52 protein-coding genes, 2 tRNA genes, 1 pseudogene and 1 riboswitch (2 of these 56 cut by a window edge) are annotated in these 55,978 nt (G+C 72.8%); of the genes and pseudogenes, 22 read left to right on the top strand and 33 right to left on the bottom strand.

All coding sequences use genetic code 11. The features are described 5' to 3' along the window. On the bottom strand, positions 1-2,471 hold the 5' portion of the coding sequence (locus ABZ930_RS20390) for a BTAD domain-containing putative transcriptional regulator (protein ID WP_361549580.1). The gene continues 760 nt to the left of window position 1, outside the view; only the first 2,471 of its 3,231 coding nucleotides appear in the window; it begins with the start codon at positions 2,469-2,471; the stop codon falls past the left edge of the window. A 202-nt stretch (positions 2,472-2,673) separates the two neighbouring features. Next, on the bottom strand, positions 2,674-4,770 hold the full coding sequence (locus tag ABZ930_RS20385; RefSeq protein WP_361549578.1) for an asparagine synthase-related protein: 2,097 nt from the start codon (positions 4,768-4,770) through the stop codon (positions 2,674-2,676). A gap of 641 nt (positions 4,771-5,411) precedes the next feature. On the opposite strand from ABZ930_RS20385, the gene ABZ930_RS20380 reads away from it, so the two are divergent. The 4 genes from ABZ930_RS20380 (at position 5,412) to ABZ930_RS20365 (ending at position 10,419) form a co-directional block, all read left to right on the top strand. Continuing rightward, positions 5,412-6,854 (top strand): MFS transporter, encoded by a 1,443-nt coding sequence (locus tag ABZ930_RS20380; RefSeq protein WP_361549576.1) that lies wholly within the window; start codon positions 5,412-5,414, stop codon positions 6,852-6,854. 78 nt (positions 6,855-6,932) lie between these two features. Beyond that, the gene (lhgO, locus tag ABZ930_RS20375) at positions 6,933-8,144 is read left to right on the top strand and encodes an L-2-hydroxyglutarate oxidase (protein ID WP_361549602.1); all 1,212 of its coding nucleotides are present in this window, start codon (positions 6,933-6,935) and stop codon (positions 8,142-8,144) included. A gap of 77 nt (positions 8,145-8,221) precedes the next feature. Continuing rightward, entirely contained in the window at positions 8,222-9,040 is an 819-nt protein-coding gene (gene trmB, locus ABZ930_RS20370) for a tRNA (guanosine(46)-N7)-methyltransferase TrmB (protein ID WP_361549574.1), read from the top strand. Positions 9,041-9,105: 65 nt separating this feature from the next. After that, complete coding sequence (locus tag ABZ930_RS20365; RefSeq protein WP_361549572.1) at positions 9,106-10,419, top strand: PrsW family intramembrane metalloprotease; 1,314 nt, start codon at positions 9,106-9,108, stop codon at positions 10,417-10,419. Positions 10,420-10,429: 10 nt separating this feature from the next. Here ABZ930_RS20365 and ABZ930_RS20360 read toward each other — a convergent pair whose 3' ends face one another. From ABZ930_RS20360 to ABZ930_RS20335, 6 genes are all read right to left on the bottom strand, one after another. Beyond that, a complete protein-coding gene (locus ABZ930_RS20360; RefSeq protein WP_361549570.1) occupies positions 10,430-11,383 on the bottom strand; it encodes an aldo/keto reductase in 954 nt (317 codons plus the stop codon). 150 nt (positions 11,384-11,533) lie between these two features. Beyond that, complete coding sequence (locus ABZ930_RS20355) at positions 11,534-12,568, bottom strand: M23 family metallopeptidase (protein ID WP_361549568.1); 1,035 nt, start codon at positions 12,566-12,568, stop codon at positions 11,534-11,536. 11 nt (positions 12,569-12,579) lie between these two features. Continuing rightward, positions 12,580-12,716: riboswitch (cyclic di-AMP (ydaO/yuaA leader) on the bottom strand. Positions 12,717-12,931: 215 nt separating this feature from the next. Further along, the gene (locus tag ABZ930_RS20350; RefSeq protein WP_361549566.1) at positions 12,932-14,041 is read right to left on the bottom strand and encodes a PP2C family protein-serine/threonine phosphatase; all 1,110 of its coding nucleotides are present in this window, start codon (positions 14,039-14,041) and stop codon (positions 12,932-12,934) included. A 154-nt stretch (positions 14,042-14,195) separates the two neighbouring features. Further along, positions 14,196-14,269, bottom strand: a tRNA-Met gene (locus tag ABZ930_RS20345). 47 nt (positions 14,270-14,316) lie between these two features. Further along, on the bottom strand, positions 14,317-15,549 hold the full coding sequence (locus tag ABZ930_RS20340; RefSeq protein ID WP_361549564.1) for an alginate lyase family protein: 1,233 nt from the start codon (positions 15,547-15,549) through the stop codon (positions 14,317-14,319). Positions 15,550-15,688: 139 nt separating this feature from the next. Next, entirely contained in the window at positions 15,689-16,408 is a 720-nt protein-coding gene (locus tag ABZ930_RS20335) for a TSUP family transporter (protein WP_361549562.1), read from the bottom strand. Between the two features lie 138 nt (positions 16,409-16,546). Here ABZ930_RS20335 and ABZ930_RS20330 point away from each other — a divergent pair, with 138 nt between their 5' ends. Then, entirely contained in the window at positions 16,547-16,840 is a 294-nt protein-coding gene (locus tag ABZ930_RS20330; protein ID WP_361549560.1) for a hypothetical protein, read from the top strand. Between the two features lie 117 nt (positions 16,841-16,957). Here ABZ930_RS20330 and ABZ930_RS20325 read toward each other — a convergent pair whose 3' ends face one another. From ABZ930_RS20325 to ABZ930_RS20315, 3 genes are all read right to left on the bottom strand, one after another. Beyond that, on the bottom strand, positions 16,958-17,368 hold the full coding sequence (locus tag ABZ930_RS20325) for a rodlin (RefSeq protein ID WP_361549558.1): 411 nt from the start codon (positions 17,366-17,368) through the stop codon (positions 16,958-16,960). 115 nt (positions 17,369-17,483) lie between these two features. Beyond that, complete coding sequence (locus ABZ930_RS20320) at positions 17,484-18,380, bottom strand: LCP family protein (protein WP_361549556.1); 897 nt, start codon at positions 18,378-18,380, stop codon at positions 17,484-17,486. Positions 18,381-18,735: 355 nt separating this feature from the next. Then, positions 18,736-19,146 carry a rodlin gene (locus ABZ930_RS20315; protein ID WP_361549554.1) on the bottom strand — a complete coding sequence of 137 codons (411 nt, stop codon included), beginning with the start codon at positions 19,144-19,146 and terminating at the stop codon, positions 18,736-18,738. A 246-nt stretch (positions 19,147-19,392) separates the two neighbouring features. Between ABZ930_RS20315 and ABZ930_RS20310 the strand changes: the two genes are divergently transcribed. From ABZ930_RS20310 to ABZ930_RS20300, 3 genes are all read left to right on the top strand, one after another. Beyond that, positions 19,393-19,803, top strand: a complete 411-nt coding sequence (locus tag ABZ930_RS20310; protein ID WP_361549552.1) for a rodlin — start codon at positions 19,393-19,395, stop codon at positions 19,801-19,803. Between the two features lie 224 nt (positions 19,804-20,027). Next, positions 20,028-20,255 carry a chaplin ChpD gene (gene chpD, locus ABZ930_RS20305; RefSeq protein WP_361549600.1) on the top strand — a complete coding sequence of 76 codons (228 nt, stop codon included), beginning with the start codon at positions 20,028-20,030 and terminating at the stop codon, positions 20,253-20,255. Between the two features lie 108 nt (positions 20,256-20,363). Then, a complete protein-coding gene (locus ABZ930_RS20300; protein WP_361549550.1) occupies positions 20,364-21,029 on the top strand; it encodes a chaplin in 666 nt (221 codons plus the stop codon). A gap of 208 nt (positions 21,030-21,237) precedes the next feature. Here the strand turns inward: ABZ930_RS20300 and ABZ930_RS20295 are convergent. Together ABZ930_RS20295 and ABZ930_RS20290 are read right to left on the bottom strand one after the other, a co-directional pair. Continuing rightward, positions 21,238-22,544: pseudogene (locus ABZ930_RS20295) on the bottom strand (FAD-dependent oxidoreductase). Then, positions 22,544-23,857, bottom strand: coding sequence for an ATP-grasp domain-containing protein (locus ABZ930_RS20290; RefSeq protein WP_361549548.1), 1,314 nt, complete (start codon positions 23,855-23,857; stop codon positions 22,544-22,546). The pseudogene ABZ930_RS20295 and the gene ABZ930_RS20290 overlap by 1 nt, the downstream one beginning before the upstream one ends. Before the next feature lie 80 nt (positions 23,858-23,937). Between ABZ930_RS20290 and ABZ930_RS20285 the strand changes: the two genes are divergently transcribed. Continuing rightward, on the top strand, positions 23,938-25,275 hold the full coding sequence (locus tag ABZ930_RS20285) for a glycosyl hydrolase (RefSeq protein ID WP_361549547.1): 1,338 nt from the start codon (positions 23,938-23,940) through the stop codon (positions 25,273-25,275). Between the two features lie 37 nt (positions 25,276-25,312). Here the strand turns inward: ABZ930_RS20285 and ABZ930_RS20280 are convergent, their stop codons facing one another. The 9 genes from ABZ930_RS20280 to ABZ930_RS20240 are packed head-to-tail and all read right to left on the bottom strand — an operon-like array spanning position 25,313 to position 35,824. After that, positions 25,313-26,443, bottom strand: coding sequence for a GNAT family N-acetyltransferase (locus ABZ930_RS20280; RefSeq protein ID WP_361549545.1), 1,131 nt, complete (start codon positions 26,441-26,443; stop codon positions 25,313-25,315). Then, positions 26,443-27,132 carry a lipopolysaccharide biosynthesis protein gene (locus ABZ930_RS20275; protein ID WP_361549543.1) on the bottom strand — a complete coding sequence of 230 codons (690 nt, stop codon included), beginning with the start codon at positions 27,130-27,132 and terminating at the stop codon, positions 26,443-26,445. The genes ABZ930_RS20280 and ABZ930_RS20275 overlap by 1 nt, the downstream gene beginning before the upstream one ends. Next, the gene (locus ABZ930_RS20270; RefSeq protein ID WP_361549541.1) at positions 27,132-28,274 is read right to left on the bottom strand and encodes a glycosyltransferase; all 1,143 of its coding nucleotides are present in this window, start codon (positions 28,272-28,274) and stop codon (positions 27,132-27,134) included. The genes ABZ930_RS20275 and ABZ930_RS20270 overlap by 1 nt, the downstream gene beginning before the upstream one ends. After that, positions 28,271-29,053 carry a polysaccharide deacetylase family protein gene (locus ABZ930_RS20265; RefSeq protein WP_361549539.1) on the bottom strand — a complete coding sequence of 261 codons (783 nt, stop codon included), beginning with the start codon at positions 29,051-29,053 and terminating at the stop codon, positions 28,271-28,273. Before ABZ930_RS20265 ends, ABZ930_RS20270 begins: the two co-directional genes overlap by 4 nt. Then, positions 29,043-30,722 (bottom strand): lipid II flippase MurJ, encoded by a 1,680-nt coding sequence (locus tag ABZ930_RS20260; RefSeq protein ID WP_361549537.1) that lies wholly within the window; start codon positions 30,720-30,722, stop codon positions 29,043-29,045. Before ABZ930_RS20260 ends, ABZ930_RS20265 begins: the two co-directional genes overlap by 11 nt. Continuing rightward, a complete protein-coding gene (locus ABZ930_RS20255; protein ID WP_361549535.1) occupies positions 30,719-32,071 on the bottom strand; it encodes an O-antigen ligase family protein in 1,353 nt (450 codons plus the stop codon). Before ABZ930_RS20255 ends, ABZ930_RS20260 begins: the two co-directional genes overlap by 4 nt. Before the next feature lie 3 nt (positions 32,072-32,074). Further along, the gene (locus tag ABZ930_RS20250; protein WP_361549533.1) at positions 32,075-33,547 is read right to left on the bottom strand and encodes a sugar transferase; all 1,473 of its coding nucleotides are present in this window, start codon (positions 33,545-33,547) and stop codon (positions 32,075-32,077) included. Further along, positions 33,544-34,686, bottom strand: a complete 1,143-nt coding sequence (locus tag ABZ930_RS20245) for a glycosyltransferase (RefSeq protein WP_361549531.1) — start codon at positions 34,684-34,686, stop codon at positions 33,544-33,546. Before ABZ930_RS20245 ends, ABZ930_RS20250 begins: the two co-directional genes overlap by 4 nt. A 31-nt stretch (positions 34,687-34,717) precedes the next feature. Next, positions 34,718-35,824, bottom strand: coding sequence for a DUF3344 domain-containing protein (locus ABZ930_RS20240; protein WP_361549529.1), 1,107 nt, complete (start codon positions 35,822-35,824; stop codon positions 34,718-34,720). A 325-nt stretch (positions 35,825-36,149) separates the two neighbouring features. Between ABZ930_RS20240 and ABZ930_RS20235 the strand changes: the two genes are divergently transcribed. The 5 genes from ABZ930_RS20235 (at position 36,150) to ABZ930_RS20215 (ending at position 38,908) form a co-directional block, all read left to right on the top strand. Continuing rightward, entirely contained in the window at positions 36,150-36,389 is a 240-nt protein-coding gene (locus tag ABZ930_RS20235; RefSeq protein ID WP_361549527.1) for a chaplin, read from the top strand. Between the two features lie 229 nt (positions 36,390-36,618). After that, complete coding sequence (locus ABZ930_RS20230; protein WP_361549525.1) at positions 36,619-37,326, top strand: hypothetical protein; 708 nt, start codon at positions 36,619-36,621, stop codon at positions 37,324-37,326. Positions 37,327-37,587: 261 nt separating this feature from the next. Further along, on the top strand, positions 37,588-37,866 hold the full coding sequence (locus tag ABZ930_RS20225; RefSeq protein ID WP_361549523.1) for a hypothetical protein: 279 nt from the start codon (positions 37,588-37,590) through the stop codon (positions 37,864-37,866). Positions 37,867-37,984: 118 nt separating this feature from the next. Beyond that, positions 37,985-38,230: a chaplin gene (locus ABZ930_RS20220; RefSeq protein ID WP_111667584.1), complete on the top strand. Its 246-nt coding sequence runs from the start codon at positions 37,985-37,987 to the stop codon at positions 38,228-38,230. Between the two features lie 174 nt (positions 38,231-38,404). Then, positions 38,405-38,908 carry a DUF5949 family protein gene (locus ABZ930_RS20215; protein ID WP_361549521.1) on the top strand — a complete coding sequence of 168 codons (504 nt, stop codon included), beginning with the start codon at positions 38,405-38,407 and terminating at the stop codon, positions 38,906-38,908. A gap of 92 nt (positions 38,909-39,000) precedes the next feature. On the opposite strand, the gene ABZ930_RS20210 is transcribed toward ABZ930_RS20215, so the two are convergent. Continuing rightward, positions 39,001-39,213 (bottom strand): hypothetical protein, encoded by a 213-nt coding sequence (locus tag ABZ930_RS20210; RefSeq protein ID WP_361549519.1) that lies wholly within the window; start codon positions 39,211-39,213, stop codon positions 39,001-39,003. Positions 39,214-39,445: 232 nt separating this feature from the next. Between ABZ930_RS20210 and ABZ930_RS20205 the strand changes: the two genes are divergently transcribed. Beyond that, positions 39,446-39,991 (top strand): vitamin K epoxide reductase family protein, encoded by a 546-nt coding sequence (locus tag ABZ930_RS20205; RefSeq protein ID WP_361549598.1) that lies wholly within the window; start codon positions 39,446-39,448, stop codon positions 39,989-39,991. 13 nt (positions 39,992-40,004) lie between these two features. Here the strand turns inward: ABZ930_RS20205 and ABZ930_RS20200 are convergent, their stop codons facing one another. Further along, complete coding sequence (locus ABZ930_RS20200) at positions 40,005-40,406, bottom strand: response regulator (protein ID WP_361549517.1); 402 nt, start codon at positions 40,404-40,406, stop codon at positions 40,005-40,007. Positions 40,407-40,584: 178 nt separating this feature from the next. On the opposite strand from ABZ930_RS20200, the gene ABZ930_RS20195 reads away from it, so the two are divergent. From ABZ930_RS20195 to ABZ930_RS20185, 3 genes are read left to right on the top strand one after another with little or no spacing between them, the layout of a single operon-like run. Then, positions 40,585-41,088 carry a hypothetical protein gene (locus ABZ930_RS20195; RefSeq protein WP_361549515.1) on the top strand — a complete coding sequence of 168 codons (504 nt, stop codon included), beginning with the start codon at positions 40,585-40,587 and terminating at the stop codon, positions 41,086-41,088. 44 nt (positions 41,089-41,132) lie between these two features. Further along, positions 41,133-41,543, top strand: a complete 411-nt coding sequence (locus ABZ930_RS20190; protein ID WP_361549513.1) for a tyrosinase family oxidase copper chaperone — start codon at positions 41,133-41,135, stop codon at positions 41,541-41,543. A gap of 6 nt (positions 41,544-41,549) precedes the next feature. Further along, positions 41,550-42,419: a tyrosinase family protein gene (locus ABZ930_RS20185; protein ID WP_361549511.1), complete on the top strand. Its 870-nt coding sequence runs from the start codon at positions 41,550-41,552 to the stop codon at positions 42,417-42,419. A gap of 74 nt (positions 42,420-42,493) precedes the next feature. Here the strand turns inward: ABZ930_RS20185 and ABZ930_RS20180 are convergent, their stop codons facing one another. Next, positions 42,494-42,760: a chaplin gene (locus ABZ930_RS20180; RefSeq protein WP_361549509.1), complete on the bottom strand. Its 267-nt coding sequence runs from the start codon at positions 42,758-42,760 to the stop codon at positions 42,494-42,496. A 135-nt stretch (positions 42,761-42,895) separates the two neighbouring features. Further along, positions 42,896-43,285, bottom strand: coding sequence for a hypothetical protein (locus tag ABZ930_RS20175; protein WP_361549508.1), 390 nt, complete (start codon positions 43,283-43,285; stop codon positions 42,896-42,898). A 173-nt stretch (positions 43,286-43,458) separates the two neighbouring features. On the opposite strand from ABZ930_RS20175, the gene ABZ930_RS20170 reads away from it, so the two are divergent. Further along, positions 43,459-44,655 (top strand): FAD-dependent monooxygenase, encoded by a 1,197-nt coding sequence (locus tag ABZ930_RS20170; protein WP_361549506.1) that lies wholly within the window; start codon positions 43,459-43,461, stop codon positions 44,653-44,655. A 378-nt stretch (positions 44,656-45,033) separates the two neighbouring features. Then, the gene (locus ABZ930_RS20165; RefSeq protein ID WP_111667573.1) at positions 45,034-45,285 is read left to right on the top strand and encodes a chaplin; all 252 of its coding nucleotides are present in this window, start codon (positions 45,034-45,036) and stop codon (positions 45,283-45,285) included. 63 nt (positions 45,286-45,348) lie between these two features. Here ABZ930_RS20165 and ABZ930_RS20160 read toward each other — a convergent pair whose 3' ends face one another. Further along, complete coding sequence (locus ABZ930_RS20160) at positions 45,349-46,653, bottom strand: DUF418 domain-containing protein (RefSeq protein ID WP_361549503.1); 1,305 nt, start codon at positions 46,651-46,653, stop codon at positions 45,349-45,351. Between the two features lie 176 nt (positions 46,654-46,829). Here ABZ930_RS20160 and ABZ930_RS20155 point away from each other — a divergent pair, with 176 nt between their 5' ends. Both ABZ930_RS20155 and ABZ930_RS20150 read left to right on the top strand, forming a co-directional pair. Then, the gene (locus ABZ930_RS20155; RefSeq protein ID WP_361549501.1) at positions 46,830-47,498 is read left to right on the top strand and encodes a response regulator transcription factor; all 669 of its coding nucleotides are present in this window, start codon (positions 46,830-46,832) and stop codon (positions 47,496-47,498) included. Next, on the top strand, positions 47,495-48,586 hold the full coding sequence (locus tag ABZ930_RS20150; RefSeq protein ID WP_361549499.1) for a histidine kinase: 1,092 nt from the start codon (positions 47,495-47,497) through the stop codon (positions 48,584-48,586). Before ABZ930_RS20155 ends, ABZ930_RS20150 begins: the two co-directional genes overlap by 4 nt. Before the next feature lie 27 nt (positions 48,587-48,613). Here the strand turns inward: ABZ930_RS20150 and ABZ930_RS20145 are convergent, their stop codons facing one another. The 6 genes from ABZ930_RS20145 to ABZ930_RS20120 form a co-directional block, all read right to left on the bottom strand. Further along, positions 48,614-49,315, bottom strand: coding sequence for an ANTAR domain-containing protein (locus ABZ930_RS20145; RefSeq protein ID WP_361549497.1), 702 nt, complete (start codon positions 49,313-49,315; stop codon positions 48,614-48,616). A 55-nt stretch (positions 49,316-49,370) separates the two neighbouring features. After that, positions 49,371-50,111 carry an ANTAR domain-containing protein gene (locus tag ABZ930_RS20140; protein WP_361549495.1) on the bottom strand — a complete coding sequence of 247 codons (741 nt, stop codon included), beginning with the start codon at positions 50,109-50,111 and terminating at the stop codon, positions 49,371-49,373. A gap of 309 nt (positions 50,112-50,420) precedes the next feature. Continuing rightward, positions 50,421-51,674, bottom strand: coding sequence for a PAS domain-containing protein (locus ABZ930_RS20135; protein ID WP_361549493.1), 1,254 nt, complete (start codon positions 51,672-51,674; stop codon positions 50,421-50,423). A gap of 234 nt (positions 51,675-51,908) precedes the next feature. Continuing rightward, a tRNA-Lys gene (locus tag ABZ930_RS20130) sits at positions 51,909-51,981 on the bottom strand. 83 nt (positions 51,982-52,064) lie between these two features. Further along, the gene (locus ABZ930_RS20125) at positions 52,065-53,585 is read right to left on the bottom strand and encodes an amino acid permease (RefSeq protein WP_361549491.1); all 1,521 of its coding nucleotides are present in this window, start codon (positions 53,583-53,585) and stop codon (positions 52,065-52,067) included. Between the two features lie 66 nt (positions 53,586-53,651). Beyond that, a protein-coding gene (locus ABZ930_RS20120) for an FG-GAP-like repeat-containing protein (RefSeq protein WP_361549489.1) crosses the window boundary here: on the bottom strand, positions 53,652-55,978 show its 3' portion. Its footprint extends 727 nt past the window's final position; the window shows 2,327 of its 3,054 coding nt (coding positions 728-3,054); the start codon falls outside the window, past its right edge; it ends in the stop codon at positions 53,652-53,654.

Below are 55,978 nucleotides of genomic sequence, written 5' to 3'. Positions count from 1 at the left end.
CCGACCCGGCGGCTGATCTCCCGCAGCTCGGCGATGTCCTCGTCGACGCCCTCCATGCGGCCCGCCATGTCCACCACCGTGTGGGTACGGAACATCAGCGTGACGCCGATCTCCCAGTCCCCGCCGAACCGGCGGCAGTTGGCGACGGCGCGGTCCAGCGCGTCGCGCACGTCCCCGATCCCGTCGAGGACGAAGAGCGTGAACGGCCAGATGATCCCCGGGAACGAGGCGCCCTGTGGGTTCGGCGGCTCGAAGGCGGTGCGCACCCGCACCATGTACGCCCGGTCGGCCTCGCTGCGGATGACTTCCTGCGGGGTGGACTCGGTGACGAGGAAGAGGGCCAGCAGGCGCAGCTTCATCCGCGGCCAGTAGAGCGGGTCGTCGGGATCGCCGCGCTCGGTGTCGTCCGGCAGCAGACGGCTGATGGCCTGGACCCAGCCGCCGCCCTCGGGACGGTAGTTGCGCAGCCACCAGAACCAGCCCATGTGCAGGGCCAGGGCGATCGCGGCCTCCTCGTCGACGAGGCGGGGCGCGCTCGTGACCCGGGTCAGGGCCGCCCTGATGTTGTCCAGCTCGGTCTCCAGGCGCTGGATCCACGGCAGTTGCTCCGCCGAGCGGAGCTTGGGGTCGGCCTCCTCGACCAGGGCGAGCATGTACGCGAGGTGGCGGCGCTCGGCGGTCAGCCGCAGCTCGGGGGTGTCGGCGGCGCGCTCGATGGCGTACTCGTGGATGGTCTCCAGCATGCGGTAGCGCATCCCGGGCAGCCCGCGGCCGCTCGGGGTGGCGATCAGCAGGGACTTGTCCACGAGGGAGCCGACGGCGTCGGCGCCGCCGGGCGGCGAGCAGACGGCCTCGGCGGCCTCCAGGGTCCAGCCGCCCGCGAAGACCGACAGCTCGCACAGGGCGGTGCGCTCGCTGTCGTCGAGCAGGTCCCAGGACCAGTCGACGACGGCGCGCAGCGTCTGCTGGCGGGGCAGGACGGTGCGGCTGCCGCCGGTCAGCAGGCGGAACCGGTCGTCGAGGCGGTCGGCGATCTGGCGCGGGGTGAGGAGCCGCAGCCGGGCCGCGGCCAGCTCGATGGCGAGCGGCAGGCCGTCCAGGCGGCGGCAGATCTCGGCGACGGCGTCGGCGTCCTGCGCGGGGTCGAAACCGGGGCGGACCGCGGCGGCCCGCTCGGCGAACAGGCGGTGGGCGGGGTCCGGGGGCAGCGGCTCGACGGGGCGCACGGACTCCCCCGGCACGCCCAGGGGTTCACGGCTGGTGGCGAGGATCGTCAGCCCCGGGCAGTGCGTCAGCAGGGTCTCGGCGAGCTCCGCCGCCGCGTCGATCACATGCTCGCAGTTGTCGAGGATCAGGAGCAGGGAGCGGTGGGCGCAGTGCTCCAGGAGGAGCCTGGTCGGGTCGTCGTGCAGGCCCGAGAGCTCGGTCGTCATCAGCACCGTCTCCCGCAGGCCCAGCGCGCTGACGACCGCGCCCGGAACCGCCTTCGGGTCGTCCAGCGGCGCCAGCTCGACCAGCCAGGCCCGGTCCTCGGGGGCGGCGGCCTCCTCGGCCAGGCGGGTCTTGCCGGAGCCGCCCGGGCCCGTGAGCGTGACCAGGCGTGCCCCTCGCAATTCGGAACGGATGGCGTCGAGTTCGGGTTCCCGGCCGACGAAGGAATTCAGCCGGGGACGGAGGTTGCCGGTGCGGGCCGGGGGGTGTGAGGCGGAATCCGGGGCGGGCGGGGCCGGTGGTTCGGGTGCGGCGGAGGGGGCCGGCTCCGTCAGCAACTCGGCGTGCAGGGAGGCCAGCTCGGGCCCCGGGTCGGCGCCCAGTCCGTCCGCCAGGGTGCGGCGGGCCGTCTCGTACGCCGCGAGCGCGTCCGCCCGCCGGCCCGTCGCCCGCAGCGCCCGGATCAGCAGCGCGTGCAGCGGCTCGTCGTAGGGGTGTGCCGTGGTGAGCTCGCGCAACTCCGGTACGAGGTCGGGGGCGCGGCCCAGCTCCAGGTCGGCCCGGGCCCGCGCGCGGGTGGTCTCCAGGCGCTGGGCCTCGGGGCGGGTGGCCGCGGTGTGGCCGGGCAGGTCGGCGAGGGCCGGGCCGTGCCACAGGGCGAGGGCCTCGCGCAGGGTGCGGGCGGCGGTTTCCGGGTCGTGGGCGGCGAGGGCCGCGGAGCCCTCGCGGGCCAGGCGTTCGAAAGCGTAGAGGTCGATGTCGTCGCGGGTCGCGGTGAGGCGGTAGCCGCCCGGTTCGGAGGTGACGGCGTCCTTGCCGAGGGCGCGGCGCAGGCGGCCCACCAGGGCCTGGAGGGCGGCCGGGGCGTCGGCGGGCGGGGCGTCCTCCCACACGTCGTCGATGAGGGCGGGCACGGGGGCCGGGCGGGGGGTGTGCAGGGCCAGGGAGGTGAGCAGGGCGCGGAGGCGCGGGCCGCCCACGGGGACGGGGGTGCCCTTGTCGTCGTAGGCCTTTGTGGTGCCCAGGATTGTGTACCGCACCGGGACATTGTCGCCGGGGTGGGGGGATGAGTGCTCAGGGTTTGTCGTGCTCGGCGTGGTCGGGGCCTGCCGGGCGGGGGCGTGGGTCGGGCGGGGCTGGGGCTCGGGTCCGACGGGCGCTTGCCCCGCGCTGGGGGCCGCCTTGCCCACCCTGCCGCCCTTGGCGGCAGATTGCCCAAGGCGGGGGCCGGGTGGCGGGTGACTAGCGCGGGCCCGCGCCCAGAGCTCGTTCCGGGACCACGCTGCCTGTCGGGACCGCACGCGCGCGTGCCGGGGTGCCTGTCCAGCAGGTGCCCCGGCGGGACATGAGGCGGCGGAGCCACAGTTCCAGGCCCACCAGGTCGGCGAGGCCGTCCAGGGGCAGGGGTTCGCCGTCGGCCGCCGCGCGCAGCGCCCTGCGGACCGTGCGTGCCTCGATCAGGCCGGTCTGGGCCAGGAGAGGCGTGTCGAAGAGGGCGATGAGGTGGTCGGCGGAGACGCGCAGGCCGGTGCGGGCGGCGGCCGCCGCCGTCGCGTGCGAGGGGGCTCCCCAGCCGTGCGGCAGCTCGCTGACGCCCGCGCCTTCGAGCACCGTGCGCAGGATCACCGCGCGGGCGCCGGGCTGGACGCGCAGCGCCTCGGGGAGGGCCTGGCAGGCGCGGACCACCTCGTTGTCGAGGAAGGGCGCGTGCAGGCGCTGGGAGCGGACCTCGGCGGCCTGCTCCAGGATGCGCAGGTCCGCCGCGTGCCGGGCGAGGGCGGCGCGGGCCCGGAACGCGCCGGGGCGCTGCCCCGGGCTCATCCCGGGTCGGACCCTGCCCTCTTGCAGGCGAACCGATACTTCAGCCAGTGCCTCGCCGGTCAGCCAGCGGGCGGCGGGCCCCGGTCTGGCCCACGCGAGCGCGGCGAGCGACGCGCCGACGGCGCCGCCCGGTTCGTCGAAGCTGCGCTGAAGGAGACGGTCGGACAGGTGGTCGAGGCCCGTCTTGTAGGGCGTACGGGCGAGTTTCCTGGCCGCTCCGTAGACGCGCGCCGGAACGCGCAGCGAGCCGCCCTCCGCCTTGGTGAGCGCGGCCACGGGACGCACCATGTGGCGGCGCCTGCGGTCCATCAGAAGGTCGGCGAGCCGGGCCGGGTGGGCGTCCAGGACCTGGCGTGCGCCGTAGCCGGTGAAGTGGTCGGCGCTGCCGGAGGCGAGGCGCGCGCGGTGGCGGGAGGCGGAGACGAGGGTGGCGCTGGGCTCGTCGGTGAGCGGGCCCTCCAGGTCCGCGTAGGGCAGCGTCTCCTCGCCGCCGGTCACCACCACGTGGTGCAGGCGCGGGTTGGAGGCGATCGCCCCCGCGCGCTCGAGCTCCGCCTCGCGGTGGATCGTCGTGGTCGACAGGTCGTTGAAGGTGACCGCGAGGAGGCGCTCGCCCGCGCCCGTGCCGTGGCCGAGGACGGTGCCGGGCATCCCGGGCAGGCCCGCGGCGAGCAGCGCGAGGGTGCCGGACGCCGGGCCGCCGGACAGGTCGGCGCCGATGCCGGGCACCGGCATGCCGCGGGCGGCGCGACGCTCGGCGGGCCCCATGCCGGGCACGGGGCCGGGGTCAAGGTCGGTGCCGGGGATGTGCCGGGGCGCGGCCAGGCGGGCCCGTACGGCGTCCACCAGGGCCTCCCTGACGGCGTCCACGGCGCGGTCGGGGTCGGCGGGTGCCGCGGCCACCGCGAGGGACGCCACGGGCTCGTACCCGGCGATCTCGCGTGCGCCCGCGCGCAGGATCAGCGCGTGCCCCGGCGGGATGCGGCGCACGCCCTGGTACGGCGTCGAGTCGTGCAGCGCCTCCGGGACGTCGGGGGCCGCGAGCAGCGCGGCCAGGTGCCCCACGTCCAGGTGGGCCTCGATGAGGTCGGCGAGCGGAAGCGCGGCGGTGGCGTACGCGGTGCCGCCCGCCCAGGGGGTGTAGAAGACCGGGCGGGCGCCCGCGAGGTCGCCGGCGACCATGACGCGGCGGCCCACCTGGACGACCGCGGTGTAACTGCCGGGCCAGGCCGTCAGATGACGCAGGGCGCCGCCCCGCGCGGCGTAGAGGCCCACCTTCAGTTGCTGGTCGGTGGCGCCGCACACGCCGAGCACCGCGATCCGCGTGCGGTCGTCGGCCTGCACGATGCGCACCTCGTCGGCGCGCCAGTCACCGACCGCCCACAGCGGATCCGGGTCGCCCCACAGGAGTTGGGAGCCCACCGGGTGGACCGTTTCGCCGTTCTCGCCCGTGGCCCCCGCGGAGTCGAAGGCAACGGCTCCAGGGGCGGTGCTGCTCCACCCCACCAACCACCGCATCGCCGCCTCCACAAGCTGTGGACAACCAGGAGGTCCCCATGCTGCCACGAAGGAGGCGCCCAGGAGGGGCCAAGTGAAGGGGCGAGTGCAGAGCGGGAGATGGCGTACGCTCCCCCCAATGCGCCCTGTTTGAGCCGTGGTTGAACCGTGGTACTACCCGGTCCGCGCAGGACGGCAGGGGCGACTTTCGGCCAAATCGGCCCGGGATGGCCGGAGGTGGACACCCCGCTTCGGCCACAGCGCGCAACGCACAGTGCAACGCACAGTCCGGGAGGCGCACACCGCCTCCCGGACCGGTCCGCCGCCCGCGGGGATGAAGGCGGCGGTGTCCCCCAGCCCACTGGATCCAGTACAGCGGGCCGACCCACGCAGGTTCCATGGAAGCCCCGCGCGGGTGTCCGAGTAAGAGCGCACGCACAGGCGCACGGCACCACGCACGGAGCACACGGTCACACGGCGTGGCCTGCGCCGCACTTCAGTACGGACAACAATCCCGCCATCCGGAACAGCGGCCCTTAACGCTTGGGATTCGGCGAACTACGCTGGGTGTACGAATGCCGCGCGGTTATGCCACACCGAAGTGGTCAGTATCAGTCTGGGTGACGCCTGACGCGGCAGCCGTCTGTGTCGAGGGGTGGCGCATGTCCAGGGAGCAACGCGGGCCGAACGAGAAATTAGGCGCCGTTCTCGCCCTCGCGGGGATCAGCAACGCCGGACTCGCGCGGCGCGTGAACGACCTCGGGAGCCAGCGCGGTCTGACACTTCGCTACGACAAGACGTCGGTGGCGCGCTGGGTGTCGAAGGGCATGGTGCCGCAGGGCGCCGCCCCGCACCTGATCGCCGCCGCCATCGGGCAGAAGCTGGGCCGTCCCGTGCCCCTGCACGAGATCGGCCTCGCCGACGCCGACCCCGCGCCCGAGGTGGGCCTGGCCTTCCCGCGCGACGTGCGCGCGGCGGTGCGCTCCGCGACCGAGCTGTACCGCCTCGACCTCGCCGGGCGGCGGGCCGGCAGCGGCGGGATCTGGCAGTCGCTGGCCGGATCGTTCGCGGTGAGCGCTTACGCGACGCCCGCTTCCCGGTGGCTGATAACACCGGCCGACTCTTCGGTCGCGCGCGACCCGCATGTGGCCGCGGGGACGGAGAGCGCCGACGAGGGCTCGAAGGTCCAGAAGGTCGGCCACAGCGACGTACAGAAACTGCGCGAGGCCGCGGAGGACGCGCGGCGCTGGGACTCCAAGTACGGCGGCGGCGACTGGCGTTCGTCGATGGTGCCCGAGTGCCTGCGGGTCGAGGCGGCGCCGCTGCTGCTCGGCTCGTACTCGGACGAGGTGGGGCGCTCGCTGTTCGGGGCCGCGGCCGAGCTGACCCGGCTCGCGGGCTGGATGGCGTTCGACACCGGGCAGCAGGAGGCGGCCCAGCGGTACTACATCCAGGCGCTGCGGCTCGCGCGGGCCGCCGCCGACGTGCCGCTCGGCGGCTATGTGCTCGCCTCCATGTCGCTCCAGGCCACCTACCGGGGGTTCGGGGACGAGGGCGTGGACCTGGCGCAGGCCGCCCTGGAGCGCAACCGCGGTCTTTCCACCGCGCGGACCATGAGCTTCTTCCGCCTCGTCGAGGCACGCGCGCACGCGCGCGCCGGGGACGCGCAGGCGGCGGGCGCCGCGCTGCGGGCCGCCGAGGGCTGGCTGGAGCGGGCCCGGGAGGGCGACAGCGACCCCTCGTGGCTGGGCTTCTACTCGTACGACCGCTTCGCCGCGGACGCCGCCGAGTGCTACCGGGACCTGAAGGCACCCCGGCAGGTACGCAGATTCACGGAGCAGGCGCTCTCGCGTCCGACGGAGGAGTTCGTACGCTCGCACGGGCTGCGGCTCGTGGTGTCGGCCGTCGCGGAGCTGGAGTCCGGGAACCTGGACGCGGCCTGCGAGCAGGGCACCCGCGCGCTCGAGGTGGCCGGACGGATCTCCTCGGCGCGGACCACCGAGTACGTGCGGGACCTGCTGCACCGCCTGGAGCCCTACGGCGACGAGCCCAGGGTCGCCGAACTGCGGGAGCGGGCACGGCCTTTGCTGGTCGCGCCCGCGTAGGGCCGGCCGGAGCCGAGAGCGGGCGGCCGGCCGCGTTGTCAGTGGCGTCGGGCAAGATGCTCGGAGTGGAGGTGAGGCCTGGTGGGGACGGTCGCGTATGACGGGGACGTGGTGGTGGTCGGCGGCGGGATCGTCGGGCTCTCCACCGCTTATGCCGTGTCCCGGAGCGCGCCGGGCACCCGGGTCGTCGTGCTGGAGAAGGAGCCGGGCCCGGCCCGCCACCAGACGGGGCGCAACAGCGGGGTGATCCACAGCGGGATCTACTACCGCCCCGGCTCGCTCAAGGCGAGGTTCGCGGTGCGCGGCTCCGCCGAGATGGTCAAGTTCTGCGCGGAGTACGGCATCGCGCACGAGGTCACCGGAAAGCTGATCGTCGCCACCGGCCGCGCCGAGCTCCCCCGACTGCACGCCCTGGTCCAGCGCGGCAGGGAGCACGGCATCCCGGTCCGCGAGCTGGGCCCCGCCCAGATACAGGAGTACGAGCCCGAGGTGCGCGGCCTCGCCGCCATCCACGTCGGCACCACCGGCATCGCCGACTACGCGGCGGTCGCCGAGCGGCTCGCCGAGGCCTCCGGCGCCGACATCCGCTTCGGCGCCGAGGTCGAGCGGATCGACCGGCGCCCCGACCGCGGCGTCGCGGTGCGCACCCGCGCCGGGGACATCGTCCGCGGCCGCGTCCTGGTGAACTGCGCGGGGCTCCGGTGCGACCAGGTGGCCCGGCTCGCCGGGGACGACCCGAGGATGCGCATCGTGCCGTTCCGGGGCGAGTACTTCGAGCTGGCCAGGCCCGAGCTGGTGCACGGCCTCGTCTACCCCGTGCCGGACCCGGCGTTCCCGTTCCTCGGCGTCCACCTGACCCGCGGTATCGACGGCGCAGTCCACGTCGGGCCGAACGCGGTGCCCGCGCTGGCCCGGGAGGGCTACGACTGGGGCACGGTCCGGCCCCGGGAGCTCGCGGGGACGCTGGCCTGGCCCGGGTCCTGGCACATCGCACGCCGGCACTGGCGGTACGGGGCGGGTGAGTTGCGGCGCTCCGCGTCCCGGTCCGCGTTCGCCGCCGCCGTGCGTCGGCTCGTCCCGGCGGTCCGGGCCGACGATCTGCGGCCCGCCCCGGCCGGGGTGCGCGCCCAGGCGGTCCTGCGCGACGGCACCCTCGTCGACGACTTCCTGATCCGCGAGGGCCCCCGCACGGTCCATGTGCTGAACGCTCCGTCGCCGGCCGCCACCGCCTCGCTCCCCATCGGCAGAGAGGTGGCCCGGCGGGCGCTGGCCGCGCTCGCCGCCCGGTGACCGGCCGGTCAGGGGGCCGTCCGCGCGAGCCGCGGCGATCCGCGCCGCGAGCGCCGGACGCGTAAAATCTCCCCACTGTGTCTGAGTCTGTTGAGCACCCCACGTCCGAGCCGCCGCCCGAGTCGACCGAGCCGCCGGCCCCGTCCGCGCGGCCGAACGAGCCGCGGTTCCCCGACGGCCCCAAGCCCGATCCCGCCGACTCGCACCACGAGCGGCGCATCCGCAGCTTCCAGCCGCGCCGCGGCCGGGTCACCACCGCGCAGGGCGACGCGCTGCAGCGGCTGTGGCCCCAGTGGGGTCTGGACGTCGACGGACAGCGGGTGCTCGACCTCCCCGCGCTCTTCGCACCGGAGACCGGTCCCGGAGTCGACAGGATCGTCCTGGAGATCGGCTTCGGCATGGGCGAGGCCACGGCGCAGATGGCGGCGGAGGACCCGTCCACCGGCATCCTCGCCGTCGACGTCCACACCCCGGGCCAGGGCAATCTGCTCAACCTGGCCGACAAGAACGGCCTGACGAACGTCCGGGTGGCGAACGGCGACGCGATCATCCTGCTGCGCTCGATGCTCCCCACCGCGAGCCTGGACGGGGTGCGCGTCTACTTCCCCGACCCCTGGCCGAAGAAGCGCCACGTCAAACGACGCCTGATCCAGCCGGAGTTCCTCTCCCTCGTCGCGGGCCCGATGAAGCCCGGCGCGCTGCTGCACTGCGCGACGGACTGGGAGGACTACGCCGAGCAGATGCTCGAGGTGCTGAGCGCCCACCCCGACTTCGAGAACACGGTGCCGGACGGCGGCTTCGCCCCGCGCCCGGACTTCCGCCCGCTGACCAGGTTCGAGGGCAAGGGCCTGGACAAGAGTCATGTGGTGCACGACCTGCTGTTCCGGCGGAAGTAGGCGGAGGCGGCACCCTGTCCGGGGACCCCGTCGCGCGGACCGTCATCCCTCGTTAGGGTCAACGTGTGGATCCGTATCCCGCCTACCCGCACCACCAGGACCACGCCCTCGGCACGGCCCAGGGCGGCACGGTCCGGCACCCGCGCTGGTGGGAGCGGAGAGGGGTTCGGGCCACGGCGCTCGCGACGCTGCTCGCGGTGTCCGGAGTGGTCATCGCGGCGCTCGTCCGGGAGCAGACCGGCACCCAGGGGTTCCTGGTCGGGCTCGGCCTCGCCGTCGTCCCCGTCCCGCTCCTGACCGCGGCGTTCCGCTGGCTGGACCGGGTACGGCCGGGCCCCTGGCGGAACATGGTCTTCGCGTTCGCCTGGGGGGCCTGCGCCGCGGCCCTGATAGCCATCGTCGCCAACAGCTTCGCGACGCGCTGGATAGAGACCGCCACCGCCGATCCGACCGGCGCCGACACCCTCGGCGCCACCGTGATCGCCCCGATCGTCGAGGAGTCCGCGAAGGCCGCCGCCGTGCTGCTGGTCTTCCTCTTCCGCAGACGGGACTTCGACTCCGTCGTCGACGGCATCGTGATCGCCGGGATCACCGCCACCGGCTTCGCGTTCACCGAGAACATCCTGTACCTGGGGAACGCCTTCGGGACCGACCAGCTGGCGGGCACCGGCCCGGGCCTCAGCTCGGTCACCGCCGCCACCTTCTTCGTCCGCGTCGTGATGTCCCCGTTCGCGCACCCGCTGTTCACGGTGCTCACCGGCATCGGCTTCGGCGTCGCGGCGGTCACCGCGCGCGACCGGGGCCGGATCCGCCGCTTCCTGCTGCCGCTGGCGGGCCTGCTCTGCGCGATGGGCATGCACGCCTTCTGGAACGGCTCGTCGTCCCTCGGCGAGTACGGCTTCTTCGCCGTCTACGCGGCCTTCATGGTCCCGGTGTTCGGCCTGATCACCTGGCTCGCGGTGTACGTGCGCCAGCGCGAGCTGCGCACCGTGCGCGAGGAGCTGCCCGCGTACGTCGCGGCGGGCTGGCTCACCCTCCCCGAACCGTTCGCGCTCGGCTCGCTGAAGGCGCGGCGCCTGGCACGGGAGTACGCCGCGCACTACGGCGGCAGGCAGGCGGCGGAGTCGGTCGCCGCGTACGAGGAGTACGCGACGTCGCTGGCCCTGCTGCGGCGCCGGGGGCGCAGGGGCCGGGCCGGCGCCGACTTCGTCGCACGGGAGCGGGAGCTGCTCGAGGCGCTGTGGGAGCGGCGCGCCACCGCCCGGCCCGCCCTCGCGTACGGCTCGCGGGCGGCGGCCCCGGTCCCGGTCTGGCGGCCGTCGGTGTACGCGGTGCCGCCGATGCCGGGCGGCCCCGCGTACAACCCGTACCGCTCCTAGGTTCCGGGCCTCAGGCGGACGCCTCGGTCAGCCGGGTCAGCTCGGCCTCGGTCAGTTCCAGCTCGGCGACGGCCATCAGCGCCGGCAGCTGTGCGGCGGTGCGCGCGGAGGCGATCGGCGCGGTGACGGTGGGCCGGGCGGCGAGCCAGGCCAGCGCGACGGTGGCGACCTCGGCGTCGTGCGCCTGCGCGACCTCGTCGAGCGCCGCGAGGACCTTCCGGCCGCGCTCGGTCTCCAGGTGACCGCCGGCCTTGTCGGCGCGGATGCTGTCGACGCTGACGCCGGGGCGGTACTTGCCGGTCAGGAAGCCGGAGGCCAGCGCCCAGTACGGGGCCGCGCCCAGGCCCGCGCGCGAGGCGATGTCCTGCCGGGCGCCCTCGTAGGTGTCGCGCGAGACGAGGTTGTAGTGCGGCTGGATGGCCACGTAGCGGGCCAGCCCCTCGCGGTCGGAGAAGTCCAGGGACTCCTGGAGGCGCTCCGGCGAGATGTTGGAGACGGCGATGTGGCGGACCTTGCCGGCCCGCACCAGCTCGTCGAGCGCGCCGATGATCTCCTCGACCGGGATCGTCTCGTCGTCGTCGAAGTGCGTGTAGTAGAGGTCGATGTAGTCGGTGTCGAGGCGGCGCAGCGAGGCGTCGGCGGCGGCCTTGATGTTGTCGCCGCGCAGGCCCTGGAACTCGGGGTGGCGGCCGACCTTGGTGGCGATGACGACGTCGTCGCGGCGGCCGCGGGCCTTGGCCCACCTGCCGATGAGGGTCTCGGACTCGCCGCCCTTGTTGCCCGGCGCCCAGGCCGAGTAGGAGTCGGCGGTGTCGATGAAGTTGCCGCCGCCCGCGACATAGGCGTCGAGCACCTCGAAGCTCGCGGCCTCGTCGGCGGAGAAGCCGAAGACATTGCCGCCGAGGCAGAGCGGGAAGACATCGAGGCCGGAGGAGCCGAGGGGGCGCAGTACGGAAGAAGTCATGCTCCAGTTCAACACCCCTCCGGAGCACGGCATTCCACGTATCCGGCGGTACGCGCCCCAAGGGCAGGCAAAACCGGCGGCCCTGGCGTCGGGGGGTTGCCGCCAGGACCGCCGGAGTTCAGGATGCGAACGGACCGGCCGGCCGGCTTCTCAGGGGGTCAGGCCCCGCTCGCGCAGCCATGCGGCCGGGTCGATGCCGGTGGCGTCCCCGCCCGGGTGGACCTCCAGGTGGAGGTGGGGTCCGGTGACATTGCCGGTGGCGCCCACGCGGCCGATGACATCGCCGGTGGTGACCTTCTGGCCCGCGCTGACGTTGAGCGACGACTGGTGGCAGAACCACAGCTCGGTGCCGTCGTCGAGGGTGATGATCGTGCGGTAGCCGTACGCGCCCGCCCAGCCGGCCTCCGTGACGGTGCCGGAGTGGACCGCGTAGATCGGGGTACCCGTGGAAGCGGCGAAGTCCAGGCCCGTGTGATAGCCGGAGGACCACATGGCGCCGGGCTGCCCGAAGGTGCCGGTGATCGTGTAGGAGGCGACGGGGAGCTTGTAGCTCTTGGCCAGCTTGGCGAGGCGCTCGGCCTCGGCCTTCTTCTTGGCCTCCTCCTCCGCCTTCTTCTTCTCGGCGGCGGCCTTCTTGTCTGCCGCCTCCTTCTTGGCGACGGCCTCGTCGGCGGCCTTCTTGGCGGCGGCCTCCTCGGCCTCCTTCTTCGCGGCGGCGTCGGCGGCGTCCTGCTGGGTCTCGGCCTGGGCCAGGATCCGGGTGCGCAGCGCCTCGCCCGCGTCCGACGTGCCGCTGCCGACCGTGGTGAGCGGGGCGGCGACCGTGGAGTCGGAGCTGTCGGAGCCGTCGGATATGAGCGCGCCGACGCCGGGCAGCGACTTGGCCGCGGGCAGCGAGTCCTTCACCGCCGACAGGTCGGGCATGGAGATGTGGACGGCGGGCTTGCCGCCCTGCGCGGTGGCGATGCCGCCCGCGCCGACGGCGGCGATCACGCCGACGCCCAGAACGGTGGAGCTGCGCGCGAGTCCTCCGCGCTGCCGGGCCACGCGGTGCCGGCCGCGGACGGGGCGGACGGACTCCTCGGTGGGGTTCCACTCCTCCCAGCTCTCCGGCTGGGGGCCGAACGCTTCGTTCGACGGGTCCTTCAGTGAGGAGAACTCGGGGGCAGGCCGGTTCGACGCCACGGGGGCGCTCTCCTTTCCTTCCTTCTCGCCTACCGGGTTAGCTGACGGGTTCGGAGCAGGAAGGTCTCCTACGAGCACCCAAAGATGCCCGATTCACCCCAAGTTGGTGGTTCCCCGGCTCCCTTGCGGGATTAAGCGCGTGCGCGCGGAGCCGTCGCTGGTGACGGCTGGGACGACCGCGCTGCGTTATCGAACGTTAATAGACAGCCGACAGTAATTCCAAGCTGTTCCTACTGATCGTTCACGTCTTTGGCCAGGATTTAACGGGTCAAGGCCGGTCGGAACGGGTCGACTTGACCGATGCTGTGAACCGGCCACTTCTCTGACGGTTCGTCAATTGTTATCCGGAACATCTGCGGAGAGTCACGGCCGCCGCACCGCGAGGAGCGCCATGTCGTCCGTCGCGCCGCCACCGGTGTGCGCGCGCACCTCCCCGGCGAGGGCCAGCAGCAGCTCCTCGGGCCCGGGGAAGATCCGCCCGGCCAGCCGGGCCGCCGGATCGTAGAAGACGCCCGCGGCGTCGCGCGCCTCGGAGAGCCCGTCGGTGTAGAGCAGCAGCGTGGTCCCGGCGGGGAACTCGGCCTCGACGACCCGGTCAGGCCAGCTCCCGAGCTCCCCCATGCCGAGCGGCAGCGCCCCCACCCCGTCGACGACGGGGATCATCCGGACGGTGCCGTCGTCCAGCAGCAGGATCGGCTCGGGATGGCCGCGGTTGACGATGCGGACGCGGTGCTCGCCGTGCGGGATCTCGGCGAGCACGGCGGTGGTGAAGCCCTCGAAGTCGTCGATGCCGTCCCGCCGGGTGCCCTCGCGGGCCAGCGCCCGCTCCAGGCGCAGGGCGACCGCCTCCAGGCTGCCCTCCTGCTCGGCGGCCTCCCGGAACGCCCCGATGACGACGGCGACGGCGGAGACCGCGCCCATGCCCTTGCCGCGCACGTCACCGACGATGATGCGGACCCCGTGCGGGGTGTCCTGGACGGCGTACAGGTCACCGCCGATGAAGGCGCCGGCCTGCGCGGCCTCGTAGCGCGCGGCGATGGCGAGACCGGCGATCCGGTCGGCCGGTTCGGGCAGTACGGCGAACTGGGCGGCCTGCGCGATCCGCCGGGCGGAGTCCAGCTGCTCGTTGCTGCGCCGCACGATCTGGTTGATGAAGCAGGCGAGCACGCAGACGGTGGCCACGGTGGTCATCTCGGTGACGATGTCGGTGCCGACCCGGTGCGTGTATCTGAAGTGGACGACGAGGATGGCGAGGACCGATCCGAGCCCGGCCAGGATCGTGCTGCGCAGCGGGAAGAACGGGGCGGCTACCAACGGTGCGGCGCTGAACAGCGGGGCGCCGGAGAAGCCGGAGGGGGTGACGTACTCGTACAGGGCGCCGCCGAGGATCAGCAGGACCGGCAGCGCCCGCAGGAACCACCGGGTGCCGGCGGCGTCCGCCACCGATCTGTGCCGCCCTCCGCGCTTCCCCACCGTTGGTCTCCTGCCACGTCCGCGCCCGGTTTCCGGCGTCTCGTCAAGGGTTCCCGGGGAGGGCGGCCGCGGCGACCTGGTGTGGGCCGTACGGGGGACGCCCGCGCAAAAGCCGAGGCCGGAATCTCTGGGAGATTCCGGCCTCGGCTGTCAGTAGCGGGGACAGGATTTGAACCTGCGACCTCTGGGTTATGAGCCCAGCGAGCTACCGAGCTGCTCCACCCCGCGTCGGTGAACCTGACTCTACGCCATCGGGGGGAGAGAACGCGAATCCGTCAGGCGGCGGTGGCGTGGGTCAGGGTTTCCCAGGCCACGAAGAGGTCGTCGGTTCCCTCCGGCCGCTCCTTGCGGGTCAGCTTCTCGGTCTGCGGAAGTTCCATCTTCAGGCGGCCGCGCAGATGGCTGAGGCCGACCTCGGTGTCGGGCCCCATGTCGCGCTGCACCTTGCCGCCGCACAGCCAGGACGGGGCGGCGGCGCCGAGCTGGTACTTGGAGTGGAACTCCAGCGCGGCCCTGAGCCGGTCCTTCACCTCGCCGTACAGATCGACGCCCTGGTGCCAGGCGGTCTCGGCGATGTGCGAGGTGGCGGCCAGCGAGTAGCTGGCGTGCTTGAAGTTGCGGCAGGTCTCCTGGGCGAGGCCGTCCTTGAACGTGGTCTGCCCGAACCAGTACGTCTGGAGCTTCGCCGGGGTGTCGATGCCGCTGCCCTCGGGCTTGACCGGCAGCGGGCCGTCGGAGGAGAGGTAGAAGTAGGCGGGCACCCGCGCGCGGAAGTGGTGCACGGCCTTGTCGAAGGCGCTGTGGTCGTTGAGGTAGACCGCCATGTTCATGGTGGCGTCGGCCATGACCAGGTCCCAGTTGCCGTTGAAGTCGGCGGATCCGGGCTGCACCACGGGCAGGTACACCTCGCGCAGCATCCGCTGGAACTTCAGCTCCTGCCCGTCCGGCCAGCCGTCGTACGTGTACTGCATCAGCTCGGCGGCCTTCGCCCAGGAGCTGCCGGACCAGGCGGTCTGCAGCCCGGCGTTGCCCTCGGTGTGCCGCTTCACCTTGTCCGACCAGGCGTCCATGATCTCCACGGCCTTGTCGGCGTGGGCCTTGTCCTTGGTCATGTTCCACAGCAGGGCCTGGGTATACGCGGCGATGGCGTCCTCGCGCTCCTCGACGCAGCCCTGCCCCGGCCGGGTGTCGGGCGGGCACTCCACGGTCTCGTACGCCTTGGGCTTGTAGTCGAGCGCGGCGTACTTGCTGCGGCTCATCTCCCGGTACGCCGACAGCCAGGGCTCTTCCTTCCGGGCCACGTGGTCGCGGGCGGCCGCCAGCTGGTCCCTGCCGACGAGCACGCCGGGGTGGGTGAACGCCCCACCTGCGGCCCGGGGCGCGGCCACGGCCTGCGCGCCGCCGTCCTCCGGGGCCGACCCGCAGCCCGTCGCCGCGATCGTGACGAGGGGAAGCAGACTCCCCAGAAGAACCCGCCGCCCCCACCTCGGGGATCTCGCCGCTGCCATGCCCTACCTCCACCCACCGGTCCGGTCACTGGCAGCCTGACCCCTGCACACGAACCCCGCAGTATCTGTTGAGCCGATGGAGATCACCGGTAGGGGCGCGGGGAACTGCGCGCCCAGCCCCCACCGGCCCGCACCCGCCCTACAACCCCCACACCCCCTTCCCCACGGCGACAACCCCGCCCACCAACGCCAACCCCAACACCAGCCCCCGCATCCCCCGCTCCGGCACCCGCCCCGCCAACCCCCGCCCCACCAGAGCCCCCACGAACAACGCCCCACCGGCCACCCCCCACGCCCGCGCCCCCAACCCCGGCAGACCCCCCGAGGCGACCGACACGACGTTCACCACTACCCCGTAGAACTGCGCGTTCGGCACGAACTCCCGCATGGGCCAGCCCGCGTTCACGGCGTACAGGGAGAACGGCGGCCCGCCCACCCCGGCCGCCGCGTTCATGAACCCACCCGCGCCCCCGGCGACCACGGCGCCCCCGGTCCCGCCGAGCCCCGGCATCCGCGCACCCCGCGCGACCAGCCCCACCGCCCCGCACACCAGCGACCCGAACACCACCATCAGCACCGGTTCGGACAGCCGCGCCGCCGTCCACGTACCGACCGGCACCGTGCACACGGCCGCCGCCACGAACGGCACCATGTCCCGCGGCCGCACCCGCCGCCACCCGCCCACGAGCCCGGCACAACTCACCACTCCCCCGGCGCAGATGGCGAGCAGCACCCCGTCGGCGGGCCCGAGCAGCAGTGCGAGGGCGGGCGCGGCGACCAGTGCGAACCCCATCCCCGTCAGCCACTGCACACACCCCGCGACGGCCACGACCAGAGCCAGCCCCACCTCACCCGCCATGCCGCGGAGCGTACGTGCCCCCTACACCCGTACGGCACCCCGCCGACGGAACCGAACAGGCCGCTCGCTGCTTAGACCTGACGAGTGGGCACCCTCCGGCCCCCGTATCTGCCCGGACCGGCGCACCGTTGTAGGGACATGACCTCAACTCGACGCGCCATGACCGCTGTCCTGCTCGCCGTCGGTGCCACCGCGATCGCGGTGCCCACCGCCGGCGCCGCTCCCCTTCCGCTTCCGCTGGCCGGTGACGGCGAAGCCATCTCCCCGACCCAGACGCTCGACTCGGTGTCGACGATGGCGATCCCGGAGGAGCGGCGCGCGGGAGTGCCAAGCACCACGGCCCAGCTCGGCGGGCTCAACCGGCTGAACGAACTGCACCAGCTCACCGACCTCGTGGCGCCGGTGACGAACGCGCTGCCCTCGGTCCAGTAGGACCCAGTAGGGCACCGCGACACGACGACGGCGGCGGATCGAGAGGATCCGCCGCCGTCGTCGTGCCCGGGGCCGCGAGAGGGGCAGCCGCACACGGCGACTGCCCCCTCAGGTCCTTCAGTGGTTCGCGGCACCGTTGCCGGACAGAACCGGGATGTCGTCCAGGACGTGCGACAGCGGCTCGTCGCCCTTGGCCTGGGTGGAGTTCTCGGTGCACTGCTGGTTCTGCGGGGCCGACAGGACCGGGATGTCCTGGAGCGACACCGGCACCACGCCGACGAGCGAGCCGACGTTGGCCTTCGCGGGCAGACCGATGCAGGGCTTGTTCAGCGAGCCCTGGACGAGGCCGAGCTGCGGGCTCATGTCGCCGTGGGTCGCGGAGTTCCCGTACGCCTGCTCCGCACCGTTGCCGCTGATGGACGTCGTGCCGCCGTCGTCACCGATGGCCAGCGCCTGCGGGGCGGCCACGGCCGACAGACCGGCGACGGACACGGCGAGCGTTGCGGAGGCCCACAGCTTCTGCTTCATGTGTTTTCCCTTCACTGAACGAACTCCGGTTGCGGAGCCACACTTGACCAACTGATGAGGAATCGGACAGTTTCGGAGCGCGACCCGTTCGGCCCAGCGCCTCCCGCGTCTCACGTCACGCGCAGGCGTACTTGTCGCCGCGCACGATGGGCTGCTCCTGGAGGCGCGGCGGGTCGGGAAGCTTGGTCCCGGAGCCGGGTGCGGTCGCCTGGCGGTCCTCGCGGAGCGTCGTGAAGAGCCGGTCGGCGCGCTCCTGGTCCCAGCGCAGCGTGGAGCCCACGTTCGGGATCAGCTCGTTGAACCCGGCGATGGGCACCGTCCCGAACTCCATGTCCTTGAGCGGGATGCGCCGCAGCTCCCGGGCGAGGGAGACGAGATCGGAGGCGCTGAAGCCCTGGTCGACCGAGGCCGAGCCGAGCAGCGTCCGGGCCAGGCCCGCCGCCTTCGCCGGGTCGGCGAGGGTCTTCTTCAGCCCGGCGCCGCGCAGCGCGTTGACCAGGAACCGCTGCTGCCGCTGTACGCGTCCCAGGTCGGCGCTGCTGTCCAGATGGCGCGAGCGCACGTACTGAAGGGACGGTCCCCCGGCGAGGTGGTGCCGCCCGGGGGCGAGGTTCAGCTTCGTGGCCGAGTCCGAGAGCCGGCGCTCGGTGCACACGGTCACACCGTCGACGGCGTCGACGCCGTCGACGAACCGGCGGAAGTCGATCTGCAGGAAGTGATCGACGCGCAGCCCGGTCATGGATTCGACCGTCGCCACGGCGAGCGGTGCGCCGCCCTCCGCGTACGCGGCGTTGATCTTCGCCGGGTGCGCCTCGCGGGGCGTGCCGTCGGGCTCCTCGTACGCGGGGATCTCCGCGTACGAGTCGCGCGGCAGGCTGATCACGCTGACCCGGTCGTGCTTCTGCGACAGATGGACGAGCATCATCGAGTCACTGCAATTGCAGGCGACGCCGCCGGCGTGAAATTTCTCTTTCTCCGCACGCGTGATGGTGTCGCGGCTGTCCGTTCCCATCAGGAGAATATTGGTGCCGCTGCCACCGGCGGGACGATTCTTCAGGCCGCTGAAGGCATCCACCTGCGTGGGCAGAGCGGCACCCGCGACCTGTCCGGCCGCGACACCGGAAAAGGCCAGAAATCCAAGCGCGAGAGCGCCGATCGCCAGCCTGTTGCGGCCGCCCTGAAGAAACCTTTTCCTCAACGTGACTCTCCACTGCGAAGGGGTCGATGCGTGAGGATCGTAGGCACATCCTCATTTCCCCTCCGGGCAGCCCGCGCACGCCGGGGCGAAAATAACTCTTTCGCCGCACGGGCCGGAAAAGGCGTTGGGCCGCCGAAAAATCGGCGGCCCAACGGAAATGCACGGTGCGTCAGTTGTTGCCGGCGCCGTTGCCGGAAAGAACCGGGATGTCGTCCAGGACGTGCGACAGCGGCTCGTCGCCCTTGGCCTGGGTCGAGTTCTCCGTGCACTGCTGGTTCTGCGGGGCCGACAGGACCGGGATGTCCTGGAGCGACACCGGCACCACGCCGACGAGCGAACCGGCGTTGACCTTGGCCGGCAGACCGACACAGGGCTTGTTGAGCGAGCCCTGGATGAGCGCCATCTGCGGGCTCATGCTGCCGTAGGTGGCGGAGTTGCCGTACGCCTGCTCGGCGCCGTTGCCGCTGAGCGAGGTGGTGCCACCGTCGTTGCCGATCGCCATCGCGGGCGCAGCCACGGCCGCCGAGACACCGACGACGGAGGCGGCGACCGCTGCGGCAGCCATAGCCTTCTTCATCATGGGAGGTTCCCCTTCATTTGCGTTCTGGGAGCACCATGAACAACTCCGTTTCTTCGGATCGGTTGTCCACGTTCACCCGGACGGGGGCTCGGCCCGGAGCAGAATAAATGACTATCGGACCCATCGCGGACCCTGATGCGGCGGGGCGGTCCACGGGCAAACGAGTGAACCTGAAGAACTATTCGCGGCCACCCGGAGTTGATTCCTTCGCAGCAAACCGGTGCCTGTCAGAAAAGGAACACATCAATGCTCAAGAAGGCTATGGCTGCCGCAGCAGTCGCCGTTTCCGTCGTCGGCGTCTCCGCGGCCGCCGCCCCGTCGGCCCTCGCCCTCGGTGACGACGGCGGTACCACCTCGCTCAGCGGCAACGACGCGAAGCAGGCCTTCGGCAACTCCATGACCGAGGGCGACATGAGCCCGCAGCTCGGCCTGGTCCAGGGGTCGCTGAACAAGCCCTGCATCGGCCTGCCGGCGAAGGCCAACGTCGGTTCGCTGGTCGGCGTCGTGCCGGTCGCCGTCCAGGACATCCCGATCCTGTCGGCCCCGCAGAACCAGCAGTGCACGGAGAACTCGACCCAGGCCAAGGGCGACGAGCCGCTGTCGCACATCCTGAGCGACATCCCGGTCCTGTCCGGCAACGGTGTCGCGAACGGCTGATCGGCCGCCGCACGCTGAGCTCGGGCCGCCCGCTTCCTCGGATCGCGGGCGGCCCGGGCTTTTTTTGTGCCCGAATGGCCGCACCCTTTCATCAATTAAGCGGGGACACAGTTTCCTCACCCGCGGTGCCTCGTTTTCCTTCGCGAGGGCCGGGCGAGAAAGTGATCCCCTTTCGAACTGGCTCCTCATTCATATTTCTCGGAAATAAGGAGAGAGACATGTCTCTGAAGAAGAGCGCCACCGTCGTCGCCGGCGTCATCATGGCCTTCGGCATGGCCGCCCCCGCGTTCGCCGACGCCGGCGCCGAGGGTGCGGCCGTGGGCTCCCCGGGCGTCCTGTCCGGCAACGTCGTGCAGGTCCCGGTCCACGTGCCGGTCAACGTCTGCGGCAACAGCGTCAACGTCATCGCGCTGCTGAACCCGGCCTTCGGCAACAGCTGCGCCAACGTCTGAAATACCCCGGCACTCAGCCACCGGCCGACCCTGGACACCCTCGGGATCCAGGGTCGGCCGCGCTTTCGAGCACTTTCCAGCACGACGCCCAGCAGGAAGGGAAACGCATTGAGGCAGGCACTGAAGATCGGTGTCGTGGCCGCCGCGGCGGCGACGGGCATGCTCTCCATGCCCGGCGCCAGCGCCGCGGCCCTGACCGGTGACGAGGGGGACGCCGGCGCGTCCGCCTCCGCGGCCGACACGGGGGCGCACGACGACCACGGGTACGGCGACACGTCCGAGTCGGAGACCACGGCGAACTCCCCGGGTCTGCTGTCGGGGAACTCGGTGCAGGCCCCCGTGGACATCGGCCTGAACCTCTGCGGGAACACCGCCGACGTGGTCGGCGCGCTCAACCCGACGACGGGCAACGCCTGCGCGGGCTCCGGTGACGCGTCGGCCGCCCCCGCGCCCGTCGAGGAGCACCTTCCGCCCGCGCCGCCCGCGACGCCGAGCACGCCCGTCGCCCCCGCGCCGCCCGTGGCGCCGAGCACCCCCGCGCAGCCGCCGGCCGACCGGTCCGTGCCGAACGCTCCGCAGGTCTCCGTGCCGCAGCCGGGGCCGGGGCGGGAGGCGCTGTCGCCGATGGCGGCCGACGTCCGGGTGCCGGAGGCGCGTGACCGGCTCGCCGACACGGGGGCCGACCCCAACCTGCTGGCCGCCGCGGCCGCCAGCGCCGGGCTGCTCGTCGGGGGCGGCATCCTGTACCGCAGGGCGAACACCACGAGGCGCTGAGTGCCGGAAGGGCCGCGTGCCGGGTCGGGAAGAACTGCGCGAGAGCTCTTCCCGACCCTCGGAGGAAGCCGCGGACTCGGGCCGCCTCCCCACGGCGTGACGCCGACGGCTGGGAGGAAGGCGGCGACGCGGCGGTTCTCATGAAGGCGACCAGTGGACCACCGCCGGTTCCCCCCTGCGGAACCGGTTCACCCGTTCGCACGCAACGTCACCCCAACGGGCCACCGGCCCCCGGCCGCCCGCCGTCGGCCACCGCCGCGCCGACCGTCTCCGGGGCGTGCCGCCTGCCCCCGGGGATCTCCGGGCCGCCCCGCCACGGCTGCCGCCCGAGATGCCGCTCGACCCCGTCGACCAGCGCCGGCGCCGTGTAGGACGCCCCGTGGACGAACCGCATCGCGGGACCGAAGTCGGCGGCGGTGACCAGACCCGCGAGGAAGAGCCCGGGGTAGGCGGACGCGAAGCCCCGGCCCACCCGCGGCGGGCCCCCGGGGTCCGGCGCGAGCGAATTCCGCAGCCGGGGCGCGAGCACCGTCATCCGGGCACAGCTCGCCTCGAAGCCCGTGGCCGCGATGACGTGATCGGTCGTGAACTCCTCCACGTCCGCCCCCGTCCCCGCGGTGCGCACCCGCACCCGCCCCGCCGCGGGCCGGGCCTCCACGATCGTCCGCCCGAGCCGGATGTCGATGCCCGCCGCCGCCACCCGGTCCCTGACCCACCACGCGCCCGCGGGGCCCAGCGCCGTCGCGGAGATGCCGGCCCGGGTGCGGTCGGGCAGCCGGCGGAAGGCGCCCGGCCGCTCCGCGTAGAACCAGTTGCGCCAGCCGCAGCCGAGGCCGCTGTGCGGTGCGCGCAGGCTCTTCCACCAGGGGCGCTCCCAGGGCGGCGGGGTGTCGTTCCAGGCAAGTTCGGGGGCGCGGGCGACGAGCCGGACCCGGGTCGACTGCTCGGCGAGCAGCGCCGCGGTCTCCAGGGCCGCCTGGCCGCCGCCGACCACGGTCACGTCGGCCCCGGCGAAGCGGTCCAGGTCGCTGTGGCCGCTGCTGTGCGTGACGTGATCCCCCGTCAGCCCGCGCAGGGCTTCCGGGAGATTCAGGTACGGCAGCACTCCGGTGGCCAGGGCGACGGCCCGGGCGCGCAGGAGTTCGCCGTCCTCGGTCTCCAGGGTGAAGCCCTCGGGCCCGCGTCGATCCGCGTCACCATCCGCTCGTCCAGGTGCGACACCGCCCGGCGCGCGAACCACAGTCCGTACTCCGCGAACGTCTCCACGGGGATGGGGTGGCCGTGCCGCGCGGTCGTGCCGATGCCCGCGCAGTACTGCTCCAGGCGGAAGGCCGAGCCGGGCGCGGAGAGGTTCGAGGCCCAGGGCTCCGACTTGAGGAACATGCCGCGGGGCATGGCGTCTCGCCACGACTCCATCGGCCTGCCGAGGACCGCGGTGCGCAGTCCCCTGGCCTCGGCGTGCGCGGCGATGGACAGGCCGTAGGGGCCCGCCCCCACGATCAGCAGGTCGTACATCAGCAGCTCGCCTTTCGTTCGGTCTCGGTGGCGCGGGCGGCGACAGGAGGTTCGGTGCGGTGGCCGGGGAGGGCGGCGGGCGCCGGAGCGGACCGGCGCAGCAGCCGGCGCAGCGCGTGCCGGGACCACTCGGCGGCCATGTGCCGTGCGGGTGCCGGGTCGTCCGGGGCGTGCCAGGCCAGTTCGCGCGGCGGGGCGGACGCCAGGGCCCTGAGCGCGGAGAGCGGCGCGTAGTTCTCGACGACGAAGGTGCGCCCCGGCAGGGCGCGTCCGGCGGGCAGCCGCTGGTGCGTCAGGTCCAGGTACTGGGCCCGTACGACGTCCAGGCCGTCGGCGTCCGCGAACAGCCGGAACTGCGCTCCCGGCCGGGGGTTGAAGTCCAGCAGGCAGTACCGGCCCGTCTCCGGGTCGATCCTGAAGTCGATGTCGAAGATGCCCCGGTAGCCCAGCTCCGCGACCAGGCGTTCGACCATGGCCCGGAGTTCGGGGACCGGGGTCCAGCGGCCCACCGCGGTCAGCCCCGCACCGCGCGGCCAGGCCCGGTGCTTGCTCCCCGAGCCGCCGCCGTGCAGCCGGCCGTGCCCGTCGGCGTACCCGTGGCAGAACCAGTCGCCGCCGCCGGGCGCGAGGTGCTTCTGGAGGAGCAGGGCGCTGCCGGTTCCCAGGCCCCTGCGGTACAGGCTCCTGGCCTCGTGCGGGGTGCTGATCAGGCTGGTGCTGCGCAGACCGGCGTCCGGGGGCAGCAGCCACGGGCGGCTCCACTTGGCCACGACGGGCGTGCCGAGGTCGCCGACCGCGGCGGCCGCCTCCGACTCGTCGCGCGGCTCCACCGTGGCCGGGTGGGCGATGCCCGCGCTGCGGCAGAGCCCGGGCAGGAGCGCCTTGTCGGCGACGCGTTCGGCCAAGTGGCCCGGCTGTTCCGGCAGGAGGAACGTCCCGGTCAGCGCCTCGCCCAGCCGGCTCACCGCGATGGCCCCGGCGTCGTCCATCGGGATCAGCACCGCCGGGCGGGCGATCCGGGCCGCGATCCGCCGCAGGGCCGCGGCGATCTCGGCCGGCGGGGCCCCGGGCGGCGGTGGCGGATGCATCTGGCTGACGAAGCGTGAGCGGGCGACCGGGCTGCGGTCAGCCTCGGCCGCCACGTGGACCTCCACGCCGCACCGCCCGAGGGAGCGCACCGCCCCGAGGGTGCCGTGGTGGAAGGGGTTGGGATCGATCCTCAGCAGCACCACCGGGACAGAGGGGTCGAGCACGTGTCGATTCCTTCCAGGAGTTGCGTGAACTAGCCCGCGAGGGTGACGGGGAACGGCCATCGGTGGGTCCCCGATTGGCGCATTGGGCATATATATGACTGATTGTCAGAAATGGAGCGATCGCACACGAGGAGCAAGGCATGGCCGCAGAACGCCGTTGGACGAAGAACAGACGACTTCCGCTGATCACCGCGGGGGTCCTGGTCTCGCTGGTCGTGGCGTCGGGATCCGTGACCACGGAGTCAGCGGACGCCAGTCCGCGCCCCGACCCGACCCCGACCACCGGATCGGGCCCCGTCCCGTGGTGGCCGTCAGGATCGGACGAACCGAGCCCCGCGGTCCCGGTACCGGCCGCCGCGAGCGACCCGCCCGCGCCGGAGCCGAGCGCCTCGGCGAGCCAGGACCCGGTCCCGTCCGCCACACCGACCGAGACCCCGTCCGCGTCCCCGTCCACGAGCCAGGAGCCCGGTACGGGCACGGACAAGCACCCCGCGTTCGGCGCCTACCTGGACTACGGGCCCCGGGGCGTGACCCGGATGGCGAAGCTGTCGGAGTGGCTGGGCGGAGCCGATCTGCGGGTCGGTCACACCTATCTGCCCGGTGACAGGTGGAGCAACATCGAGGGCGGCCAGGGGTTCCTGGACAGCTGGGCCGAGTGGCGCAAGGAGCGCGACGACCGGCTCTTCGTCCTCAACGTGCCGATGCTGGAGCGCAACGAGGAGGGCGTCCCGGACGCCGAGGTGCGCAAGCTGCTCCAGCAGGGCGCGCAGGGCGACTTCGACCAGCACTACCGGGCCCTGGCCGAACACCTGGTCGACCTGGACGTGCCGGACACCGTGGTGGTGCTCGGCTGGGAGATGAACGGCACCACGTACACCCACCGGTGCGGTCCCGACCCCGAGTCCTGGAAGAAGTACTGGAAACGGATCGTCACGGTGATGCGGTCGGTGCCGGGACAGAAGTTCCGCTTCGACTTCACCCCCAGCCGGGGCCGGGACGCCGTGCCGTGGACCGAGTGCTACCCCGGTGACGACGTCGTCGACATCGTCGGCATGGACTCGTACGACCAGCCGGAGAACAAGTCCTTCGACGAGCAGGTCTCCGAGCCGTACGGGCTCCAGGCCCAGATCGACTTCGCGGCGGAGCACAAGAAGCCGATCTCGTACCCGGAGTGGGGGCTCTTCCGCAACGGCGACAACGCCGAGTACATGAAGCGCATGCTCGACTGGATGGACGAGCACAAGCCGCTCTACAACACCCTGACGGACTACTGCCCGCACGGGGTGTGGCAGTGCGACAAGAACCCGAAGGCGTCGGCGGTCTACCGGGCGGCGCTGAGCGGCCGCGACAAGCCGACCGAACCCGTCAACCCGACCGAGCCGCCGCAGTGTTCGCCGGTCGACCTCGGCGACTGGATCGAGCACTGGCTCGGCGGGAAGCTGTGCCTGCGGTTCGACTGGTGGAAGCCCCGGTCCTGAACCGTCCGGCCCACTGAGCGCGATGGCGGCCGGTCCTCTACGTCGAGGGCCGGTCGTCACCGCGCTCCTTCCATGCCCGCCGCGCGGCTCTGGCCAGCGACCGGGCCCGTACGTCGGCGAGCAGTGCGGCCAGTTGCGGGGCCGAACCGGCCCGCGCCAGCAGCAGCCGCTGGTTGACCAGCCGCTCGGGCCGCCAGTGCAGCTTGTAGGGCTCGGTGCCGCGCAGCAGGCTCAGCACCCCGGCCGGGGAGCCGTCCTGGAGGTGCTGGGCGCAACTGCGCAGCAGCATCGTGGCGACGTCGATCTTCCGCTCCCGCAACTGCGGGTGCGCGCCGTAGAGATAGCCGCCCGCGAGCCGCGGCGAGACGAAGGTCAGGTCGGCGGCGACGACGGTGCCGTCCAGGGTGAACTCCGTGACGACGGCGTCGCCCGTCTCGGCCATGAGCGTGGCCGACCGGCTCAGATGCTCGGCGAACCGCGGCTTGACGTGCTCCGTCGTCACCTTCCGCTCCTGCCACTGCAACTGGTGCAGTTCGAGGAGCCTGCGCACCGACGCGCCGACCTCGGCCGGGGGCACCACCCGGCGCTCGATGCCGGTCGCGTCCAGCTTGCGCATCTTGGCCCGGGCCCGCTGCGCCCGCGGCCGGGGCAGCCGCTGCACCAGGTCGTCCATGGGCAGCGCGGGCAGTTCCAGGCACGCCGAGTCGTCGAGGCGGCGCCGCGGTCCGCGCCACCGGTCGTGCAGGGCCTCCACCGTGGAGCCGGGCCGCACCTCGCGGAAGTCGATGACGGCGGTGCGCGCGAGCCGCCACAGCCCGGCGCCGAGCGCGTCGAGCACGGCGTCGGTCCCGCCCGGCGGATCCGCGTCGACCAGGACGTCGCTGAAGTCGGAGATATCGGTGCCGAGCGGGGTCAGCGTCGGGAAGGGGCGCGACCGCCGCATGAGGGGCGCGGCCGCCACGAGGCGTCCGTCCTGGCGTACGAGGACGACGCGCAGCCGGCCCGCGCTGCCGTAGGACAGCCACCACGAGTGGAGCCAGGCGTGGCTCTGGAAGGGGGTCGCGGTCGCGCAGGCGCGGTGCAGCCGGTTCCACTCCTCGCGCAGCGCCCCGAACCCGGCCGTGTCCGCGCAGACCGAGACGACGGGGGCCGCCGCGCCGTTCGGCATCAGGCGCCCCGTGCCGCGGAGGCGGCCGCGGGTTCGCGCTCGGGCTCGGGCTCGGCGGGGGCCGGCACCGTGGCCGCCGCGACCTGGCCCGTGGTCCGGCGCGGCCTGGCCAGCAGGGCGAGCCCGCCGAGCAGGCCGCCCGCGCTGGCGCCGACCAGGGTGGTCAGGGCGGCGGACGGCGAGGACGGGTCGGTCGGCTTCACGGCCCGGGTGAAGCGCAGCAGCTCGACGTGGGTGTCGTCCTTGGTGTGGCTGGCGTTGGCGGTGAGCGCGCGGGCGACCGCGTTGGCCATCTCCATCGCCTGCGCGGGCCGCGCCGAGGACGCCGAGATCGCCACCATGGGCGCGTCCGGCGAGGTCTCCGCCCGCACGTTCGCCTGGAGCGTGCCGATGGGCACGCCCGCCGCGACCTGGGCGTCGCTGAGCACGGCGACCTGGGTGGCGACCCGGCTGTACGCCTGGGCGAAGCCGAGCGCGGACATCGAGTCGGACTCCCCGGTCGGCACGGCGATCACGTAGCTGGTCGCCGTGTACTGCGGGGTGCTGACCGCGCCGTACACCCCGCCGGCCAGCGCGCCGATCACGAGGCCCACGGGCAGCGGCCACCAGCGGGGCAGCCTCCTGGTCCGGGCGGCGGCGCGGGCGAGCGGGGCGCGCGGGGCACTCCTGTCCTGGGCGGTTTCGGTCATCACGTACTCACTCCTGAGGTCGGGGCGCCCGTGGCCGTCACGTACACGTCGTGGTGCAGTGCGGCGCTACGGGCGATGCTGTAGTGGAGAGCGGCCCGCGACGGCTGTCTGGCGCCGCCCGGTTCCTCGCGGACTCTTCGGATCTCACGGACGAACGAGGTGGTGTCACCCGGGACACGGACGGCGCGGGCCTGCGTGCCGGGCGGCAGGTCGTCGACCGCGGGGCAGGTCACGTAGAGCACCGGCAGCCCGCTGGCCTGCGCCTCCACCACGGCCAGGCCGAACGCCTCGTCGACGGAGGGGGAGGCGAGCAGGTCCATCGCGGACAGCAGCGCGGGCAGGTCGAGCTCACCGTCGGCGCGCTCCGCCGCCGTGTGCGGGCGCTCCCCGGCGAGGACGACGCGGCCGGCCGCTCCGGCGCGGTCCGCCGCCCGGCGCAGGGCCTCCTCCTGCGGGCCGGTGCCGACCAGCAGCAGGTGGACGTCGTCGGGGAGTTCGCGCAGCGCCTCGACGAGGACGTCGAACCGCTTGCCCTCGACCAGGCGTCCCACCCCGCCGACGACGAACGCGTCGGCGGGCAGTCCGAGGGCGGTCCGGGCGGCGGCCCGCGCCCCGGCGTCGAAGGCGAACCGCGGCACGTCCACGCCGTTGGGGACGATCCGCACCCGGTCCCGCGCCACGCCCCACGCGCCGAGCCGGTCGGCCACCGCCGGGGACACGGCGATGGTGGTGCGGCCCAGCCGCTCACCCGTCCGGTACAGGGCGCGCACCGAGCGGGTCAGCGGGCGGCCCTCGATCTGGGTGTCGCCGAGCGAGTGCTCGGTGGCGACGACCGCGCGGACCCCGGCGATCCTGGCCGCGATCCGGCCGTACAGGCAGGCCCGGTAGAGGTGGGTGTGGACGAGGTCGTAGCGGCCCTCGCGGATCAGCCGCACCAGGCGGGGCAGCGCGCGGCCGTCGCGGTTGCCCGCCATGCCGAGGTGGGTGACGCGCACCCCGTCGCGGCGCAGCGCGTCGGCGACCTGGCCCGGGTTGGTCAGCGTCACGACGTCGTGGGTGCCCGGCACATGGCGCAGCAGCAGCCGCAGTTGCTGTTCCGCGCCGCCCGCGCCCAGACCGGTGATGACGTGCAGCACCTTCACCGCGCGCACTCCCCGACCTGCCAGGGGCGCCGCAGCACCCGGTGGGCCCGGCGCTTGAGTTCGAGCCGCCACGGGGTGTCCCGCTGCCCCACGTAGACGCGCGGCATGGCGTGCACGCTGGTCAGCGGGCCCGGGGAGATGGCGCAGCCGTAGCGGTACCCGGCCCGGCGGACCGCCTCGACCGTCGCGGAGTCCACAAAGCCGTACGGGTAGCAGAAGCCGAGGACCTCGCCGCCGACGATCTCCTCGATCTGGGCCTTGCTGCGCTGGACCTCGGCCCGGCGCTCGTCCTCGTCCGTGTGGGTGAGGTCGACGTGCATCAGCCCGTGGGAGCCGATCTCCATGCCGGCCGCGGCCGCCTTCCTGATGCCCTGCGGGGTCAGGAGCGGCTTGCGCGGGCCCTCGGAGTCCCAGGCGTTCTCGCCGCCGAGCCGGCCCGCGAGGACGAAGACGGTGGCGGAGCACTCGTAGTGCCGCAGCAGCGGCAGCGCGTTCTCGACGAAGTCGCCGTAGCCGTCGTCGAAGGTGAGGCCGACGAGCCCGCGTCCCACGCCCCGGCTGCGGGCCCGCAGGAGTTCGGCGACGCTGACGCCGCGCAGCCCGCGCGAGCGCAGCCAGCGCAGTTGCTGCTGGAGCCGGTCGGGGGTGACGGTGACGTTGTACGGGTCGTCGGCGCAGTCGTCCACGGAGTGGTACATCGCCACCCAGGGAGAGCGTCCCGGCAGCCGTTCTCTCGATCTGAGTCCCGGGGTTTCCTGGAGCGCTGTTTCAACGGGCATGACGGAGCTTTCTGGTCGCGAAGCGGACGGCGGGCACGAAGGCCTGGACGTTCAGGGCCCACAGGAGCAGGCCGAAGACGGTCCCGACGGCCAGGCACCCGGCGGCGAGGGATCCCAGCGGCTGCCCGACCTGCGCCGCGCCCACCAGGCCGGCGGCCGTGGCGGCCACGGCCGCGAGCAGCGTCTTGCCGAGTTCGAGGAGCACCTTGGGCAGCCGGACGGGGACGCTGCGCCGGTCCATCGCCGTCAGCAGCAGGACGGCGGTGAACGTGATCCCGAGGGCGTTGGCCGCGGCGATCCCGGCGACGCCCCAGGTGCCGACGGTCAGGGTGCCGACACCGGCGGTGAGGGTCATCCCGAGCGCCATCGACACCACCGGGTACCAGGTGGGCCGGCCCGCGGAGAAGTAGGAGCGCACCAGCGCGCCGACGAGGCAGTGCCCGAGCAGGCCCAGCGAGTAGACGCGCATGATGGACGCGGTGGCGGCGGTGTCCGCGCCGGTGAACGCGCCGCGCTGGAACAGCAGTTGGATGATCTGCGGGGCGCAGGCGAACACCACGGCCGCGCCGGACAGCACGATGCAGGCGGCGAGCGCGACATCGCGCTCGACCCGGTCGCGGGCCCGCTCGATGTCACCGCGCGCCAGCGCCTTCGCCACCACGGGGAAGGTGACCGTGCACAGCATCAGGGAGAGCACCATCGGCAACTGCGCGACCTTCTGCGCGTAGTTGAGGTGCGAGATGGCCCCCGACGGCAGCGACGAGGCGAGGAAGCGCTCGATGAAGACCTGCGACTGCCGGCACAGCGCGAAGAGCAGCACGGTGGAGATCAGCATCATGTTCAGCGACTGCTTCTGCGGCGGCGCTGCGTCGTCGCCGTCATCGCGGAGCACCGGGCCCCCCGGGTCGGCGCGGGTCAGACAGCGGCGCAGCACCGGCGCCTGCACCAGCACCATCAGGCAGCCGCCCACCGCGACCCCGGCCGCCGCGGCGCGCACGCCCCAGCGGTCGGCGAGCACGAGGAGGGTGACGATGATGCCGGTGTTGTACGCGACGTAGATGGCGGCCGGGGCGAGATAGCTGCTGTGGGCGCGCAGCGCGGCGCTGCAGTACCCGGTGAGCCCGAAGGTCAGGACGCAGGTCGCGGTCAGCCGGGTGCAGTCGACGGCGAGCTGCGGATCGGGCAGGCCCGGGGCGAGCACCTCCACCAGTTGGGGCGCCCCGGCGATCAGGGCCAGGCCGGAGGCGAGGAAGGCGAGGGTCAGCCGGGGCAGCGAACCGGCCACCAGGGCCCGCACCGGGTCCTGCCCGGGGGAGCGGCGGCTGCCGCGCAGGGCGATCGCCGCGCTGAAGGCGGGGACGAGCATGAAGGCCAGCCCGTCCTCGATGAGGAGGGTCGCGGCCACCTCGGGCACCGTCCACGCCACCAGGAAGGCGTCCGTCTCGCTGCCCGCCCCGAAGAGGTGGGCCAGCGTCTGGTCGCGGACCAGGCCGAGCAGCGAACCGGCGGCGGACAGCACCGCCGTCAGGAGCGCGGCCCTGGCCAGGAACGTGCTCGACGAGCCGTGGGCGTCGCGGCCCGCGTCGGCCGTGGTCCGGGCCGTCGGCTGGGCCGGTACCGCGCGCGGGCGGACCGTCTCGTCGTCGCCCGCGGGAAGGGTCGGTTTCATCGCCCGGCCGCCGCCTCACGCTCGGCGGCGGGCGCCAGCGCCCACCACGCGGCCAGGCCGAACACGACGGAGGTGAGCACCGTGGAGGGCCCGCCGATGTCCGCGTACACGAAGTCGATCAGCTGCCAGACGAGCAGCCCGCAGGCGATGAGCGCGCAGTCGAGCCCGCCGGTCCCGCGGTGCGCCTTGGCGAGCCGCCGCACCCCGAGCACCAGCATCGCCAGCCACGCCCCCGCGATGGCGCACAGGCTGAGCAGCCCCTGCTCGCTGAGGACCAGGAGGTACATGTTGTGCGGCGAGAGCAGCGGCTGGCGGCGGAAGGACGCGCCGGCGCCGGCCACGTCGCTGCCCGCGGACAGGGCGAGGGAGGCGTGGCTGTCGCGGTAGGCGGGGAAGTTCTTCAGCCCCACGCCGGTGGCCGGGTGCTCCTCCCACATGTCGATCGCCGCGGCCCACATCGTGTACCGGTCCGTCACGGACTGGTCGGGCGCGGCGGTGACCTGCGTGATGCTGCTGAGCCGCTCCTGAAGCATCGAGGTGCCCACACCGAGGCCGCCGACGAGGACGACCGCCGCCGCGACCCCGATCGCCAGCAGCCGGGCGGCGCGGCGCAGTCCGGCGCAGACGATCTGGGCCACGCAGACCACGGCCGTCGCGATCCACGCGCCGCGGCTGAAGGAGAGCGCGAGCGGCACCACGAGCCCCGCCGCGCAGACCAGCGCGCCGATGCGCACCCGGGCCGTCCCGCCGCCGAGCGCCAGGGCGACCGCGCAGACGAGCCCGTACGCGACCACGGTGGACATGCCCATCACATCCGTGGCGCCGAAGGTGCCGACGGCCCGGATGTCCTCGCCCGCGTAGCTCGCGCCCGTCCCGGTCAGGTACTGGTAGACGCCGAGCGCGCCCTGCCACAGGCCGAGCGCCACCAGCCCCCAGGCGACGAGCCGGAAGTCGTTCCGGTCGCGTACGAGGATCAGCACGGCGGCCGGGACGAGCACCAGGATCTGGTAGTAACGCGCCATCCCCACCAGGGAGTCGGACACCGAGCCGGCGCCGAGCGCGGCCACCGCGACGGCGACGACGGGCAGCCCGAGCACGACGAGTGCGGTCCGGGTCAGCGGGCGCTGCCGGTGCCGCACGGCGCGGACCGCGCAGAAGATCACGACGAGACCGGAGACGGCGTCGGCGAGTGAGCCGGTGCCTCCGCTGCCCTCCTGTTCCGCGCCCGCGCCCAGGGGCAGCGCGAGCATCGCGATCAGCAGCAGGACCGGGAGCACCGGCCCGTGGCGGCGCAGCGCCCCGGTGAACGGGGGCGCGGGCGCGCCGGTGACGGCAGGGAGGACGGTCACGGATCAGCTTCCCGTCGGGCGGAAGAACTCGGACGCCGTGCGCAGGAGGATGCTGATGTCCCGCCACAGTGACCAGTTGTCGATGTACGCGTTGTCGAACCGGCAGCGGTCCTCGATGGAGGTGTCCCCGCGCAGCCCGTTGATCTGGGCGAGCCCGGTGATGCCGGTCGGCATCCGGTGCCGCTCGCTGTAGCCGGGGTGCGTCTCGCTGAACTGCACCACGAAGTACGGGCGTTCGGGCCGCGGCCCGACCAGGCTCATGTCGCCGCGGAAGACGTTCCACAGCTGGAGCAGCTCGTCCAGCGAGGTGCGCCGCAGGAACCGGCAGAACCACGGCATGCGGTGCTCGTTGGCGACGCTCCACCGGGTCGCGGACTCCAGCGGGTCGGCCGGACGGTGGGTGCGGAACTTCAGCAGGGTGAAGGGGCGGCCGTCCTTGCCGATGCGCTCCTGCCGGAACACCACACCGCGCCCCTCGCTCAGCCGCAGCCAGACGGCGCAGGTCAGGAGCACCGGGCTGGCCAGCACCAGCAGGACCGAGGAGATCGCGAGGTCCAGCGCGCGCTTGCCGGGGTGCCGCGGGAACGGCGGCGCCACGAGCGGGCGGCAGCGGTAGCCCGCCAGGTACCGGCCCGGCTCGCGCCGCTGTGCGACGTACGGCGACGGCTCGGGGTCCAACTCCCAGATCTCGCACCGCAGTTCGCTGAGGCTGCGCAGCCAGGGCAGGTGGTCGGGGGCGCCGGCGCCGCCGAGGACGATCGCGCGCCGGACCCCGTTCTGGATGACCGCGCGCCGCATGTCCCCCACGGTCGTCAGCACCGGCAGCGGCGCCGCCGGGTCGTCGGCGCGCGGTTCGGCCGCGCCGTCGCTGACGACGCCCACGAGGTTGATGCCGCTGCGCGGGCTGCGCTGGAGCGCGGCCGCGACCCGGACGGCGGTCTGCTCCGGCCCCACCAGGAGCGTGGTGACGGGCCGCCGGGCGAGGGTCGTGCGCCGCCGCCGGTAGACGAGGGAGCGCCCCAGGAAGGTGAGGACGCCCTGCGCGGCGAAGCCGGTGAGCACGGCGTGCGGGGAGACCCGCTCCAGCGGCGGCAGCGTCGCCGCCAGCGCCATCAGCGCACACCACGCGACCGCGAGCCGCCCGGCGACGCTGGGCAGGTCGTCGAGCATGTACCGCTCGTCGAAGCGGCGGTAGAGACCGGCGTTGCGGTACAGGGCCAGGACGAGCACGACGAACCCGGTCACCAGCAGCGGATGCCGCTGTACGGGCGTCAGGACGAGGGTGCCGAGCAGTGCGGCGGTGGCGTCGGTCGCGAGCAGGAAGGCCCGCGAGGAGTGCCCCCGGGAGGGGCCGCCGATGAAGGTGATGCGGTTGCCGCCCGCGGTGCGCTGTGCGATGACGGTGGCGAGCGGGCCGGTGTCGTCCACGGCGTGCCGCTGTCCGGCCGAGGAGGCCATGGTTCGTTCCTGGGTCACGTCGCGATCGGCTCTCTGCACTCGGTGGTCTCCAGACCCAGAAGTTCGCGATAGACGTCCGTGACGGCTCCGGCCGTCCGCCGTACGTCGTGGTGCGCGTGCACATGGCCCCGGGCCTCTTCGCCCAGGGCGCGCAGCGCGTCGGCGTCGTGCAGCAGTGCGGACAGGGCGCGGGCGAGGGCCGCGGGGTCGTCCGGCGGGGCCAGGCAGCGGCGGGCCAGTGGCGGCGGCAGGCTCTCGCGGGCGCCGTCCACGTCCGTGAGGAGCACCGGCTTCCCACAGGCCATGGCTTCCAGCGGAGCCAGCGCTATGCCCTCCCACCGCGAGGGCAGGACGACCAGGTCCGCCGCCCGGTACCAGGGGGCGGGATCGTCGACCGCCCCCGCGAAGCGCACCGAAGGCGGTGCCACGGCGCGCAGCCGGTCCAGGTCGGGGCCGTCGCCGACCAGGACGAGCCGCGCCCCCGGCACCTCGGCGAGCACGTCCGGCCAGGCCTCGACGAGGACGTCCTGGCCCTTCTGCCGGCACAGCCGCCCGACGCACACGACGAGCGGGCCCGCACCGTCACCGGTGTCCGCGGCGGGCCCCTCGGGGCGGAACCGCTCCAGGTCGACGCCGTTGGGGACGAGCCGCCAGGGCGCCCCGATCCCGTGGCGGGTGCCGGTCTCCTGCTCGGCGCGGCTGACGCAGATCAGCCGGGACGCCCAGCGCGCCCCGCGCCGTTCCCAGGTCAGGGCCAGCCGGGCGCCGAGCCCGCCGACCGCCTCGAACGACCAGGCGTGCGGCTGGAAGACGGTGGGGATCCGGCCCCGCACGACGAGCCGGCCGGCCAGCCCGGCCTTGGCGCTGTGCGCGTGGACGATCTGCGGCCGGGCGCGGCGCACGATCCGGGCGAGCCGGCGGCACTCGCCCGGCACCCCGCTGCCCGGCGCGCGCGAGGCCTCCCATTCCAGGACCTCGCAGCCGAGGTCCGCGAGCCGGGCGGGAAGCTCGCCCGAGGCGGGGCAGGCCACCGACACCTGCATCCCGGCGGCGCGCTGCATGCGCACCAGGTCGAGCACCACACGCGCCACTCCGCCGTCGACCGGTTGGGTCACGTGCAGAACGTGCGGCGGCAAGGGTGCGGACGTCACATGCATCGCCTCTTTTGGCAGAACTGAGAGAAAGCGGCTAGGACCGGGCGTCGACGGCGCCGAAGAGCACCCCGGCCCAGGCCGGGTCGCCGCTCGACGCCAGCCGGAAGTCCAGCGCGTCGCCGCCGCGGGCCAGGGCCCGGTCGAGCGGGAACACGTCGGAGTCGTAGCCGAGGGTGTTGTCGTGGTCCGGGACGCGCTCGGGCTGCGTCCCCGGCTGGCTGATCGTCGAGTTGAGGACGTCGTCCGCCGGGTTGGCCCGGTCGGACAGCGCCACCGGCCGGCCACGGCCGGCCGCGACGGTCAGGGAGTCACCGGTCCGGCCGCGGTCGCCGTTGTAGGCGACCAGGCCCGCATAGCCGCGCGCCCCCTCGGCGAACGCGGCCTTGACGTGGATCTTCTTCTCGGAGTGCGCGCGGGTGAAGGTGTCGAAGCCGTCCCGCAGGAACAGATGACGCAGCGGCTCGGACGGCTTCTCGTACGCGGCCACGAGCGTCCACCCGCCCCAGGCTCCGGCGGCGGTCTTCCCCATGGCGACGTTCAGCTGCGCCACGGTGTAGAGGCCGGACCCGCTGCCGCGCACCAGATCGGTGACGTCCGCCGAGGCCTGGTAGGCGTCCGCGCCGTTCGCGACCCGGTGGCCGACCACGGTGTCGGCGAGCACCTGCTTGTACTCGCCCCCGGGCTCCGCGACCAGGACACGGCCGTTGTCGCGCGGGGGCTTCTGCTCGCCGACCCGGAGGTTGCCGCCCCAGTACAGGCGCGCGTAGGTGACACGCGCCCCCTCGGGGACGCGGACCTCCGCCCGGGACGAGTTGTAGGTGTTGGGATCACGGTCGACGTCCGTGTAGAACATGTCGAAGTCGCCGTTTCCGGCCGTCGCGCCCGCCCGCGCCTCGGCGCAGCCCACGCTCTTGGCCGACGCGGCGCCCCGGCACGTGATGGCGGCGTTCGCCGCACGCACGAAACCGCCGTGGAGCACCGCGTCGTAGCGGCTGGTGAACGGAAGGCCGGGCTTCTCCGCCGCGGGCTTCGGCGCCGAGGGGGTCGCCGCCGCCGTCGTCTGGCACAGCGGGGGCAGCACCGCGAGCGACAACAAACCCACCGTCACACGACGAAGGAAACAACCTTTCGAATTACGCACGGCCGGCGTCCCTTTCAGGAATGAGCAGACGCTCTACAGCACCCAGGAAATAAGAAAGTCACACTTATCCAACCGCGCCACGAAGGCCAGACCCCTTGCACAGGGGGCGGCCCACAATAGCGGCCAGAAAGTGAGTTCCACTTCATACACGATGTGTGTTGGAGTTGTGAAATTCCCGGTGCCCCGATGTCGACACTCCGTGATCCACTTCAACGAACCAATCGGTATTCACCCGTTCGGAGCCGCAACTCCTTGGCGAACCGTCCGTTGCACCACGAGCCGGGCGCCTGTCCCGGCCGTAGGGAACGACCCAAGGAGCATGTTCATGTCGCGTACCGCGAAGGCAGTCGTCTTCTCCGCCATGGCCGCCGCCGCCGTGGCCGGCACCGCCGGCATCGCCGCCGCCGACAGCGGCGCGCAGGGTGCCGCCACCAACTCCCCCGGCGTCGCGTCGGGCAACGTCGTGCAGGTGCCCGTGCACGTGCCGGTCAACGTCTGCGGCAACACCGTGAACGTCATCGGTCTGCTGAACCCGGCCTTCGGCAACAGCTGCGTCAACAGCTGATCCACAGAGCCCGACTCTTCCTCAGCCGCCCCTTCCCCAGGGGCGGCTGCTTCGTTTCCTGCCCCATTCGGACGCAGCGGCCGAGGGGCGGCCGCAAAGCCCTCACCAGGCAAGACGGTGCAGACATGAGCCGACCGCGCTCACTCGGAGCGACGACTCGGTTGCAGAGAGCAGTAGGGCATTCCACGGTGATCTCAAGCACCAACACGCCCTCGAAGGGGAAAAAGACATGCCTGCTCTGCCCGTACGGCGCATCGCGACCTCCGCTCTCTGCGCGTCCCTCCTGATCGGTGCGGCGGCACCCGTGTTCGCCGCGGACGCCCGCGACCACGGTGAGCGCGCCAGCCGCACGGTTGTGTCAACCACCGCCGCTCCCGACGCCGCCGCCCTGCTCAATCAGGTCAAGACCCTCCAGGACACCGGCGGCGTCCTGACCCCGGTCACCGGTCTGCTCGACGCCGTCCTCAAGACGAAGGACGGCAAGCTGCCCGCGGACGAGGCCCAGAAGCACGCCGACGCGGTCAAGACCGCCATCGACACCGCGAAGGAGCAGGCCGCCGCGGTTCCGGTGCCGGCGACTCCCGACAAGGCGGTCCCCGACGACGCGAAGGCACCGGCCGACGTGACGGCCGACGCCCTGACCGCACTGCAGTCCGCGGTCGACGCCCTGGTGAAGTCCGCGACGGCCGGCGATGTCGCCGCCATCGCCACGCAGGCGCCCGCCGTCGTGACCGGCCTGGTCAACGTCCTCGCGGCGACTCTGCTGGGCGGCGCGCTCCCGGCACCGAACCTGCCGGGCCTGCCCGCGCTGCCGCAGCTGCCGGCCGCGTCCACGCCGTCGCTCCCCGCGACGCCGTCGCTTCCCGCGACCCCGGCCGTCCCCCAGGCCCCGGCCCTCCCGCAGACGCCGGCCCTCCCCCAGGCCCCCGCCGTCTAGTCACCGCACCCGCACCACACCGCCCGCCCGGGGCAGGTCCCACGACCTGCCCCGGGCGGGTTTTCGACATGCGCACGTTAATTCATATTTACGCCGAGGAACCGTTCTTTCGAGTGGGGATCAATGAACCGGCGCATTCCGGAGTTTCCGTCGGCGAAGACGGTCGTTGAGCAAGCAGAAGCAGAACACCGCACATTCAGAATGCCCTGCGGTGAATATTCCATGCCGATGACGGAATAGTCATCGAGGAAAGGATAAACAATGAAGTCTTTGAAGGCCGCTGCCGTTGTCGCCGGTTCCCTCGTCATCGCCGGTGCCGCCGCGCCCGCCTTTGCCTCGGACCTCGCCCCGACGAGCCTGAACGGCGCCCTGGACACCATCGCCAGCCAGCCGACGCTCGACGCCCAGCCGGTCAGCAGCAACCTGCTCGACCCGAAGGGCGGCGCGGTGGACACCGTGACGGGCGCCGCCGACCAGCTGAACCCGGGCGGCGCCGCGGCCCCCGGCGACCTGCTCGGCGGTCTCCCGCTCGGCGGCTGACCGTCCTGATCCGTTGAGCCGAACGGGGGGCCGAGGGTTTACGCGGGTGTGTCTTTTCGGCAATTCGCGCGGAGCACGCCCCTACGATCCCGGAAAACCCCGAAGGAAGGTTCGCGAAATGAACACTGCCAAGAAGGCCGCTCTTGTCCTTGCCACCGCCGGTCTCGCGGCGGGTGCCGCTTCCGGTGCCGCCTTCGCCGACGGCGGCGCGAGCGCCGAAGGTGCCGCGGTCGGTTCGCCGGGTGTCGCCTCGGGCAACCTCGGCCAGGTTCCGGTCCACGTTCCGGTCAACGTCTCCGGCAACACGGTGAACGGCATCGCCGGCCTCAACCCGGCCTTCGGCAACACCGCCGTCAACGACTGACACGACGTCGCGTCTCCCCGCGCGCGTCGCGCCATGTATCGAAGGCTGGTTCGGAACTCGAAAGGTTCCCGGACCAGCCTTCGGCGTTCTCCGACATCAATTCGAGTGCACGGCGTTCCACCAATGGAGTGACAGCGCCGAATACGACGGCCGCTGTCTCGCTAGGCTTCCTCGGTGACTTCAACGTCGAGTATTGACACCACGTTTCGGGCAGCGGATCTGGGGACACTCGCTGTCATCGCCTGGAGTGGGGAACACGTCGGTGAGGAAGACGACATGCCTTTCCTCCTCGCCTACTCCATGGGGGATTCCCCGGCGGGCCCCGAGGGTTCGGAGGCCGCCGTGCGCGCGCTCCTGCTCAACAACGGGCTGACCGTGGGCACCACGGTCCACGACGGTTCCCGGCATCCCAGCTTCCCGGTCTCGCTGCTCGTCGAGGCGGGCCAGGCCGTCGTCACGATGCCGCTGCTGAACGCCCAGTGCCAGGTGCCCCCCGAGTGGCTGGAGGCAGCCGAGGCGCGGGGCAGCGCGTACTTCATCTTCACCACCCGCCCCTGGCCCGCCGCTCCCCCCGGACAGCCGGTCGCCGAGGGCGAGCTGGAGAAGTTCGCGGGCGCCGAGGAGACCCTGACGGCCGCCGCCCACTGCATCCTGCCCATCCGCCGCATCCGCGGATAGCGCCGCACACACGCGTCCGCGGTGCGGCGGTGGCCGGCCGAATCCTCGACCCGCCCCGCCGCACCGCGGCGCGGTTCTTCCCTGTGGCTCGGTCAGCCGATGCCCAGACCGAGGCCCAGACCCAGGCCGAGGCCGTGGTGGTGCCAGTGGTCGTGGCACTCCCAGTCGCCACCGCACGGGTGGGCGGCGGACACCGACCGGGCGGGCGCCTCGGCGGTGGCGGCCTGCGCGGCACCCGAGAGGGGCACGAGGGCGGCGGCAGCGATCAGGGCGGCCACGGAGGTCCGCCGGACGATCTGCTTCATGAGGGAAGTCCAATCTGTGTTCTTTCGGGACACAAACGACGCTAATGCCGCGATCCGCGCTTGTCGCGCCGAGCGTCACTTTCCGTAACGCTGTGTAATCAGCGCTGCTCGTAGCCACCAGGAGGGTCGCGTGAGCACCACCCACCAGAAGGCGTCCGCCGTTCCGCAGCCCCGGACCGGACCGCAGTCCGACCCGTCGGGGCCGCCCGGCCGGGACACCGCTCTCGGCGTCCTGCTGTTCCTCACCGGAGCCGCCGGGCTGCTCGCCTCGTGGGTCATCACGCTCGACAAGTTCAAGCTGCTGGAGGACCCGAACTTCACTCCGGGCTGCAGCCTGAACCCGGTGGTCTCCTGCGGGAACGTCATGAAGAGCGCCCAGGCGGCCGTGTTCGGCTTCCCCAACCCGATGCTCGGGCTCGCCGCCTACGCGGTGGTGGTCTGCACCGGGGCCGGTCTGCTGGCCCGCGCCGACTTCCCGCGCTGGTACTGGCTGGGCCTGCACGCCGGCTGCGCCTTCGGCGTCGGCTTCGTGACCTGGCTGCAGTTGCAGTCCCTCTACCGCATCAACTCGCTGTGCCTGTGGTGCTGTCTGGCCTGGGTGGCCACGATCGTCCTGTTCTGGCGCGTGACCGCGCGCAACGTGAGCACCGGCGCCCTGCCCGCGCCGCCCGCCGTGCGCGGCTTCTTCGCCGACTTCCCCTGGGTCGCGCCCGTGCTGCACGTCGGCATCGTCGGGATGCTGGTCCTGACGCGCTGGTGGGACTTCTGGACCAGCTGATCCGGCACCCGCGTCAGGAACATGACGGGTGATCGGTTCCGCATCGTCCGTGCACCGTGAGGAGGTAGCGGGCCTTGAACCGCAGCGCCTGCGGGTCCAGCGGCGTCGTCAGCACGTCCGCGACCTCCAACTGGGCCGCCTCGACCACGAATCCGGGCAGATACCGGCGCTCGGACACCGTGATGACCGGGATGCAGCGCATCGGGCCGATCCGCCGCATGTACCGGACGACTTCGAGCCGGTCCGCCCCGGGCCGCCCCAGCGCCAGGACCACCAGGCCCACGCCGCCCCGTATCAGCGTCTTCAGCGCCGCGTCGTTGGAGGAGACACCGGCGGTCGGGACGTCCAGCGGGACGAGCGCGGCCTCCAACGCCTTGATGCCCCAGGCGCATTCATCGATCAGCAGAATTTTCACCTTGCACGACCTCGATCTTTTCCGCCGCGCCGACAGATTGATTGTCCTGCAGATCGGCGGTCCGGGAGGTGCACTATCTGCGGATTAGTCCCGCCGGGGGAATTCTGCACTGATACGCAAGAAGGTTCGTTACCCCTGATGCGTCATCAATCCCGAATGGAAAGAGACAGCATCCGAAATGAGCATCAAGGTACGAGGAACGATCGCTGTGCTGGCCGGCTGCATCGCCGCCGCGGCCGGGGCCACGCCCGCCGTCGCGTCGGCGAACGTGCCCATCGAGGTACCCCTCGGCGGCGTGGAGAGCGCACTGCACATGGACGTACCGGAGCTGCGCACCGCGGCTCCGATCCCGCTGCCCGGGGCTCCCGAGGGACCCCGGTACTCGCAGGACCACGTCCTCCCGCAGGACTCGCTGCCGCGGCTGCCGCTGAGCAGCGAACTGCCCGCCACCGAGGCCGATGTGCCGGTGCCTCAGCTGCTGCCCGCCGAGCACAGCGACCGGGTCGGGCTGAGCACCGGGGGCACCCCCGTGCACACCCTGACGCCGGGCGCCTCCGTGAACCCGCCGCTGAGCGGCCCCCGGCCCGACCGGCTCGGGCTGCCCCAGGTGTCGGCCCCGCAGGCCGCGCTCGGCACCCCCGACGTCCAGGCCGAGCCGGGAGCGGACCTGGCGCTGGGCTGATCCCCCGAGGGGCCGGTCCCCGGCCCCCAGACCTCCAGGAGGACATGGTCGTGAATCCCCAACTTCCCCTGCCCGCGAGCCGGGCGCCGGGCGCGAGAGCGCTGCTGACCCGGCGCAGCGCGGGCCTGGTCCTTCTGGGGGCGCTCTCCACCGCCGCCGCCGTCCTGCGGATGCGTCCCCGGCCCCAGCGGTCCGGCCCCCCGGCCGAGGCCGCCGAGGCGTTCGACGAGATGTACCGGGGACGGCGGATCACCGGGAGCCGGGCCGCCGGGGCGGGCGGCGCCTGGCAGGTCATGGTGGACGACCGGCCGCTGCACCTCATGCGCCGGGCCGACGGCTCGTACCTGAGCATGGTCGACCACTACGACTCGTACGCCACCCCTCTCGCCGCCGCGAGGGGGGCCGTCGCCGAGCTCGGCGGTCAGACGCTCCGCGACCACACCGGGGAGGCGTGAGGGGCGATGGTCCACACCCGGCAGAACCAGAACACGCTCACCAAGGCGCAGAAGCGGCGCTTCGTGGACGCCGTGCTGGCGGTCAAGAAGAGCGGCCGCTACGACGATTTCGTGCGGACGCACATCGAGTTCTACCAAGGGGACGGTGACGGCGGTCTGCGCGTCGCGCACATGGCCCCGTCGTTCTTCCCCTGGCACCGCAAGTTCCTGCTGGAGTTCGAGAGGGCCCTGCAGAAGGTGGACGCGGGGGTCACCGTCCCGTACTGGGACTGGACGGCGGACCGCACACCGGCCGCCTCGCTGTGGGGCGAGGACCTCCTGGGCGGCAACGGCCGCGGCGGCGACCGGCGGGTGACGACCGGGCCGTTCGCACGCGCCCACGGCCACTGGACCGTCACGGTGGCCGTGACCGACGGCGACTTCCTGATGCGGGACTTCGGGCGGCCGCAGGCCCCGGTGGAGCTGCCGGACAAGGCCGAGCTGGCGTCGGCGATGCGGGAGTCCGCGTACGACGCGAGTCCGTGGAACTCCACGGCGTCCAGCGGGTTCCGCAACGCGTTCGAGGGCTGGCCGAGCCGGCTCGGCGACCGCACCTGGTACAACCACAACCGGGTGCACCGCTGGGTCAGCGGGCACATGCTGGGCGCCGGTTCGGTGAACGACCCCGTGTTCTGGCTGCACCACGCCTTCGTCGACCTGTGCTGGTCGCGGTGGCGCGAGCGGCATCCCGACGCGGCGCCCTATCTGCCGGCCGAGCGGCCCGGCCTGGGCGACGCGCAGCGCAAGCGCATCCTGGCCGCGGGCGACCGCATGCCGCCCTGGAACACCCCGATCCGCGACATGCTCGAACACCGGAGCCTGTACCGCTACGCCTGACCGTCGCCGCACGCACGAGGGCCCCCGGCACCGTGTGCCGGGGGCCCTCGTCAGTACGCGTACGCTGCGACGTGTCAGCCGCCGTAGCCCATGTCGCCACCGTCGCTGTTCACGCAGGTGTTGCCGAACGCCGGGTTCAGCAGACCGATGACGTCCACGGTGTTGCCGCAGGCGTTGACCGGAACGTGGACGGGGACCTGGACCAGGTTGCCCGACAGGACGCCCGGCGAGTTGGTGGCAGCGCCCTGGGCGCCCGCGTCGGCCATGGCCAGGCCGGCGCCGCTCATCACCACGGCACCCGTGCCGAGGGCGACAGCGGCTGCCTTCGCGATGCGAGACATCACGTTCTCCTTTTGCTTGGCAGTGCGGCCGCGTGGTCGCAGCCGTCGGCCTGTTCAACGGCCGCGACCCGTCGGCAGTAACGGCTTTTGCGCGGATACATCCTGAAAAGGGAAGCACCCGGCGGCCCTCGTCCCTCAAACGGCGGGTGCCACGGTCCTCCCGTCGTACGCGCCGCCCCGGCACATCCGCACGTCGCCGTCGTCCGCCCAGCGCGGGACGCCGCCGCCGGCGCGGCATTCGGCGGGGGCCAGATAGTCCAGGTCGAAGTGCGGGCGGCGGACGTAGGCGAACCCCGTGTCCGTTCCGCCGGCCGCGGGACCGGCGCCCGCGACCCGCTTGACGCACCGGTAGGCGTCACCGCCGCCGAAGACGCGGAACACGGGGGTGCCTCCGCGCGCCCGGCACTGAGCGGCCGTCAGCAGCACCGGCCGGTCCCGGGTGTCCGCCGTCGCGGGGGCCGCGGTCACGGGGAGGGAGGCGAGGGCCGCCGCTCCGAGCAGGACCGCGCACCGGGTGAGGAACATCCTTGCGTACGCCTTTCCGTCGCCCCTTCCCCACAGTGCTCGCCCGCGGACCCGCGCGCAGGCGGGGAGGACCGAACGGGGCGCCCCGGAACGGATCAGAACCAGACGGACGCCCTGTCGTTTCCCGGGTACCCCGGGTGTCCGGGGAAGTCGCCCGCAGCGGAGGAGGACGTATGAAGGTGGTCTGCGCCGGCGGAGGACCCGCGTCGCTGTACTTGTCCATCCTGTTGAAACTGCGGGACCGCAGACGGCACGTCACCGTCCACGAACGGAACCCCGCCGGGGCGACGTACGGCTGGGGCGTCACCTACTGGCCGGACATGCTCGACACCCTCACGGCGCACGACCCCGAGTCCGCGCGCGCCATCGAGGAGCACTCGGTGCGGTGGACCGACGGCGTGGCGCACGTCGGCGGCCGGACCACCGTCCACCACGGCGACACGGGCTTCGCGATCGGCCGCCACCGGCTCCTCGAGATCCTGGCCGACCGGGCGTCCGGCCTGGGCGTCGAGCTGTCCTACGACCACCCGGTCGCGCCCGGGGACCCCGACCTGGACGGCGACCTGATCGTGGCCGGCGACGGCGCCCGCAGCGCGCTGCGCGACGAGCACGCGGAGCACTTCGGCACCCGGACCGTGCCGGGGCGCAACCGGTTCGTCTGGCTCGGCACGACGCAGGTGTTCCGGTCCTTCACCTTCGCCTTCGTGGAGAGCGGGCACGGCTGGATCTGGTGCTACGCGTACGGCTACGACGGCGAGCACAGCACCTTCATCGTCGAGTGCTCGCCCGCCACCTGGACCGGCCTCGGCCTCGACGCGCTGGAGCGGGACGTCGCCCTGAAGCTGCTCGGGGACCTCTTCGCCGAGCCGCTGCGCGGACACCCGCTGATCGGCCGGACCGACGTGGACGGCCCCGCGCAGTGGCAGCGGTTCGGCACGGTCACCAACCGGACCTGGTCCCGCGGCAATCTGGTCCTGCTGGGCGACGCCGCCCACACCACGCACTACTCCATCGGCGCGGGCACCACCCTGGCGATGCAGGACTCGATGGCGCTGGCGCGGGCCCTGGACGGCGACGCCCCGCTCGACTCCGCCCTCGGCCGCTACGAGCGGACCCGGCGGCACGCGCTGCTGCCGGTGCAGAGCGCGGCCCGGCACAGCGCCGGCTGGTACGAGAACCTGCCGCGCTACGTCGGGTTGCCGCCCGCGCAGATGTTCGCCCTGCTCGGGCAGCGCCACTCGCCGCTGCTGCCGCACGTCCCGCCCCGGCTGTACTACCGCGTGGACCGGGTGGTCAACGGCACCGGCGCCCTGCGGTCGCTGAAGCGGCGGCTCGGTCCGCACCTCGCCCGGTTCCTTCAGAAGGACTGAACGAAGGACCGGGCACCCTTTTTTCATTGCACCGGGATAACGGTCCGTTCTTCCGGCACCCGCACTTCGTTGAGCAGGCCATGGAGATGAAGAGAAACGATCGGACGAGTATGCCGAATCCTCCGTCGGACACTCCGATCTACGAGACCGTGGTGCGCCTGTGGCAGGCCCACGGAAGGACCGTTCCAGCGCCCTCACCAGCGCATCCGGCCCGTCCCGCCCGGCCTTCGCGCGGCTGGGTGCGGGTGGATCCGGCGCCGCACCGGGGTCATTGACCGTCGGCGGGACACGCCCGCCTACGGCTCAATTCGCCGTCCCGCGGGCCCGGCGGCGGTGTGATTGACGCGTCATATTCCCCTCACCTTTAAGGGAGAAACGATGCGTCTTCGCGCATTCGCAGCCGCCACGGTCCTGGCCGGGACCGCGGTTCTGGGTTCCGCTGCCGTCGCCTCCGCGCAGGACGGTCCCGACGGCGCCACCGCCGCCGGGTTCGCCGCGAACAGCCCCGGCGTGCTGTCCGGGAACGTCGTCCAGGTTCCGATCGACGTTCCGGTCAACGTCTGCGGCAACTCGGCCAACGTGATCGGCCTGCTCAACCCGGCGTTCGGCAACGCCTGCGTCAACGGCTGAGCATCGCGAACACGGGCGTGCCCGGGCCTTTCGGCCCGGGCACGCTCATCGCACGCGGCACGCTCATCGCACACGGCGCGCGGGGAACTCGGCGAGGTGCACCAGGCTCTCCAGGGGGCCGCGCCGGAAGCGGGCGGTCCACAGGACGGCCAGCAGCATCGCGCCCGCGATGAAGGCGAGCAGCATCGGGAGGGCCGCCATCGTGTCGCTGTCGGCCGCGGGCACCGACCAGACGTCGGTCAGCAGCCAGAGCGCGACGATGTGCAGGGCATAGACGGTCAGCGCCATGGTGCCGACCGCGGCGACGGGCGCGAGGACCCGGGTGAGCCGCGGCATCCGGTCGACGACGGTCAGGCAGCACGCCAGGACCAGCAGCGCGACACCGGTGCTGCCGAGGACGGAGAACGTGCTCTGGCTGTGCGGCGCCGCCACCAGCAGCCACGCGAGCGGGGTGCTCGCGCCGCCGTAGGGATCGCCCACCGCGTCGGACCACCAGGCCGAGGAGGCCGAACCGCCGTCCGTGGCCGAGGCGATGAGGCTCACCGCGCCGGGCACCAGCCGCAGGGCCAGCCAGGACAGGCCGTAGCCGAGGACGGCGAGGCCCGTGCCGGTCAGGGCCAGCTTGGCGCGGACCCCCGGGCGGGTCAGGTCGAGGCGGGCGACCGCCATCCCCGCGAGCAGGAACGGCGCCCAGGTGAGCGCCGGGTACTCGCCGGTGAACAGCAGCTCCACGAGGCCGTCCGTGCCGGTGATCCGGGCCAGCGGGTCCGCGCTGATGAGTGTGTCCCCCCAGCTTCCCTCGTCGAGGGCCACCCGTATCGCGTAGAGGATCTGCGGCAGGAGCAGTGCTCCGGCGGCGGCGAGGAGCGCGAGTGTTCCGGCGCGCAACCGGTACAGCGGCAGGAGCAGCAGGAAGAGCAGACCGTAGAAACTGAGGATCACGTCGATGGACGTGTCCAGTGCCGTCAGGGCGTAGCCGAGGGCGATGAGCATGACGGCGCGGATCACGACGCGCGTCGTCGCCCGCCGGGCGGGCCGCCCCCTGCGCGGGCGGCGCCTGCCCATGATGAGGACCAGCGAGAACCCGGCGAGCACGCCGAACAGCGTGGCCGAGCGGCCGCGCGCCGCCTCCAGCAGAAAGCCCAGGGGCCCGCCCACCTCGGGGTCGGGGCCGACATGGACGGCGTACATGCCGAACACCGCGAGGCCACGGGCCAGATCGACGCCGACCAGACGCCCTGTCGCGGTCCGGGCCGAGGTCGGTTTCGGAGTCGGGGGAGAGGCGGCGGCGGAGGAGAGAGGAAAGGGGACCGCCGCCGCCTCGCGCAACGCCGCATGCGGCGGGACCGGAGAGCCTTCGTCTGTCATGGCTCCCAGGGTTCACGCGGCGGCCCCCCGCGCCCCACCCGCCGACCGGCCGAAGCCGCCCCCGCCGACCGGCCGGATCCCTGCCGTCCACCCGTCCGCGTACCGACGGACACCGCAGACGGCCGCCCGCGCGCGTGGTACGCATCGGATGACGGCACATGGCGAGCGGAGCGCGCATGATCCGGGTTCTGGTGGTCGACGACGAGGCACTCGTCCGTACGGGCTTCACGCACATCCTCGACGCCACCGAGGGCATCGAGGTGGTGGCGGCCGTCTCCGGCGGCCAAGCACTCGCGTCCGTACGGGAGTCGGAGCCGGACGTCGTGCTCCTGGACATCCGGATGCCCGACGTGGACGGGCTGACCGTGCTGGACGAGCTGCGCCGGCTCGACGACCCTCCGGTGGTGGCCATGCTGACCACCTTCGACGCCGACGAGTACATCGAGGCCGCGCTGCGGTCGGGCGCCGCCGGGTTCCTGCTCAAGGACACGGATCCGGAGCAACTGCCGTACCTGATCCGCACGCTGGCCGAGGGCGGGACCGTGCTCTCCTCGCGGGTGACGCGCACCGTGGTGAACGGTTTCCTCGACCAGGGCGGACGCGAGCCGGGCGCCGCCCTCCTCGTCGGCCGGCTGACCGGACGGGAGCGGGACGTCCTGGTCCTCATGGCCGAGGGGCTCGCGAACGCGGACATCGGCACCCGGCTGCACCTGAGCGTCGGCACGGTCAAGGGGCACGTCAGCGCGCTGCTGGAGAAGCTGGAGGTCGGCACCCGGGTGCAGGCGGCGCTGCTCGCCGAGCGCGCCGGAGTCCTCTGGCCCGACCAGGACCGGGACGGCCGGTGAAACCCTCCGACGCGGTGCTCGTGGCCGCCGCCCTGGCGGACGTCTGGGTCAACGTCGACGGCGAGGACCACAGCGCCATGGCCGCCGCGCTGCTCGGGGTGGCCGCGCTCACCGTGCGCCGCAGGCGACCGCTCCTCGTCTTCGCGCTGACCCTGCCCAGCGCCCTGCTCACCGACGCGGTCTTCGCCACCCTGGCCGCGCTCTACACGCTCTCCTCGCTCGCCCGGCACCGCAGCCTGCTGGTGTGCTGCGCCCTCGCGTTCACGGTCTGCGACTTCATGCCCTGGCCGTGGTCGACCCTGGAGACCGGCGAGCTCGGCCGGACCCACGCCCTCGTCAACATCACCTACACCCTCGCCACGGCCGCCGCCCCCGTCTTCCTCGGCCAGCTCGTCCAGGCCCACCGGGAGCTCTCGCTCCGCCTCGCCGAGATCACCGAGGCCCGCGAGCACCAGCAACTGCTCACCTCACAGGCCGTGCTGGCGAAGGAGCGCGCCCAGCTCGCGCGGGAGATGCACGATGTCGTCTCGCACCAGGTCAGCCTGATCGCGGTGCAGGCCGGGGCGCTCCAGGTGGGCAGCCGGGACGCCGACGCCCGGGCCGCCGGTGCCACGATCCGGCGGCTCAGCGTCCAGACCCTCGACGAGCTGCGGCACATGATCGGCGTGCTGCGCGCCTCCGGCAGCCGCCCCACCGAACTCACCCCGCAGCCCTCCCTCGCCGACCTCCACCAGTTGGTCGGGGCCAGCGGGATCGAGACGGAACTGGTCACGAACGTCTCCGGCGAACTCCCGCCGAGACTCCAGCGCGCCGTCTACCGCACGGTCCAGGAAGCCCTGACGAACGTACGCAAGCACGCGCCCGGCGCCACCGCCACGGTCCGCATCCAGCACCACGGCCCCCGGCTCCGCGTCACCATCACGAACACCACCCCCACCCGCCCGGCCCTGCGGCTGCCCGGCGCCCACCACGGCCTGATCGGCCTGGGCCAGCGCGCCGAGCTCCTGGGCGGCAGCGTCACGTCCGGGCCGACGTCCGACGGGGGGTTCGCGCTGCGGCTCGAGCTGCCGACGGGGAGCCCCGGCTGAGTTCCGCCGCGGTCGGCTTTGCCGAGTTCAGGTGTGGGGGGCGAGGCGGAGGCCGCCGGTGATGACGGCGCGGGCGACGTCCGGCAGCGCCTGGTCGTGACGCCAGGCGTGGGCGCGCAGGCGAAGCAGGGCGTCGTCGATGCCGATACCGAGCTGGACCGTGAGGATGCCGGCGGCCTGGTGGACTTCTTTGCGGTGGAGGTCGGCACCGCCCGTTCCGGTGACCATGGCGTGGGGTGGGGTGTGCAGGAGCAGGTCCAGGGCGATGCGGGCGAAGCGGGCGATGTCCTGGCGCTGACGTGTGGGCAGGGGGCCGGGCGTGGTGCGGTAACCGGTGAGGACACCGGCGGTGGCGACGCCCAGGAGCAAGGGGCGGGCGACGACGGCACGGGCCGGGGTGCCGCAGGCGGCCGGGGCGAACAGGGGCCAGCGATCAGCGGGTACGGCGTGCAGGTCGGTTTCGGCGATGATCCGACCGGTGCGGGCAGCGTCCAGGGTGGGTCCTTCGCCGAGGGAGTACTGCAGGTCTTCCAGAGTGCGGCCGAGCGTGTCGACCGGATCGAACCACAACAGTTCCGGTGGGCCGCGGGTGGGCAACAGGCTCAGTGTGACGCCGTTCAGACGCAACAGGCGTGCGGCGTCGGCGGCCTGGGCAACGGACAGGTCGGCTCCGGCGCGGGCGGCCTGGCGCAGGCGCTGTAGGAGTCCGGGGAAGTCGTCGCGGGCCATCACTCATCTCCTCGAGGCTGTAGCGGGTGCCCGGCCGCAGCCAGCGAGCGCCGCGTCACCGAGTGGGGTCGAGTAGCTCGGTGGGCACGTCGCCCCGGGCTATCCGGGCTGACAGCTCGGTGAGTTTCTGCTGCCTCGATCGGGCGTGGGCCCGCAGACGCTCGAAAGCCTCGTCCATGCTCAGCTGGAGGCGGGCGGCGAGCACGCCCTTGGCCTGTTCGATGACCAGACGGCTGTCCAACGCCCGCTGCAGCTGGGCGAGGACCGTGTCCTTGTCGGCCAGTTGCTGCTGGTGGGCCAGGGCCACGGCAGCGGCGTCGGCCAGGAACCGAGCCAGCCGCAGATCCCGCGCGCTGACGTCGGCCGGGCGGGTCATCATCAGGTTCATGGCGCCCAGGTACATCTGGGGCAGGCACAGGGACACCGCGGCGACCGCTGTGATGCCCGCCCGGCGGGCGTAGGGCGCGAAGCGCGGCCAGCGGAGACTGCCCGGCGGTTCGGTCAGCGACAGCACCGGCAGCGGTCGGCGGGCACGGGCACTGTCGAGGCAGGGGCCCTCCCCCAGAGCGGACTGCCCCCGTTCCAGGGCCAGGCACACTTCGTCCGAGGCGGTGACGTGGACGGGCTCGCGGGTGTTGCGGTCCAGGAGGGTGACTCCGGCGCAACGCACCGGCAGCAGCGCGACCACCTGGCCGGTCAGGTCGTGCAGCAGTTCGAGCGGATCGAAGTCCATGGGGCGGTGGGCGAGAACGAGGACGGCATCCGCGATGCGTGTTTCGCGGTCGGTGGTGGACATGCGGCGCCTGCCGGTCGGCCGGCTTCCGCCTGCCGACGCCGACGAGGTCCGGGCCTGCGGGGCGCTGGCGAAAAAGGGAGGCGACCTCATCGGAAGGCCCGGTCGTGCCCGCTGACGGGCAGTGCTTCAGCTCGCCCACTTCCTGAGTGCGCCCGTCGAAAGCCACCTCATCGCCGGATCCTGCCGGCCTGCGACGGCCTTACGGTACGAACGGCAGTTTACCCGCGCAGCAGAGGACGGAACAGGCAAGTACCCAGGTTTCTCAGGGCCGTTGCCGGGTCTTCCGGCACCTTGCCCGACTGAGCGACATCATCGCCCGCCGGCCGCATCGCCTCGAGGACCACCGGAGCCCCACGGCGGGCGGGCGAGCAGGGCACGGGCGAGGTCCACGACGGACACCTGCTGCGCCCGTGCCCGGACACGCAGCCACTGAAGAGCCTCGTCCACACCGATGCCCCGGGTCGCGGCGACCACCCCGGCGGCGATATCGACGTCGTCCTGGTCGGCGGTGGCCCGCACCCGATCAATGATGTCGTCCTCCATGTCGGCCAACAGCACCAACGTCGCGATCTGGGCGAACGCCTCCGCCTCGACGGGCGGCTCGATGCCGACGGCGGACCGGCGCTCCCGGTACAGGGTGAGGGTGCCGAGCGTGGCGGTGGCGGTGCACAGGGGATAGGCGAAGGCGGCGCCGGCACCGAGGCCGCCCGCGGTCTCGGCGAACAAGGGCCACGCGGCGCCGGACCGGTCGAGGTCGGACACGAGCACCGGCTCACCGGTGTCGAACGCGGCCACCGACGGCCCCTCGCCGGTGACGTACTGCGACTCCTCCACACGCCGGGCCCACGGGGAACTGCAAGCCAGCTCCATCGGGACCAGCCCGCCACCGTGCAGGGTGATCACGGCGGCGTCCGTACCGGGCAGGTCCCGCACGGCGGCATCGCAGACCGCGTCGGCGCAGCCACCGGAAGGGGCCTGGCGAGTGGCGTGCACCACGGCGTGCCACAACGGCTGGGCGGACCCCCCGTGCGACGCGGCGCGGGCCCGAACCGAATCACCCGGTATCGCCTGCCCGGCGGCCACCTCCCGGGCAGCGCGCTCGTACCGGGTGACGGCCAGCATCGCCCGGCGCACCAGCGCGGAGGGCTGCCGTGCGCGAGCCCCGGCAGCACCGTTGCCGGCGCCGCGCAGCACCTCGTACACCGATGTCACGTCCTCGACGTGGTGCAGAGCGCCCACCACGCGGCCGTCGGCGTCGGTCAGGGGGGAGTTGACCGGGCTCCAGATCCTGCGGCGGAAGATGTCGGAAGCCCGCGGGCCCGGGATGTTGTAGGGCTGGATCCCCATGTCATCGGGTGCCCTGCGGCTCAGCACCCGCTCCAGGGAAGCGGTCAGGTCACGCACGCCGGTCGCGCTGGCGTCCCTGGGATCGTCCGGAAACGCGTCGAACATGAACGCGCCGATCAGTTCGTCCCGCGACCGCTCGGTGGCACGCAGATACGCCTCGTTGGCCCCCCGGATGCGCCACTTCGTATCGAGCACCAGATACGGAGCCGTGGTCACCGTGAACAACCGGCTCCCGGACGTAGCCCTCAGCACCTCATGCACCGGCACTCACCCCCAGCCGGCCTTGAGCCCTCCACGGGTGCCTATCCGCAGGGTAGCTCTCCGTGCAAGGCAACGCGCCCCCCTGCAAGGACAGAGGCGATGAGGCCAACGAAGAAGCGCCCGAGCCGACCGAAGCCGACCCGAGCGCCAATGAGCAGGTCAGAGAGGGTGACCCCGCTCCTTCACCCGTAGACCGTGTGGGACTCGAACCCACAACCAATGGATTAAAAGTCCACTGCTCTGCCAATTGAGCTAACGGTCCACGCGCCGGCCCGCGCCGACGCACCCCCGAGCATAGCCCGCCGGGCCCGGAACACCGATCGGGTATCGGTGTTCCGGGGCGGGTCAGGAGCGGTTGAGGAACCAGTGCCGGGCCGAGACCAGCCACCACACGCCCGCGAAACCGAGCACGACGAGCACCGCGACGGGCGCGTAATTGAAAGTCTCCCAGGTCACCGGGGAGACCTGCGGAAGCATGAAGAGGATCGTGATCACGGCCACCCAGGTCACGGCGATCACGCCCACCGCACCGGACCAGCGGCCCAGGTGCCACGGCCCGCGTTCGAACGCGTCGCCCTTGCGCAGCCGCAGCAGCGTCGGGATGACGTACGCGATGTAGAGGCCGATGACCGCGATCGACGTCACCGCCGTGTACGCCGTGACGTTGATCAGATACGGCAGGCCCAGCACCAGCGCGCCCGCCGCCGCCAGCCACACCGCCGCGACCGGCGTCCGGGTGCGCGGGCTGACCGTGTGCCAGACGCGGGAGAACGGCAGGGCGCCGTCGCGCGAGAAGGCGTAGATCATGCGGGAGTTGGCGGTGACGGACGCCATCCCGCAGAAGAGCTGGGCGCCGATGACGACGAGCAGCAGCAGCTTGCCCGCCGTCGCGCCCAGCGCGTCGAGCAGGATCTGGGCCGGGGGCGCGCCCGTCGGCGATTCGAGCGCGCCGTTGTACGACTGGATCGCGAAGGTGAAGCCGAGGAGCAGGACGAATCCGGCGATCCAGGACGTCCAGATCGACTGGACGATGCCCTTCGGGCCCGCCGTGGACGCGTCGTGCGTCTCCTCGGTCATGTGGGCGGAGGCGTCGTAGCCGGTGAAGGTGTACTGCGCCATGAGCAGGCCGATCAGCACGACGTACACGCCGCTGCCCCAGCCCGTGTTGTTCACGAACTCGCCGAAGACGAACGACGCCGACCGGTGGTGGTCCGGCACGAAGGCCAGGGCGCCCACGATCACCGCGACCCCCAGCACGTGCCACCACACGCTGACGGAGTTCAGGAAGGCGACGATGCGCACGCCGAAGGTGTTGAGCAGGCCGTGCAGGACCAGGATCGCCGCGAAGAGCAGGATGGTCCGCCCCGGCGTCACCTCGAAGTCGAACTGGAGGTTCAGGTACGCGCCCAGGAAGGACGCCGCGCCGAAGTCGATGCCGGCGGTCACGGCGACCTGCCCGAGCACGTTGAACCAGCCGGTGAACCAGGCCCACGCGGCCGCGCTCTTCTCCGGCGCCAGCCGGTGCGCCCAGAAGTACAGCCCCGCCGAGGTCGGATAGGCCGAACAGATCTCGGCCATGGCCAGCCCCACGAAGAGGGTCATCAGGCCGACCGCGACCCAGCCCCAGGTGATCAGCACCGGGCCGCCGGTGTTCATGCCGAACAGGTACATCGTCAGGCAGCCGGAGAGCACCGAGATGATCGTGAAGGACACCGCGTAGTTCGAGAACGCGGACATCCGGCGGGCCAGGACCTGCGTGTACCCGAGCTGGGCGAGACGTTCCTCGTCGGAGCCGGGCGGCGCCGGGGGCGATGCCGGTGTCGGGGGCGGTTTCAGGTCAGCGGCGTCGCCGTCTTCTCTTGTCATGCCCCCAGCAATTCCCTTGCCGGGGGCGCGACATGCTCCTGATCAAGCGCAGGCCGGACCGAAAGGTCAGGACAGGCCGCCCGCGTAGTTCGTGTACCCGTCCCAGACCTGCGAGCGGGACGAGAACGACCCCTTGCCGTCGCCCACGTTCCGCCACACGCGGCCCGACGTGTCGTACGCCAACAGGTCGTTCTTCCCGTCGAAGTCGACGTCGCCGACACCGATGACCTTGCGGTACGAGGAACCCCACTTGGTGAAGACCGTCTTGCGGTCCCTGAGGGTGCCGTCGCCCGCGCCGTCGTAGCGGAACAGCGTGCCGTCCGTGCGGCGGGCGAGGACGTCACCGACGCCGTCGCCGTTCAGGTCGCCCGCGCCCAGGATCTGGTTGTACGTCTTCCAGGCCGAGCGGATCTTCTTGCCCGTGGCCAGCTTCCCGGCGGCCGTGCCCGCGAAGACGTACAGGTCACCGGTGGACTTCTTGCGGGCGATCAGGTCGGGGCGGCCGTCGCGGTTCAGGTCACCGGCCCACGTCAGGTAGTCGTACGCCGTCCAGCCCGTGCCGAGCGAGACATGGGCGCTTTTCGTGTTCACCGCGCCGCCGCAGGAACCGTCGTAGCGGTAGAGCGTGCCGGAGGAGGTGCGCACCAGGACATCGTTGCAGCGGTCGCCGGTCAGGTCGCCGAACGGGAAGAACCGGTTGCCGGTCGGCCAGCCGGAGCTGGAGGACGAGGACATGCCCCCGCCGCCGTGGAACTCGTCGGTGTGCAGGGTGCCCTTGGAGCTGAAGCCGTACAGCTCGCCGAAGCCGTTGCCGTCGTAGTCGCGGTACGTCGTCTTCGCACCGGCGACCTCCGTGGTGCCGGACCCCACCGTGCGGTAGCCGTCCCCGGCGTCCGCGGCGAGCGACCAGCTGTAGCGGCCGCCGTCCACGACCGAGCCGTCGTCCCGCTTGCCGTCCCAGGTCAGGGTGAGGTGCGCGCCCTGGGCCTGCCCCGCGGTGACGGTGCGGGCGGTGCGCCCGGACACGTCCTTGAAGGCCAGCTTCCAGCGGGCGGCGGGGCGGCTCAGCTGGAACGCGCCGTGCCAGACGTTCTGTTCGGCCTCGCCCGTCCAGCCCAGGTTGATGAAGTCGTCGGTGGTCGACTCGATCGCCGCGACCGGGGTGCGCGGCACTCCGGCGGGCCGGATGTGGATGCGCCCGCCGGCATCGGCCCAGGCGACGGTGCCGGTGTACCGGTCGACGTCCCAGGTGATGTGGCGCTGCGTCGGCAGATCCCCGGCGGGCAGGTCCGCGAAGTCACGGGTGGCGACGGAGGTGCCCGCGCCGCCGTGGAAGTCGGTCAGGAGCAGCTTGCCCGCGCCGCCGCGGTCGTGGCGGACCAGGAAGCCGTCACCGAGCAGCGCCTCGCCGCCCGAGGGCACGGTGATGTTCTTGCCCACCGTCAGGTCCCACACCCCGGCCTTGCCGGTGGGCCCGCAGTTCCAGTAGAGCCAACGCCCGAGCGCCTGAAGCTCCTTGGGCACACAGCCCGAGCCGAGCTTCACGTCGGCGGAGGTCTTCTTCGTCTTCAGGTCGTACGCGTTGACGCTGCCGGTCGTGGTCGCGGGCTTCCACTGCTTGGTTCCCCACAGGGCGGCGGCGGAGGTGGTGCGGGTGTGGATGATCTCGTCGGCGGAGTGCTCCTCGACGTCGCCGATGTACTGCTTCTTGCGGTCGGGCGACTCCATCAGGACGTAGCGGCCGGAGACGTCGTCGATCCGGGCGTCCGTGACCCCGGGCAGACCGACCATGGCGAAGGAGCCCCGGTCGATCGGGAGGTGCACCGAGCTGCCGGTCGAGTAGGCGGTCTGGCCGTTCCCCGTGCCGTGCAGCGCCACACACTTCGAGCCGGTCGCGCAGGCCGCGTAGTTGCTGCCGATGATGTGGCTCAGCGTCCGCTCGCCCGGCTTGCCGGACGCGTCCAGGTCGTACGTGTACAGGCCGAGCTCCGAGTCCCCCTCGTTCAGGGACGCCACGGACAGCCGGCCCGCGGAGACGGACAGGCCCTCGACGTCGGCCGTCACCGGGGGCACCGCGCGGACCACGGAGGCCCCGCCGTCCGGGCCGAAGCGGCGCACCGCCCAGTCCCCGGCGCCGCTGCCGCCGACGACGAGCACGCTGCCGTCGGGGGCCGTGGCCATCCGCTCGTCCGCGTGCGCGAGCAGTTCGGTGGCGCCCCCGCCGATCGTGACGTCGTACAGCTTCTGGCCCTGCGAGTAGGTGGGCTGGGCCTCCTGGTGGACGACGAGGATGCGGTGCCCGGCGAGCGCCATCCACGCCTTGGGCGTGCTGGTGGAGCCGGTCGGACCCGGCACCGAGGTGCGGGTGACGGGGGCGTCGGCGCGGCCCCGCT

It is taken from the genome of Streptomyces sp. NPDC046716 (assembly GCF_040645755.1).
Lineage (GTDB): Bacteria > Actinomycetota > Actinomycetes > Streptomycetales > Streptomycetaceae > Streptomyces.
The sequence above is the reverse complement of the archived record's forward strand: the minus strand, read 5'-3'. Positions and strand labels throughout refer to the sequence as shown.

Coding starts and splice junctions, on each gene's coding strand:
- ABZ930_RS20385 (WP_361549578.1), bottom strand. CDS start 4,770: ATGCGGTGGTTGGTGGGGTGGAGCAGCACCGCCCCTGGAGCCGTTGCC.
- ABZ930_RS20380 (WP_361549576.1), top strand. CDS start 5,412: ATGTCCAGGGAGCAACGCGGGCCGAACGAGAAATTAGGCGCCGTTCTC.
- ABZ930_RS20360 (WP_361549570.1), bottom strand. CDS start 11,383: ATGACTTCTTCCGTACTGCGCCCCCTCGGCTCCTCCGGCCTCGATGTC.
- ABZ930_RS20340 (WP_361549564.1), bottom strand. CDS start 15,549: ATGGCAGCGGCGAGATCCCCGAGGTGGGGGCGGCGGGTTCTTCTGGGG.
- ABZ930_RS20335 (WP_361549562.1), bottom strand. CDS start 16,408: ATGGCGGGTGAGGTGGGGCTGGCTCTGGTCGTGGCCGTCGCGGGGTGT.
- ABZ930_RS20330 (WP_361549560.1), top strand. CDS start 16,547: ATGACCTCAACTCGACGCGCCATGACCGCTGTCCTGCTCGCCGTCGGT.
- ABZ930_RS20325 (WP_361549558.1), bottom strand. CDS start 17,368: ATGAAGCAGAAGCTGTGGGCCTCCGCAACGCTCGCCGTGTCCGTCGCC.
- ABZ930_RS20320 (WP_361549556.1), bottom strand. CDS start 18,380: ATGGGAACGGACAGCCGCGACACCATCACGCGTGCGGAGAAAGAGAAA.
- ABZ930_RS20315 (WP_361549554.1), bottom strand. CDS start 19,146: ATGATGAAGAAGGCTATGGCTGCCGCAGCGGTCGCCGCCTCCGTCGTC.
- ABZ930_RS20310 (WP_361549552.1), top strand. CDS start 19,393: ATGCTCAAGAAGGCTATGGCTGCCGCAGCAGTCGCCGTTTCCGTCGTC.
- ABZ930_RS20290 (WP_361549548.1), bottom strand. CDS start 23,857: ATGGCCGTTCCCCGTCACCCTCGCGGGCTAGTTCACGCAACTCCTGGA.
- ABZ930_RS20285 (WP_361549547.1), top strand. CDS start 23,938: ATGGCCGCAGAACGCCGTTGGACGAAGAACAGACGACTTCCGCTGATC.
- ABZ930_RS20280 (WP_361549545.1), bottom strand. CDS start 26,443: ATGCCGAACGGCGCGGCGGCCCCCGTCGTCTCGGTCTGCGCGGACACG.
- ABZ930_RS20275 (WP_361549543.1), bottom strand. CDS start 27,132: ATGACCGAAACCGCCCAGGACAGGAGTGCCCCGCGCGCCCCGCTCGCC.
- ABZ930_RS20265 (WP_361549539.1), bottom strand. CDS start 29,053: ATGCCCGTTGAAACAGCGCTCCAGGAAACCCCGGGACTCAGATCGAGA.
- ABZ930_RS20260 (WP_361549537.1), bottom strand. CDS start 30,722: ATGAAACCGACCCTTCCCGCGGGCGACGACGAGACGGTCCGCCCGCGC.
- ABZ930_RS20245 (WP_361549531.1), bottom strand. CDS start 34,686: ATGCATGTGACGTCCGCACCCTTGCCGCCGCACGTTCTGCACGTGACC.
- ABZ930_RS20235 (WP_361549527.1), top strand. CDS start 36,150: ATGTCGCGTACCGCGAAGGCAGTCGTCTTCTCCGCCATGGCCGCCGCC.
- ABZ930_RS20230 (WP_361549525.1), top strand. CDS start 36,619: ATGCCTGCTCTGCCCGTACGGCGCATCGCGACCTCCGCTCTCTGCGCG.
- ABZ930_RS20225 (WP_361549523.1), top strand. CDS start 37,588: ATGAAGTCTTTGAAGGCCGCTGCCGTTGTCGCCGGTTCCCTCGTCATC.
- ABZ930_RS20220 (WP_111667584.1), top strand. CDS start 37,985: ATGAACACTGCCAAGAAGGCCGCTCTTGTCCTTGCCACCGCCGGTCTC.
- ABZ930_RS20210 (WP_361549519.1), bottom strand. CDS start 39,213: ATGAAGCAGATCGTCCGGCGGACCTCCGTGGCCGCCCTGATCGCTGCC.
- ABZ930_RS20195 (WP_361549515.1), top strand. CDS start 40,585: ATGAGCATCAAGGTACGAGGAACGATCGCTGTGCTGGCCGGCTGCATC.
- ABZ930_RS20190 (WP_361549513.1), top strand. CDS start 41,133: ATGGTCGTGAATCCCCAACTTCCCCTGCCCGCGAGCCGGGCGCCGGGC.
- ABZ930_RS20185 (WP_361549511.1), top strand. CDS start 41,550: ATGGTCCACACCCGGCAGAACCAGAACACGCTCACCAAGGCGCAGAAG.
- ABZ930_RS20180 (WP_361549509.1), bottom strand. CDS start 42,760: ATGTCTCGCATCGCGAAGGCAGCCGCTGTCGCCCTCGGCACGGGTGCC.
- ABZ930_RS20175 (WP_361549508.1), bottom strand. CDS start 43,285: ATGTTCCTCACCCGGTGCGCGGTCCTGCTCGGAGCGGCGGCCCTCGCC.
- ABZ930_RS20170 (WP_361549506.1), top strand. CDS start 43,459: ATGAAGGTGGTCTGCGCCGGCGGAGGACCCGCGTCGCTGTACTTGTCC.
- ABZ930_RS20165 (WP_111667573.1), top strand. CDS start 45,034: ATGCGTCTTCGCGCATTCGCAGCCGCCACGGTCCTGGCCGGGACCGCG.
- ABZ930_RS20160 (WP_361549503.1), bottom strand. CDS start 46,653: ATGACAGACGAAGGCTCTCCGGTCCCGCCGCATGCGGCGTTGCGCGAG.
- ABZ930_RS20155 (WP_361549501.1), top strand. CDS start 46,830: ATGATCCGGGTTCTGGTGGTCGACGACGAGGCACTCGTCCGTACGGGC.
- ABZ930_RS20145 (WP_361549497.1), bottom strand. CDS start 49,315: ATGGCCCGCGACGACTTCCCCGGACTCCTACAGCGCCTGCGCCAGGCC.
- ABZ930_RS20140 (WP_361549495.1), bottom strand. CDS start 50,111: ATGTCCACCACCGACCGCGAAACACGCATCGCGGATGCCGTCCTCGTT.
- ABZ930_RS20125 (WP_361549491.1), bottom strand. CDS start 53,585: ATGACAAGAGAAGACGGCGACGCCGCTGACCTGAAACCGCCCCCGACA.